Origin of the sequence: Pseudomonas sp. 10S4, from assembly GCF_034344865.1 — a bacterium.
Classification (GTDB): Bacteria; Pseudomonadota; Gammaproteobacteria; order Pseudomonadales; family Pseudomonadaceae; genus Aquipseudomonas.
Window position 1 is genome coordinate 3,962,057 of record NZ_CP133774.1, and the last position, 57,671, is coordinate 4,019,727.

37 protein-coding genes and 6 pseudogenes (2 of these 43 running past the window's edge) are annotated in these 57,671 nt (G+C 60.0%); 22 read left to right on the forward strand and 21 right to left on the reverse strand.

Going from position 1 to position 57,671, the window contains the following annotated elements; genetic code table 11:
* The 4 genes from pabB to RHM58_RS18565 all read right to left on the reverse strand — a co-directional run.
* Nucleotides 1-637, reverse strand: the 5' portion of a protein-coding gene (gene pabB, locus RHM58_RS18550) for an aminodeoxychorismate synthase component I (RefSeq protein WP_322267848.1). The gene continues 701 nt to the left of window position 1, outside the view; only the first 637 of its 1,338 coding nucleotides appear in the window; the start codon lies at nt 635-637; its stop codon lies off the left edge, out of view.
* Between the two features lie 270 nt (nt 638-907).
* A complete protein-coding gene (locus RHM58_RS18555) occupies nt 908-1,894 on the reverse strand; it encodes an alpha-L-glutamate ligase-like protein (protein ID WP_201202064.1) in 987 nt (328 codons plus the stop codon).
* Nucleotides 1,894-3,426 (reverse strand): inactive transglutaminase family protein, encoded by a 1,533-nt coding sequence (locus RHM58_RS18560; RefSeq protein ID WP_201202065.1) that lies wholly within the window; start codon nt 3,424-3,426, stop codon nt 1,894-1,896. Before RHM58_RS18560 ends, RHM58_RS18555 begins: the two co-directional genes overlap by 1 nt.
* 5 nt (nt 3,427-3,431) lie before the next feature.
* Complete coding sequence (locus RHM58_RS18565) at nt 3,432-3,968, reverse strand: ATP-dependent zinc protease (protein ID WP_201202067.1); 537 nt, start codon at nt 3,966-3,968, stop codon at nt 3,432-3,434.
* Between the two features lie 303 nt (nt 3,969-4,271).
* On the opposite strand from RHM58_RS18565, the gene RHM58_RS18570 reads away from it, so the two are divergent.
* The 6 genes and pseudogenes from RHM58_RS18570 (at nt 4,272) to prpD (ending at nt 12,878) form a co-directional block, all read left to right on the forward strand.
* Nucleotides 4,272-4,994, forward strand: a complete 723-nt coding sequence (locus RHM58_RS18570) for a GntR family transcriptional regulator (RefSeq protein ID WP_416195263.1) — start codon at nt 4,272-4,274, stop codon at nt 4,992-4,994.
* Entirely contained in the window at nt 4,991-5,881 is an 891-nt protein-coding gene (gene prpB, locus RHM58_RS18575; RefSeq protein WP_201202069.1) for a methylisocitrate lyase, read from the forward strand. Before RHM58_RS18570 ends, prpB begins: the two co-directional genes overlap by 4 nt.
* 137 nt (nt 5,882-6,018) lie before the next feature.
* A complete protein-coding gene (prpC, locus tag RHM58_RS18580; protein ID WP_201202071.1) occupies nt 6,019-7,146 on the forward strand; it encodes a 2-methylcitrate synthase in 1,128 nt (375 codons plus the stop codon).
* A gap of 206 nt (nt 7,147-7,352) precedes the next feature.
* A complete protein-coding gene (gene acnD / locus RHM58_RS18585; protein ID WP_201255924.1) occupies nt 7,353-9,944 on the forward strand; it encodes a Fe/S-dependent 2-methylisocitrate dehydratase AcnD in 2,592 nt (863 codons plus the stop codon).
* 52 nt (nt 9,945-9,996) lie between these two features.
* Nucleotides 9,997-11,187, forward strand: a complete 1,191-nt coding sequence (prpF, locus tag RHM58_RS18590) for a 2-methylaconitate cis-trans isomerase PrpF (protein ID WP_201255923.1) — start codon at nt 9,997-9,999, stop codon at nt 11,185-11,187.
* A gap of 205 nt (nt 11,188-11,392) precedes the next feature.
* A pseudogene (gene prpD / locus RHM58_RS18595) lies at nt 11,393-12,878 on the forward strand (2-methylcitrate dehydratase).
* A gap of 101 nt (nt 12,879-12,979) precedes the next feature.
* Here the strand turns inward: prpD and RHM58_RS18600 are convergent.
* The gene (locus RHM58_RS18600) at nt 12,980-13,867 is read right to left on the reverse strand and encodes a DMT family transporter (protein WP_322270863.1); all 888 of its coding nucleotides are present in this window, start codon (nt 13,865-13,867) and stop codon (nt 12,980-12,982) included.
* Between the two features lie 137 nt (nt 13,868-14,004).
* Between RHM58_RS18600 and RHM58_RS18605 the strand changes: the two genes are divergently transcribed.
* Complete coding sequence (locus tag RHM58_RS18605) at nt 14,005-15,414, forward strand: PLP-dependent aminotransferase family protein (RefSeq protein WP_201202084.1); 1,410 nt, start codon at nt 14,005-14,007, stop codon at nt 15,412-15,414.
* A 123-nt stretch (nt 15,415-15,537) separates the two neighbouring features.
* Here RHM58_RS18605 and RHM58_RS18610 read toward each other — a convergent pair whose 3' ends face one another.
* On the reverse strand, nt 15,538-16,356 hold the full coding sequence (locus RHM58_RS18610) for a pyruvate, water dikinase regulatory protein (protein WP_201202085.1): 819 nt from the start codon (nt 16,354-16,356) through the stop codon (nt 15,538-15,540).
* Nucleotides 16,357-16,530: 174 nt separating this feature from the next.
* On the opposite strand from RHM58_RS18610, the gene ppsA reads away from it, so the two are divergent.
* From ppsA to RHM58_RS18650, 8 genes are all read left to right on the forward strand, one after another.
* Complete coding sequence (gene ppsA / locus RHM58_RS18615) at nt 16,531-18,906, forward strand: phosphoenolpyruvate synthase (protein WP_201255922.1); 2,376 nt, start codon at nt 16,531-16,533, stop codon at nt 18,904-18,906.
* Between the two features lie 93 nt (nt 18,907-18,999).
* Nucleotides 19,000-19,989 carry an alpha/beta fold hydrolase gene (locus RHM58_RS18620; RefSeq protein WP_201202088.1) on the forward strand — a complete coding sequence of 330 codons (990 nt, stop codon included), beginning with the start codon at nt 19,000-19,002 and terminating at the stop codon, nt 19,987-19,989.
* Nucleotides 19,990-20,110: 121 nt separating this feature from the next.
* Nucleotides 20,111-20,602, forward strand: coding sequence for a ribonuclease E activity regulator RraA (gene rraA / locus RHM58_RS18625; RefSeq protein WP_322267849.1), 492 nt, complete (start codon nt 20,111-20,113; stop codon nt 20,600-20,602).
* A 39-nt stretch (nt 20,603-20,641) separates the two neighbouring features.
* The gene (locus RHM58_RS18630) at nt 20,642-21,637 is read left to right on the forward strand and encodes a zinc transporter ZntB (RefSeq protein ID WP_201202092.1); all 996 of its coding nucleotides are present in this window, start codon (nt 20,642-20,644) and stop codon (nt 21,635-21,637) included.
* Between the two features lie 63 nt (nt 21,638-21,700).
* A complete protein-coding gene (locus RHM58_RS18635; protein ID WP_201202094.1) occupies nt 21,701-21,949 on the forward strand; it encodes a CrfX protein in 249 nt (82 codons plus the stop codon).
* A 2-nt stretch (nt 21,950-21,951) separates the two neighbouring features.
* Nucleotides 21,952-22,776, forward strand: coding sequence for a mechanosensitive ion channel family protein (locus tag RHM58_RS18640; RefSeq protein ID WP_054054005.1), 825 nt, complete (start codon nt 21,952-21,954; stop codon nt 22,774-22,776).
* Nucleotides 22,777-22,863: 87 nt separating this feature from the next.
* The gene (gene sigX, locus RHM58_RS18645; RefSeq protein WP_163909195.1) at nt 22,864-23,454 is read left to right on the forward strand and encodes an RNA polymerase sigma factor SigX; all 591 of its coding nucleotides are present in this window, start codon (nt 22,864-22,866) and stop codon (nt 23,452-23,454) included.
* Nucleotides 23,455-23,561: 107 nt separating this feature from the next.
* On the forward strand, nt 23,562-24,611 hold the full coding sequence (locus tag RHM58_RS18650; RefSeq protein WP_201202096.1) for an OmpA family protein: 1,050 nt from the start codon (nt 23,562-23,564) through the stop codon (nt 24,609-24,611).
* A 113-nt stretch (nt 24,612-24,724) separates the two neighbouring features.
* Here the strand turns inward: RHM58_RS18650 and cobA are convergent, their stop codons facing one another.
* The 8 genes and pseudogenes from cobA to RHM58_RS18690 form a co-directional block, all read right to left on the reverse strand.
* On the reverse strand, nt 24,725-25,492 hold the full coding sequence (gene cobA, locus RHM58_RS18655) for a uroporphyrinogen-III C-methyltransferase (RefSeq protein WP_322267850.1): 768 nt from the start codon (nt 25,490-25,492) through the stop codon (nt 24,725-24,727).
* Nucleotides 25,493-25,502: 10 nt separating this feature from the next.
* Complete coding sequence (locus RHM58_RS18660) at nt 25,503-28,220, reverse strand: molybdopterin-dependent oxidoreductase (RefSeq protein WP_322267851.1); 2,718 nt, start codon at nt 28,218-28,220, stop codon at nt 25,503-25,505.
* Nucleotides 28,220-28,537, reverse strand: a complete 318-nt coding sequence (gene nirD, locus RHM58_RS18665; protein WP_201255919.1) for a nitrite reductase small subunit NirD — start codon at nt 28,535-28,537, stop codon at nt 28,220-28,222. The genes RHM58_RS18660 and nirD overlap by 1 nt, the downstream gene beginning before the upstream one ends.
* Nucleotides 28,534-30,992 (reverse strand): annotated as a pseudogene (gene nirB / locus RHM58_RS18670) (nitrite reductase large subunit NirB). The gene nirD and the pseudogene nirB overlap by 4 nt, the downstream one beginning before the upstream one ends.
* A gap of 422 nt (nt 30,993-31,414) precedes the next feature.
* Entirely contained in the window at nt 31,415-33,088 is a 1,674-nt protein-coding gene (locus RHM58_RS18675; RefSeq protein ID WP_322267852.1) for a bifunctional protein-serine/threonine kinase/phosphatase, read from the reverse strand.
* 7 nt (nt 33,089-33,095) lie between these two features.
* A complete protein-coding gene (locus RHM58_RS18680; RefSeq protein ID WP_322267853.1) occupies nt 33,096-34,307 on the reverse strand; it encodes a nitrate/nitrite transporter in 1,212 nt (403 codons plus the stop codon).
* A gap of 354 nt (nt 34,308-34,661) precedes the next feature.
* Complete coding sequence (locus tag RHM58_RS18685; protein ID WP_322267854.1) at nt 34,662-35,237, reverse strand: ANTAR domain-containing response regulator; 576 nt, start codon at nt 35,235-35,237, stop codon at nt 34,662-34,664.
* Between the two features lie 15 nt (nt 35,238-35,252).
* On the reverse strand, nt 35,253-36,464 hold the full coding sequence (locus RHM58_RS18690) for a CmpA/NrtA family ABC transporter substrate-binding protein (protein WP_322267855.1): 1,212 nt from the start codon (nt 36,462-36,464) through the stop codon (nt 35,253-35,255).
* A gap of 229 nt (nt 36,465-36,693) precedes the next feature.
* Between RHM58_RS18690 and RHM58_RS18695 the strand changes: the two genes are divergently transcribed.
* Complete coding sequence (locus RHM58_RS18695) at nt 36,694-37,713, forward strand: quinone-dependent dihydroorotate dehydrogenase (RefSeq protein WP_201202098.1); 1,020 nt, start codon at nt 36,694-36,696, stop codon at nt 37,711-37,713.
* Nucleotides 37,714-37,991: 278 nt separating this feature from the next.
* Here RHM58_RS18695 and rmf read toward each other — a convergent pair whose 3' ends face one another.
* Complete coding sequence (gene rmf, locus RHM58_RS18700) at nt 37,992-38,207, reverse strand: ribosome modulation factor (protein WP_003223300.1); 216 nt, start codon at nt 38,205-38,207, stop codon at nt 37,992-37,994.
* 531 nt (nt 38,208-38,738) lie between these two features.
* Here rmf and rlmKL point away from each other — a divergent pair.
* Entirely contained in the window at nt 38,739-41,009 is a 2,271-nt protein-coding gene (gene rlmKL / locus RHM58_RS18705; RefSeq protein WP_201196284.1) for a bifunctional 23S rRNA (guanine(2069)-N(7))-methyltransferase RlmK/23S rRNA (guanine(2445)-N(2))-methyltransferase RlmL, read from the forward strand.
* A 143-nt stretch (nt 41,010-41,152) separates the two neighbouring features.
* Nucleotides 41,153-43,555: pseudogene (locus RHM58_RS18710) on the forward strand (CHASE domain-containing protein).
* Nucleotides 43,556-43,811: 256 nt separating this feature from the next.
* Here RHM58_RS18710 and dacB read toward each other — a convergent pair.
* Nucleotides 43,812-45,272, reverse strand: coding sequence for a D-alanyl-D-alanine carboxypeptidase/D-alanyl-D-alanine-endopeptidase (dacB, locus tag RHM58_RS18715; protein WP_201202104.1), 1,461 nt, complete (start codon nt 45,270-45,272; stop codon nt 43,812-43,814).
* A gap of 233 nt (nt 45,273-45,505) precedes the next feature.
* On the opposite strand from dacB, the gene RHM58_RS18720 reads away from it, so the two are divergent.
* Nucleotides 45,506-45,850 (forward strand): YggL family protein, encoded by a 345-nt coding sequence (locus RHM58_RS18720; protein ID WP_201202105.1) that lies wholly within the window; start codon nt 45,506-45,508, stop codon nt 45,848-45,850.
* A gap of 98 nt (nt 45,851-45,948) precedes the next feature.
* On the opposite strand, the pseudogene RHM58_RS18725 reads toward RHM58_RS18720, so the two are convergent.
* A pseudogene (locus tag RHM58_RS18725) lies at nt 45,949-47,138 on the reverse strand (benzoate/H(+) symporter BenE family transporter).
* 267 nt (nt 47,139-47,405) lie between these two features.
* Here RHM58_RS18725 and RHM58_RS18730 point away from each other — a divergent pair.
* Complete coding sequence (locus tag RHM58_RS18730; protein WP_201255913.1) at nt 47,406-48,170, forward strand: GntR family transcriptional regulator; 765 nt, start codon at nt 47,406-47,408, stop codon at nt 48,168-48,170.
* A 180-nt stretch (nt 48,171-48,350) separates the two neighbouring features.
* Here RHM58_RS18730 and guaD read toward each other — a convergent pair.
* From guaD to xdhA, 4 genes and pseudogenes are all read right to left on the reverse strand, one after another.
* Nucleotides 48,351-49,654: pseudogene (guaD, locus tag RHM58_RS18735) on the reverse strand (guanine deaminase).
* 8 nt (nt 49,655-49,662) lie between these two features.
* Nucleotides 49,663-50,507 (reverse strand): annotated as a pseudogene (xdhC, locus tag RHM58_RS18740) (xanthine dehydrogenase accessory protein XdhC).
* A 117-nt stretch (nt 50,508-50,624) separates the two neighbouring features.
* The gene (gene xdhB / locus RHM58_RS18745) at nt 50,625-53,024 is read right to left on the reverse strand and encodes a xanthine dehydrogenase molybdopterin binding subunit (RefSeq protein WP_322267856.1); all 2,400 of its coding nucleotides are present in this window, start codon (nt 53,022-53,024) and stop codon (nt 50,625-50,627) included.
* Nucleotides 53,017-54,471: a xanthine dehydrogenase small subunit gene (xdhA, locus tag RHM58_RS18750; protein ID WP_201202119.1), complete on the reverse strand. Its 1,455-nt coding sequence runs from the start codon at nt 54,469-54,471 to the stop codon at nt 53,017-53,019. Before xdhA ends, xdhB begins: the two co-directional genes overlap by 8 nt.
* A 265-nt stretch (nt 54,472-54,736) precedes the next feature.
* Between xdhA and RHM58_RS18755 the strand changes: the two genes are divergently transcribed.
* Both RHM58_RS18755 and smc read left to right on the forward strand, forming a co-directional pair.
* The gene (locus RHM58_RS18755; RefSeq protein ID WP_201202121.1) at nt 54,737-55,396 is read left to right on the forward strand and encodes a GntR family transcriptional regulator; all 660 of its coding nucleotides are present in this window, start codon (nt 54,737-54,739) and stop codon (nt 55,394-55,396) included.
* A 2-nt stretch (nt 55,397-55,398) separates the two neighbouring features.
* Nucleotides 55,399-57,671, forward strand: partial view of a chromosome segregation protein SMC gene (gene smc, locus RHM58_RS18760; protein ID WP_201255911.1) — the 5' portion only. The gene runs 1,216 nt beyond the window's last position; 2,273 of the gene's 3,489 nt are visible here — the first part of the coding sequence; its start codon is at nt 55,399-55,401; its stop codon lies beyond the right edge, outside the window.

Consider the following 57,671-nt stretch of genomic DNA (forward strand, 5'->3'; position numbering starts at 1 on the left):
GGCATTGCGCGCGAAAGCGCTGGGCGAAGTTGACCTGATAGCAGTCGCCGGCCTGGATGTACTGCTGGATCCGTTCAAGGGCCTGGCGATAATCGTCGGCGCTGAGATCGGCACTCATTGGGGCTTTCAGCTTGAACTGTTCGGCCGGTTCAGAGGCTGGCTGGCTGAACAGCGCGATCAAACGTTGCCGCTCGCTTTCGATCAGCGTCGGGTGGAACACCAACTGACTTGTAATCAGTTGGTGATCGCTGATCAACGCCCAGTCATACAGACCGAAACGCGCATCCGGCAAGTGCAGGTCGTCTTGCGCCTGGCTCGGCAGATTCTCCAGATGACGGCCGAAGTCGTAACTCAGGTAGCCAATCAAACCGCCAGCGAAAGGCAGGTCATTCGGGACTGACGCTTTACCCAGTCGTGTCAGATTGTCCCGAAGACGTTGCAGGAAATCGCCGCCGCTTTCGTTCGGCAACACGGCTAACTGCGCCAACGGCCAAGCGCTGAGCAGGTCAAAACGACCGCGATCAGCCGTTGGCCGGCCACTGTCGAGCAGCACGGCGCCGGGGGCATGACGAATCGCCGCGAAGTACTCGGCGGGGTTGGCGCGATAGGGCAGCGGGTGTACGGAACAGGTCAACATGGGCGGGGCAGATCAGCCATCGAGGCGGGGTGGCGATTGTAGTCCTCTGCAGGATTTGCTCCTAGAGGGGATGTCGGGAAGAGACACATCCATAGCGGCTGGCAAGAAACCTGTGGCGAGGGAGCTTGCTCCCGCTGGGCTGCGAAGCGGCCCCAAAACCATTCACCTCAACAGTGTCAGGCAGGCCGAGTCGGCCGATTTTACGACTGCTGCGCAGCCGAGCGGGAGCAAGCTCCCTCGCCACAAAAGAATGTGTGTAACCACAAGGGATCAACCCTCAACCGGCGGAATATGCCCAAACATCTCCTGAACAAACGCCACCCGTTCCTGCGCGGTCTCGCTAATCCCGCGAGCCTTCAATTCTTCCAGCCGCGCCTCGACCGCATGGGTACGCAACGTCAGCCCACAATCGTTGGCAATCTGAATGTTCAACCCCGGCCGGGCGTTCAGCTCAAGAATCAGCGGGCCTTTCTCCTGGTCGAGCACCATGTCCACGCCGATGTAACCCAGCCCGCACAGCTCATAGCAACCGGCGGCGAGTTTCATGAAGCCGTCCCAGTAGGGCAATTGCACGCCGTCCACTGCGTTGGTGGTGTCCGGGTGTTTGGCGATGATGTTGTTCAACCAGGTGCCGCGCAGGGTCAGGCCGGTTGCCAGGTCGACACCGACGCCGATGGCGCCCTGGTGCAGGTTAGCCTTGCCGCCAGACTGGCGAGTCGGCAGGCGTAGCATGGCCATCACCGGGTAACCCATCAGCACGATAATGCGAATGTCCGGCACGCCTTCGTAGCTGATGCTCTTGAAAATCTGGTCCGGGGTCACGCGGTATTCGATCAGCGCCCGGTCACGGTGGCCGCCCAGGGAATACAGGCCGGTGAGGATGCTGGAGATATGGTGCTCGAGTTCCTCATGGCTGAGGATCTTTCCGGACACCGTGCGATAACGGCCCTCGAAACGGTCGGCCACCACAATAATGCCGTCACCGCCCGCGCCCTGGGCCGGTTTGATCACGAAGTCGTTACGCCCGCCGATGATCTGGTCGAGGTTGTCGATTTCTTTCTCGGTGGAAATGATCCCGTACAACTCCGGCACGTTAATCCCGGCGGCAATCGCGCGTTCCTTGGTGATGATCTTGTCATCGACAATCGGGTACAGGCTGCGCTTGTTGTACTTGAGCACGTAGTCTGCGTTACGCCGATTGATCCCCATGATGCCCCGGGCTTCCAGGGCCTTCCAGGTCTTCCAGAAACCGAACATTACGAGTCAGCCTTGAGAAACGCTTTGAAGCGGATCAGCTCGGTCAGGCGGTAGCCGCGATAGCGACCCATGGCCAGCATGAAGCCCACCAGAATGAACAGGATCGCCGGGAAGGTGAACACGAAGTAGACCAGTTCCGGAACGCTCATGATCAGGTGCGCCAGGGAGGCGGCGAACAGCGTACCGATTGCCACTTTCAGGGCATGCCCGGAGCCGCGTTCTTCCCAGGTGATCGATAGGCGTTCGATGGTCATGGTCAGAATCACCATCGGGAACAGCGCCACCGATAACCCGCGCTCCAGCCCAAGTTTATGGCTGAACAGACTGATCGCCGCGATCAGTACCACGACAAAGGTCAGCACCACCGACAGCCTCGGCAGCATTTGCAGCTTCAAGTGTTCAAGGTAGGAACGCAGCGACAGCCCCAGTGCGGTAATGATCGTAAACAGCACAATCCCGAAGCCCAGCTGCGTCTCGCGGAAGGCCAGGGCAATCAGCACCGGGGTAAAGGTGCCGAGGGTCTGCAGGCCGATCAGGTTGCGCAGGATCAGGATCACCAGCACGCCAATCGGGATCATCACCATGATCATGAACGTCTGCTGGGTTTGCAGCGGCAGGCCGTACAGCGAGTATTCGAGGAAGTTGGCGTCGGTGTTTTCGTCGGTCAGCTTGGCCAGGCGAATGGCGTTCATTTCGCTGTTGTTCAGGCTGAAGGTTACGTTGGCTTTCTTGCCGCCATCAACGGTGATCAGGTTTTCGTCGCCGGTCCACCACAGCAGGCGGTCGGTCGGCATGCCCTGTTCGCCGGTTTCCGGGTTGAAGTACAGCCAATCGGTGCCGTTGAAGCTGCGCAACCAGAGTTCAGGGATTTGCGGTTGGTCGGCCACCAGACGGATGGTGTGGACCTTCTCCACTGGCACGTGGGCGATGGACAGCACCAGCTCGACGATCCGGGCTTTGTTCGCGGTGGAAGGATCACCGCCGAGCAACAGCTTCACGTTGTCGTCGTTGAGATTGTTGACGCGCTTGATCGCTTCGCCGACGAAGGTTTCGACGTCGGCCGAGTGCTGGCGAATCGGCGCGAGCAGGGCTTCGGCGGCGACTTTTTCCGCACCTTCGACGGCGATACTGTCGCGGAAGGTCGGGCCTTTGATCTTGGATTTTTCGCCGGAATAACGTTTGGTCAGCACCAGGCGGTAATAAAGGGTCTGGTTGCCCTTGGCCCGACGTGCCGACCACGTGACCTTGCGGTTGCCATCGATCCGGTTCACCGCCACGCCGTAGTTATTGGAGATAAAGCTTTCGTTCAGGCTCACAAAGTCGCGGCTCAGCGGCGGCACGAACATCTGGATCTTGACCGGGTCCTTGGCACTGGCGACGAACTCGACCTTGGCGTCGATGTTCCACAAGTCGTCAGTGGCGTCTTCGGTCACGGGAATCCCGAGCACGAAGATCTGATAGGCCGTAACTGAAATGCCCAGCACCACCAGAATGGCGATCAGGATTTTCAGGTGGAGGTTAAGAGAGCGCATTGGAATTACTCTGCGGTATGAGCGTCGGTGGCGCAGGCGGGTTTGCCAGCAGCGTATTTAAGACTGGGGTCGACCAGCGCATCGAAGCGTTTAAGTGCTTCGGAGCCGATCAGGAGCGGGTATTGGAAGGCGCTGCGGTCGGTCAGGTTCACTTCGATGCTGCGCGATGCCGAACCCATGCAGATATCCAGCTCGATCACCGGGCGGGCGGTGTATTTCTTGCCTTCTTCCGGGTCGTAGTCGCCGGCGCGGCGCTTGATTTTGCTGACCCGGGCCAATGGCCGTTCGATCGGGTGCGAATGCGCGGCGTCGATGGCCAGGTAGAAACGGACCCAGGATTCGCCATTGCGTTTGAAACGTTTGATGTCCCGTGCGCTTAAGGAAGCGGTTTTCGCCCCGGTGTCGAGTTTGGCCGCGACTTCCAGGTCAATGCCATCCAGCGAGGCGTACTCGTTGAGGCCGTACACAGTCTTTTCCCCTGCCGCAGCAACACCGGGCAGGCAAAGAAGATAAAGGAATGTGGGGAAGGGCTTGAGTCTCATAAATCCTGGTGCGCAGCGGTCCGTACTTCGATTCAAGGCCCTGGCATCGCTGCGCAAGCTCCCTCGTATGCCTATCAGCTATTTATGACAAGCCGTGCAGATGCAGATGACAAGCAAATGCGGGCGGCATTCTAGCACGGTGGTTTTATGGCGCCAGCGCTGGCAGGCGGCTATAAACAGGTGTGCTGCGTTGTTATGGTGCAAGCGGTTATTAGACGATTGTCGACAATACCTATTTATCCTTTGACTGTTCGGCCTGTATTCGCTAGTTTTTGCCGCATTAGCTTACAAGGTGTCGACAATATGTTGGGTCAACTCGATCCCCCCGTCGCAGTGCAGGACGATTCGGAGACACTCTCCGAGAACGTCTTCCGGCGTATCCAGGCGGCCATCGTCAAAGGCGAGATCGCCCCGGGCAGCAAAATCTCCGAGCCTGAGTTGGCGCGCACCTATGGCATCAGCCGCGGACCGCTGCGCGAAGCGATCCATCGCCTGGAAGGCCAGCGCCTGCTGGTTCGCATACCGCACGTCGGCGCGCGGGTAGTGTCGCTGAGTCATGCCGAGCTGCTGGAACTCTACGAAATCCGCGAATCCCTGGAAGGCATGGCCTGTCGCCTGGCCGCCGAGCGCATGACCGTCGAAGAAATCGACGAGCTGCGCCGGGTGCTCGAAACCCACGAGCGCGACGCGGCGTTTCAGGCCGGCGTCGGCTACTACCAGCAGGAAGGCGATTTCGACTTTCATTACCGAATCATTCAGGGCAGCGGCAACCGCACGCTGACCCAGATGCTCTGCGGCGAGCTGTATCAACTGGTGCGCATGTACCGCATCCAGTTTTCCACCACGCCCAATCGGCCGCGCCAGGCCTTTGCCGAGCACCACCGGATTCTCGATGCCATCGCCGACCGTGACGGTGAACTGGCCGAGTTGTTGATGCGCCGCCACATCGGCGCCTCCAAACGCAATATCGCCCGTCACTACCAGGACGGCGCCAATAAGACAGCCACTGAACGAGGTGAGTCATGAGTTCCAACAAGAGCACTCCAGGCCAGCGTTTCCGCGATGCGGTCGCCAGCGAGCATCCGCTGCAAGTGGTCGGCGCGATCAACGCCAACCACGCGCTGCTGGCCAAGCGCGCCGGTTTCAAGGCGATTTACCTGTCGGGTGGCGGGGTGGCTGCTGGCTCCCTCGGCCTGCCGGACCTGGGCATCACCGGTCTGGACGACGTGCTGACTGACGTGCGTCGCATCACCGACGTGTGCGACCTGCCGCTGCTGGTGGACGTGGACACCGGTTTCGGTTCTTCGGCGTTCAACGTGGCGCGCACCGTCAAGTCGATGATCAAGTTCGGCGCAGCGGCGATTCACATCGAAGATCAGGTCGGCGCCAAGCGCTGCGGTCACCGTCCTAATAAAGAGATCGTCTCGCTGCAGGAAATGGTCGACCGGATCAAAGCGGCTGTTGATGCTCGTACCGACGACAGCTTCGTGATCATGGCCCGCACCGATGCACTGGCGGTGGAAGGTCTGGAATCTGCCCTGGATCGCGCCGCGGCGTGCATCGAGGCTGGCGCCGACATGATCTTCCCGGAAGCCATCACCGAACTGGACATGTACAAGCTGTTCGCCAACCGCGTGAAAGCGCCGATCCTGGCCAATATCACCGAATTCGGCGCGACGCCGCTGTACACCACCGAGCAACTCGCCGCTGCCGACGTGTCGCTGGTGCTGTACCCGCTGTCGGCCTTCCGCGCGATGAACAAAGCGGCGGAAAACGTCTACACCGCGATCCGCCGCGACGGCACGCAACAGAACGTGATCGACACCATGCAGACCCGCATGGAGCTTTACGACCGCATCGACTACCACACCTTCGAGCAGAAGCTCGATGCGTTGTTTGCTGCGAAGAAGTAATGAAAGCCCTGTAGGAGCGAAGCTTGCTCGCGAAGACTGACTGACATTCACCATAAATGTCACCTGAGACAACGCCTTCGCGAGCAAGCTTCGCTCCTACACGTTTCCCTAACAAACTCAAAAAACTGGAGACAGCAATGGCCGAAGCAAAAGTACTCAGTGGCGCCGGGCTCCGTGGCCAGGTTGCCGGGCAAACCGCACTGTCCACCGTGGGCCAGTCGGGCGCAGGCCTGACCTATCGTGGCTACGACGTTCGTGAACTGGCGGCTGACGCGCAATTCGAAGAAGTCGCTTACCTGCTGCTGTACGGCGAACTGCCAACCAAAGCGCAACTCGCTGCTTATGTCGACAAACTGAGCAAGCTGCGCGATCTGCCGCAAGCGCTGAAAGAAGTACTGGAACGCATCCCCGCCGACGCCCACCCGATGGACGTGATGCGCACTGGCTGCTCGTTCCTGGGCAACCTCGAACCAGAAAAAGACTTCAGCGCACAACACGACGTCACCGACCGCCTGCTGGCCGCGTTCCCGGCGATCATGTGCTACTGGTATCGCTTCAGCCACGACGGCAAACGCATCAATTGCGTGACTGACGAGGCGTCCATCGGCGGCCACTTCCTGCACCTGCTGCATGACAGGAAGCCGAGCGAGTTGCACGTCAAAGTGATGAACGTGTCGCTGATCCTCTACGCGGAGCACGAGTTCAACGCCTCGACGTTCACCGCCCGTGTTTGCGCCTCGACCCTGTCGGACATGTATTCCTGCGTCACCGCTGCCATCGGTTCCCTGCGTGGTCCGCTGCACGGCGGCGCCAACGAAGCGGCGATGGAAATGATCGAGCGCTTCAAGTCGCCGGAAGAGGCGATCAAAGGCACCCTCGGCATGCTTGAGCGCAAGGACAAGATCATGGGCTTCGGTCACGCGATCTATAAGGACAACGATCCGCGCAACGAGGTGATCAAGGGCTGGTCGAAAAAACTCGCTGACGAAGTGGGCGACACCGTGTTGTTCCCGGTTTCCGAAGCCATCGACAAGACCATGTGGGAGCAAAAGAAACTGTTCCCGAACGCCGACTTCTACCATGCGTCGACGTACCACTTCATGGGCATCCCGACCAAGTTGTTCACCCCGATTTTCGTCTGCTCGCGCCTGACAGGCTGGGCGGCGCATGTATTCGAACAACGAGCCAACAACCGCATCATCCGCCCGAGTGCCGAATACATCGGCGTCGAACAGCGCAAGTTCGTGCCAATCGAACAACGCTGACCGGTGGAGGCGCTAGCACCGGCAACTGAAGGAACCGAGAACCCCTGTGGGAGCGGGCTTGCTCGCGAAGACGGACTGACATTCAACAGTGATGTCGACTGATACACCGCTTTCGCGAGCAAGCCCGCTCCCACATTTGATCCGGCTTCAGTTCAGCAGCGGTGCCAGGCCCCACCCATTGTAATTACCGTGACCGAGTCCTGACGATGAACACAGAATTTCGCAAACCGCTGCCCGGCAGTCATCTGGATTACTTCGACGTCCGTGCGGCTGTCGAAGCCATCCAGCCTGGCGCCTACGACACTCTGCCGTACACCTCCCGCGTACTCGCGGAAAACCTGGTGCGCCGCTGCGACCCGGCCACGCTCACCGATTCCCTGAAGCAGTTCATCGAACGCAAGCGTGACCTCGATTTTCCGTGGTTCCCGGCGCGCGTGGTCTGTCATGACATTCTCGGCCAGACCGCGCTGGTGGACCTCGCCGGCCTGCGCGACGCCATCGCCCTGCAAGGTGGCGACCCGGCGCAAGTGAACCCGGTAGTGCCGACGCAATTGATCGTCGACCACTCCCTGGCCGTCGAGCGTGGTGGCTTTGATCCAGAGGCGTTCGAGAAGAACCGCGCCATCGAAGACCGTCGCAACGAAGACCGTTTTCACTTCATCAACTGGACCAAAAAAGCCTTCAAGAACGTCGACGTGATCCCGCCGGGCAACGGGATCATGCACCAGATCAACCTGGAGAAAATGTCTCCGGTGATTCAGGTGCGCGACGGCGTTGCGTTCCCCGACACCTGCGTCGGCACCGACAGCCACACTCCGCACGTCGATGCCTTGGGCGTGATCGCCATCGGCGTTGGTGGCCTGGAAGCCGAGAGCGTGATGCTCGGCCGCGCCTCGTGGATGCGTCTGCCGGAAAGCGTCGGCGTTGAACTGACCGGCAAGCTGCAACCGGGCATCACCGCCACCGACATGGTGCTGGCGTTGACCGAGTTCCTGCGCAAACAGAAAGTCGTCGGCGCATGGCTGGAATTCTTCGGTGAAGGCGCCTCCGCGCTGACCCTCGGCGACCGCGCAACCATTTCCAACATGGCCCCGGAATACGGCGCCACCGCGGCGATGTTCTACATCGACCAGCAAACCATCGACTACCTGAAACTCACCGGCCGTGAAGACGAACAGGTGCAACTGGTCGAGAACTACGCCAAAACCACCGGCCTCTGGGCTGACAGCTTGAAGCATGCACAATACGAGCGCGGGTTGACGTTCAACCTGTCCTCGGTGGTGCGCAACATGGCCGGCCCGAGCAACCCGCACGCTCGCGTCGCGACCTCGGATCTCGCCGCCCAAGGCATCTCCGGCCAGTGGGATGAAGTGCCGGGCCAGATGCCGGACGGTGCGGTGATCATCGCCGCCATCACCAGTTGCACCAACACCAGCAACCCGCGCAACGTCATCGCTGCCGGCCTGCTGGCGCGCAACGCCAACCAGCTCGGGCTGACCCGCAAGCCGTGGGTCAAATCGTCCCTGGCGCCGGGCTCGAAAACCGTCGCGCTGTACCTCGACGAAGCCGGCCTGACCAGCGAACTGGAGCAACTCGGTTTCGGCATCGTTGCCTTCGCCTGCACCACCTGCAACGGCATGTCCGGCGCACTCGATCCGGTGATCCAGCAAGAGATCATCGACCGCGATCTGTACGCCACGGCTGTGCTGTCCGGCAACCGTAACTTCGACGGGCGGATTCACCCGTACGCCAAGCAAGCATTCCTCGCGTCGCCGCCGCTGGTGGTCGCATACGCCATCGCCGGGACCATCCGTTTCGACATCGAAAAAGATGTGCTGGGCGTGGTCGACGGCAAGGAAATCCGCCTGAAAGACATCTGGCCAAGCGACGAAGAAATCGACGCAGTGGTGAAAGCCTCGGTGAAGCCGGAGCAATTCCGCCAGGTCTACATCCCGATGTTCGCCATCCACGAAGACACCGGCCCGAAAGTCACGCCGCTGTACGACTGGCGGGAGATGAGCACCTACATCCGCCGTCCGCCGTACTGGGAAGGCGCGCTAGCCGGCGCGCGTCCGCTCAAGGGCATGCGCCCGCTGGCGGTGCTGCCGGACAACATCACCACCGATCACCTGTCGCCGTCGAACGCGATCATGCTCGACAGCGCCGCCGGCGAATACTTGGCGAAAATGGGCTTGCCGGAAGAGGACTTCAACTCGTACGCGACCCACCGTGGCGACCACTTGACCGCGCAACGCGCAACCTTCGCCAATCCGAAACTGTTCAACGAAATGGTCCAGGAAAACGGCAAGGTCAAGCAGGGTTCGCTGGCCCGCGTCGAGCCGGAAGGCCAAGTGATGCGCATGTGGGAAGCCATCGAAACCTACATGGAGCGCAAGCAGCCGCTGATCATCATCGCCGGCGCCGACTACGGTCAGGGTTCGTCCCGGGACTGGGCGGCCAAAGGCGTGCGTCTGGCCGGTGTCGAAGCGATTGCCGCGGAAGGTTTCGAGCGCATTCACCGCACCAACCTGGTGGGCATGGGCGTGTTGCCGCTGGAATTCCTGCCGGGCACTGATCGCCACACATTGGCCATCGACGGCAGCGAAACCTACGACGTGATCGGTGATCGCACTCCACGTGCGCAACTGACGCTGGTGATCAACCGCCTCAACGGTGAACGCGTCGAAGTGCCAGTGACCTGTCGCCTCGACACCGCCGAAGAAGTGTCAATCTACGAGGCTGGTGGCGTGTTGCAGCGTTTCGCTCAGGACTTCCTTGAATCGGCAGTAGCCGTTTAAAACGCAGAGCCACAGGGGACTCAAATCCCCTGTTGGCCAATAGAGGAATGACATGTCTCACGCACCTCAAATCAAAATCCCTGCCACCTACATGCGTGGCGGCACCAGCAAAGGCGTGTTCTTCAGCCTGCAAGACCTGCCCGAAGCGGCACAGATTCCCGGCCCGGCCCGCGATGCCTTGTTGCTGCGAGTGATCGGCAGCCCCGACCCGTACGACAAGCAAATCGACGGCATGGGTGGCGCGACGTCCAGCACCAGCAAAACCGTGATCCTGTCGAAAAGCATCAAGGCTGATCACGACGTCGATTACCTGTTTGGTCAGGTGTCCATCGACAAGCCTTTTGTGGACTGGAGCGGCAACTGCGGCAACTTGTCGGCGGCGGTCGGTTCGTTCGCGATCAGCAATGGTTTGGTAGATGCCAGCCGCATTCCGCAAAACGGTGTGGCGGTGGTTCGTGTGTGGCAGGCCAACATCGGCAAGACCATCATCGCCCACGTGCCGATCACCAACGGTGAAGTGCAGGAAACCGGTGATTTCGAACTCGACGGCGTGACCTTTCCGGCGGCCGAAGTGCAGGTCGAATTCATGGACCCGGCCGCAGAAGAAGAGGGCGGCGGTGGTTCGATGTTCCCCACGGGCAACCTGGTTGATGACCTGGAAGTGCCCGGCGTCGGGACCTTCAAGGCGACCATGATCAATGCCGGCATTCCGACGATTTTCGTCAATGCCGAAGACATCGGCTACACCGGTACCGAGTTGCAAGGCGCGATCAACAGCGACCCGAAAGCCCTGGCGATGTTCGAGACCATCCGCGCTTACGGCGCGCTGCGCATGGGCCTGATCAAGGACCTGGACGAAGCGGCCAAGCGGCAGCACACGCCGAAAGTTGCGTTCGTGGCCAAACCGGCGGCTTACGTGGCATCCAGCGGCAAGGCGATTGCGGCGGGTGATGTCGACCTGCTGGTGCGCGCGTTGTCCATGGGCAAGTTGCACCACGCGATGATGGGCACGGCGGCGGTGGCGATTGGTACGGCGGCGGCGATTTCCGGGACGTTGGTGAACCTGGCGGCGGGCGGGATCGACCGCAATGCGGTGCGCTTTGGGCATCCGTCCGGCACGTTGCGCGTCGGCGCGGAGGCCAGTCAGGTGAACGGCGAATGGACCGTAAACAAAGCCATCATGAGCCGCAGTGCGCGGGTGTTGATGGAAGGGTTTGTGCGTGTGCCGGGCGACTCGTTCTGATCCAACACATGAACCCATGTGGGAGCGGGCTTGCTCGCGAATACGGACTGACATTCAACATTGATGTCGACTGATATACCGCTTTCGCGAGCAAGCCCGCTCCCACATTTTTGATTGCATTACCAAAAAAAGAACGCTGTAACTAACCTGAGATTACCCCTGAACCGAGGTCCCATTAACGAACCACTTCAAGAGTGAATCGAACATGAGCGCCAACGTCGACCTGAACAACCGTCCCGACTACGACACCGTCCTGCAGGACATCGCTGACTACGTCCTCACCTTCAAAATCCAATCCCAAGAAGCTTTGGACACCGCCCGCAACTGCCTGATGGACACCCTCGGCTGCGGCCTGCTGGCCCTGCGCTTTCCCGAATGCACCAAACACCTGGGCACCGATCGTCGAAGGCACCGTCGTCCCGTTCGGTGCCCGCGTGCCCGGTACCAGCTACCGCCTCGACCCAGTGAAAGCCGCGTGGGACATCGGTTGCATCGTCCGCTGGCTCGATTACAACGACACCTGGCTCGCCGCCGAGTGGGGCCATCCGTCCGATAACCTCGGCGGAATTCTCGCGATAGCCGATCACCTTTCGCAAAAACGCCTGGCCAACGGCGAAGCACCGCTGACGATTCGCGCGGTGCTCGAAGCGATGATCATGGCCCACGAGATTCAGGGTGTGATTGCCCTGGAAAACTCCTTCAACCGCGTAGGCCTTGATCACGTGCTGCTGGTGAAAGTCGCCTCAACCGCCGTCACCGCCAAACTGATGGGCGCCAACCGCGAGCAACTGTTGTCCGCGCTGTCCCACGCCTTTGCCGACGGCCAGGCGCTGCGCACTTATCGCCATGCGCCGAACGCCGGGTCGCGAAAATCCTGGGCCGCAGGCGATGCCTCCAGCCGAGGCGTGCGGCTGGCGGATATTGCGATGCGCGGCGAGATGGGCATTCCCGGCGTACTGACGGCCAAACAGTGGGGCTTCTACGACGTGTTGTTCAGTCACACCAACAACGATTTGGCGCTGAAACCGGAAGACAAACGCACGTTCAGCTTCTCCCGCCAGTACGGCAGCTATGTGATGGAAAACGTGCTGTTCAAAATCAGCTTCCCCGCCGAGTTCCACGCGCAAACCGCTTGCGAGGCTGCCGTTACCTTGCATCCGCAAGTCCGGAATCGCCTGCACGACATCGACAAAATCGTCATCACCACCCACGAATCGGCGATCCGAATCATCTCCAAAGTCGGCCCGCTGGCGAATGCCGCTGACCGCGACCATTGCATTCAGTACATGACCGCCGTGCCGCTGGCCTTCGGCAATCTGGTGGCCGAGCAGTACGAAGATGAGTTCCATGCCGCGCACCCGATCATCGACGTGCTACGCGAGAAAATGGTCATCGTCGAAGACCCGCGCTTCACTCGCGAATACCTGGAAGCCGACAAACGCTCCATCGCCAACGCGATCCAGGTGTTTTTCAAGGACGGCTCCAGCACTGAGAACGTGGTGGTCGAGTACCCGATCGGCCATCGCCGCCGCCGTACCGATGGCATCCCGCTGCTGGAAGACAAGTTCAAGACCAACCTGGCGACACGCTTCACCGGTCAGCGCAGTGCCGAGATTTTTGCGTTGTGCAAGGATCAGGCAGCGCTGGAGGCAACGCCGGTGAACCGGTTTGTCGATCTATTCGTGATCTGATCGGCTGCACGCAATCCCTGTAGGAGCCAGGCTTGCCGGCGAAGTCGGATTCAAGGACGCGTTCGCCGGCAAGCCTGGCTCCTATGAGGGCTGGGGCGTATTCAGGATTTTAGCCATTTCTCGACGGGCAATTTGGTGATCGCAAACCCCGTCAGCAGCACCGCCGAATACATCATCAGCTCCCGCGAAATACTTTGCCCCTCGTACCACGCGCCAATCACCACCGCGAACACCGGAAAAATAATGAACACGAACGACAGAATGATCGGGCTCAGTCGTTTCAGCAGCAAAAAATAAACGATAAACCCGCCCACTGACGCCACCAGCCCCAGATAGAGCAGGGCGCCCCACGAGCGCGTTGTAATGTCGCCAAACACCGGCGCTTCAAAGCGCAATCCCGCGACAAACAACATCAACCCGGCCAGGCCGATGGGCAGCGTGTTGTAGGTAATCACGCTGATCGCGCTGCCTTGCTTCTTGGTAATCACGTAACACAGCGCATGCATCACCGCCGCAGCGAGAATCGCCAGTACGCCGAAGAACTCGGCGTGGTCCAGGTGCAGTCCCTGGCTGCGGATAATCATGAACAGGCTGCCGAAACCGATAGCGATGCCGACGACTTGCGAGGGGTAGATTTTCTCCCGCAGAAACATCGCGGAAAAAATCAGGATAAACACCGGCATGCAGCTGAACAGCAGGGCGGTCAGGCCGGATGACACGTGCATCTCGCCGTAGTTGAGCAAGTAATACGGCAGGCTGAAATACGACAGCGTCACGAACACGAAAAACCAGAGACTTTGCCTTGGAAACAGCAACGGTTCGCGCCGCAGCAGGGCGAAGCTCAAAAACAACGGAAACGCGATCAGAAAGCGCAGGCCGGCGGCGGTCAGTGGCGGCACGCTTTCGACGGCAATTTTGATCCCCAGCCATGTCGTACCCCAGCTCAGGCAAACGATCAGAAACAACGTGCTGGTGACCAACCCGGCCAACCACGGTTTTCGAAGACGGGAAGAGGCGCTGAGGGCGACGGACATGATCGAGTTCCTTTCGTTGTTGGAATTGACCTGGATGCTGAATAGGTCTATCCCTAATTGAACCTGTTTTCAGCACGCTATTCGGGATGGAAATGACTGTCAAAGTAAGTATTGCCACGGTGTCAATCCTGCGCGAGGGCCTGGCTCAAGGACGTGGCGTCAAGTACAAGCGTTTGGCCGAGGCTCTGGAAAAAAGCATCGGCGAAGGCTTGATCGAGCCGGGCAGCAAGTTGCCGCCCCATCGACTGCTGGCCGACAGTTTGGGCGTGACCATCGGCACCATCAGCCGCGCCTATGGCGAACTGGAGCGGGTCGGGTTGGTGGTGGCCCGTGTAGGAGACGGTACTTATGTGCGTCAGCGCGGGATGGAACGCTCGCGCGATGGTGGCTTTCGCAACGTCAGTGATGAGCCGCAAGCGCTGTTCGACATGAGTCGGAACCAGCCAATTCCGGGGCAGGAGGCGATCTTGCTGAGTCAGGGCCTGCAAGCCTTGGCCAGCGACCCGCAGACCTTGCAACACATTGCCGGCTACACCGCCGATGCCGGGTTACTGCGCCACCGTGCAGCGGGTGCCGAGTGGTTGCGGCACAAGGCTTTTACGCCGAGTGCCGATCAGATTGTTTGCGTCAATGGCGGCCAGCACGGCTTGTTGTGCGTGCTGATGGGGTTGCTCAAGGCCGGCGATACCTTGGTGACCGAGCATTTGACCTACCCGGGGTTGATCAGCGTCGCACGCATGCTCGGGATAAAACTGATCGGTGTCGGGATGGATGACGAAGGACTGCTGCCCGAGGCGCTGTCGGATGTTTGCCAGAATCATCGAGTGTCAGCGTTGTACTGCACACCGACGATCCAGAATCCTACGGCGGCAGTGATGTCAGTCCCACGGCGCGAGGCGATTGCCGAGATCTGTCGTCAGCACAATTTGCTGATCATCGAGGACGAGGCCCACGCCGTGCTGGCGCAGCAGCGGCCATTGCCCTTGAGTCACTTTGCCCCGGAGCGTTCGGTGTTGATCGGCAGTTTGAGCAAAGCCGTTTCGGCCGGTTTGAGGGTTGGTTACCTGCACGCGCCGCAACCGTTGATCGGACGTTTGAGCGCCGCAGTGCGCGGGACGTGCTGGATGGCCAGTCCGTTGTCGATGGCATTGGCGAGTGAATGGGTCGAAAACGGCATCGCCGGGCAGTTGCTGGGGCAGCAGATAGCCGAAATCAGCCGCCGCAAGCAGTTGGTCAGCGCCGTGTTAGAAGATGTCGGATACAAGACCCATCCCAATAGCCCACACTTCTGGATCGAAGTGCCCGAGCCGTGGCGGGCGTCGCAGATTGCGGCGGAGCTCAGGGAGAACAATTATTTGGTGGCGACTGCCGAGGCCTTTGCGGTCGGGCATGGGGCGGTGCCGCAGTTTATTCGGGCGAGTGTGTGTAATTCGGCGGGGGATGATGGGTTGTTGCTGGGTGGGTTTGAGGCGTTGGTGGGGGCACTCATGGAAACCGTGTAATCGTTCTTCGCGAGCAAGCCCGCTCCCACATTTGATCGTTTTCGTACACAAATATTGTGTTCGCTGAAGATCCAATGTGGGAGCGGGCTTGCTCTCGAAGGCGGTTTTAAAGTCGCCGACAACCTACTTGAACCGCCGCTCCACACCTTTCTCCACCAGAATTTTGGCCGAGATTTCTTCCACCGAAAAATGCGTGGAATTGATGTGCGCAATGTTCTCGCGGCGGAACAGATTCTCCACCTCGCGTACTTCAAACTCGCACTGGGCATAGCTCGAATAGCGGCTGTTGGGTTTGCGCTCGTTGCGGATCGCGGTGAGGCGGTCCGGGTCGATGGTCAGGCCGAACAGCTTGTGCTGGTGGGCGCGCAGGGCGCTCGGCAGGGTCAGGCGCTCCATGTCGTCTTCGGTCAGCGGGTAGTTGGCCGCGCGGATCCCGAATTGCATGGCCATGTACAGACACGTCGGCGTCTTACCACAACGCGACACACCCACTAGGATCAAGTCGGCCTTGTCGTAATAATGCGTGCGCGCACCGTCATCGTTGTCGAGGGCGAAGTTCACCGCCTCGATTCGCTCCATATAATTGGAGTTACCACCGATGGAGTGGGACTTGCCGACTGTGTAGGAAGAATGCTCGGTCAATTCCTGTTCAAGCGGTGCCAGGAACGTCGAGAAAATGTCGATCATGAAACCATTGGAGGTCGCGAGGATCTCACGGATGTCCTGATTGACGATGGTGTCGAAGATGATCGGCCGAAAGCCGTCGGTTTCGGCGGCCTTGTTGATTTGTTGTACCATGGCCCGCGCTTTATCGACGTTGTCGATGTACGGACGTGTGAATTTGCTGAAGGTAATGTTTTCGAACTGCGCCAACAGGCTTTGACCGAGGGTCTCGGCGGTAATACCCGTGCCATCGGAGATGAAGAAAGCAGATCGTTTCATTTGCACCTTGGGCCTTAAGCTAGTGAAGATTTCTGGATATGATAGGCGCGATTTGCCGGCCGCCAGTGGCCCGCATTCTCACTTATTTTCCAGGTCCAGGCCATACAGTCGGCAAACGCTCCCCCGAGCCGCCGGCTTCTGAGCTTTTCCAACACAGTTAGTGGAGAGATCACCTTGGTAGAGTACGTAGTTTCCCTCGATAAGCTCGGCGTCCATGATGTAGAGCATGTGGGGGGCAAGAACGCATCCCTGGGCGAGATGATCAGTAACCTTGCAGGTGCCGGTGTATCGGTGCCCGGTGGCTTCGCCACGACAGCTCAGGCTTATCGTGATTTTCTGGAACTGAGCGGCCTGAACGATCAGATCCATGCCGCCCTCGACGCGTTGGACGTCGATGATGTCAACGCCCTGGCCAAGACCGGTGCCCAGATCCGCAAGTGGATCATGGAAGCCGAGTTCCCCGAGAAGCTCAACGCCGAGATCCGCACTGCGTTCGCCACGCTGTCGGCCGGCAACCCTGACATGGCCGTGGCCGTGCGCTCTTCCGCTACCGCCGAAGACTTGCCGGACGCTTCCTTCGCCGGTCAGCAAGAAACCTTCCTGAACATCCGTGGCGTCGAAAACGTCATTCGCGCCGCCAAAGAGGTGTTTGCCTCCCTCTTCAACGACCGCGCCATTTCCTACCGTGTTCACCAGGGCTTCGACCACAAGCTGGTCGCCCTGTCGGCCGGCGTGCAGCGCATGGTCCGCTCCGAAACCGGCACGGCCGGCGTGATGTTCACCCTCGATACCGAATCGGGCTTCCGTGACGTGGTGTTCATCACCGGCGCCTACGGCCTGGGTGAAACCGTCGTACAAGGCGCGGTGAACCCGGACGAATTCTACGTCCACAAACAAACGCTTGAAGCCGGTCGCCCGGCCATCCTGCGCCGTAACCTGGGCAGCAAAGCCATCAAGATGATCTACGGCGAAGTGGCCACGGCCGGCAAGTCGGTCAAGACCATCGACGTGGACAAGGCTGATCGTGCGCGTTTCTGCCTCAGCGACGCCGAAGTCAACGAGCTGGCCAAGCAAGCGATGATCATCGAAAAGCACTACAAGTGCCCGATGGACATCGAATGGGCCAAAGACGGCGACGACGGCAAGCTCTACATCGTTCAGGCCCGTCCTGAAACCGTGAAGAGCCGTACCCAGGCCAACGTCATGGAACGTTACCTGTTGAAAGAAACCGGCACCGTGCTGGTTGAAGGTCGCGCCATCGGCCAGCGCATCGGCGCCGGCAAGGTTCGCATCATCAAGGACGTGTCCGAGATGGACAAAGTCCAGCCCGGCGACGTACTGGTTTCCGACATGACCGACCCGGACTGGGAGCCGGTCATGAAGCGCGCGAGCGCCATCGTCACCAACCGTGGCGGGCGTACCTGCCACGCGGCGATCATCGCTCGCGAACTGGGGATCCCGGCCGTAGTCGGTTGCGGCAACGCCACCCAGCTGTTGAAAGACGGCCAGGGCGTGACGGTTTCCTGCGCGGAAGGCGACACCGGTTACATCTTCGAAGGCGAACTGGGCTTCGACATCAAGAAAAACTCCGTTGATGCCATGCCTGATCTGCCGTTCAAGATCATGATGAACGTCGGCAACCCGGACCGTGCATTCGACTTCGCGCAACTGCCGAACGCCGGTGTGGGCCTGGCCCGCCTGGAATTCATCATCAACCGCATGATCGGCGTGCACCCAAAAGCACTGTTGAACTACGACGGTCTGCCGCAGGACATCAAGGACAGCGTCGACAAGCGCATTGCCGGTTACGACGATCCGGTTGGCTTCTATGTCGATAAGCTGGTCGAGGGCATCAGTACCCTGGCCGCTGCGTTCACCCCGAAAAAGGTCATCGTGCGTCTCTCGGACTTCAAGTCCAACGAATACGCGAACCTGATCGGCGGCAAGCTCTACGAGCCGGAAGAAGAAAACCCTATGCTGGGCTTCCGTGGTGCTTCGCGTTACATCAGCGAAGCGTTCCGTGACTGCTTCGAACTCGAATGCCGCGCGCTCAAACGCGTACGCAACGAGATGGGCCTGACCAACGTTGAAATCATGGTGCCGTTCGTCCGTACTCTGGGCGAAGCGAGCCAGGTTATCGATCTGCTGGCCGAAAATGGCCTGGCCCGCGGCGAGAACGGTCTGCGCATCATCATGATGTGCGAACTGCCGTCCAACGCGATCCTGGCTGAAGAGTTCCTCGAATTCTTCGACGGCTTCTCCATCGGCTCCAACGACCTGACCCAGCTAACATTGGGGCTGGACCGTGACTCCGGGATCATCGCTCACTTATTCGACGAGCGTAATCCGGCCGTCAAGAAGCTGCTGGCCAACGCGATTCAGGCCTGTAACAAGGCTGGCAAGTACATCGGCATCTGCGGTCAGGGTCCTTCGGACCACCCGGACCTCGCCAAATGGCTGATGGAGCAGGGCATCGAAAGCGTTTCGCTGAACCCCGATTCCGTACTGGAAACCTGGTTCTTCCTGGCTGAAGGTCAAGCGCAGGCTTGATCGGTGAGTGAAGAGGTCGGTCACTGACCGGCCTCTTTTGATTCAAGTAGGGCGAGCTCCTCCGGATGCCGCCCTTTTTTGTGCAAGAGCATTATGCAAAGCAGCAGCAACCTATTTCCTGTCGCCCTGATCAGCGCCGAGCGGCGCGGCGATCTGAGCGAAGACGTGTATCGATTGAAACCCGCCAATAGCCCTGACGGTACTGTCGAGCTGGCGGTAACGCGCCTCGGCATGGCGGATGGCACGGATGCGCGCGGCGTACCGGTCATTTTGCTTCATGGCAGCTTTTCCAATCGCCGGTTCTGGTATTCGCCCAAAGGCTTGGGTTTGGGGGCGTACCTGGCGCGGCTCGGGTTCGATGTGTGGATCCCGGAGATGCGCGGTCACGGCCTGTCCCAGCGCAACCAGAACTACCGCAAGAACCGCGTCGCCGACTACGCCCGTTACGATCTGCCGGCCATCGGTGCGTTCGTGCGCGAGCAAAGTGGCCAGGTCCCGCACTGGATCGGTCACTCGCTGGGCGGCATTACCTTGGCCGCCGCGTTGGGTGGTCAATACATCGGCGAGCCGGTGGTGGCTTCGGCGGCGTTTTTCGGCACGCAGGTCAGCCGCACCTATTGGCCGCTGAAAATCCCGCCGGTCGAGTGGAGCGGGCGCTTTATTCTCAAGCGTTTTGCCCAGTTGTCCGGTTCACGGCTCAAGCGCGGCCCGGAGGACGAGCCGATTGGCCTGGCCCTGGAAAGCATGCGCTGGTACGGCCTGTTCGGGCGCTTTGGCGATGCCGACAAGGACTGGTGGGCCGGTTTGGCCGAAGTTCAATTGCCGGTACTGGCCGTGAGCGCGGCTGGCGATCATCAGGACCCGGCCTGGGCCTGCCGTAAACTGTTCGATCAGCTCGGCTCTGAGCACAAGCAGTTCATCAATCTGGGGCGCGAGCAGGGCTTTGCTGACAATTTCGGTCATGTTGAAATGCTAGTCAGCAAAGCCGCCCAGGCTGAAACCTGGCCATTGGTGGCTCGCTGGTTGGCCGATCAACAGACGCCATTGCTGGGCGAAAAGCCGGATTTGGCCACGGCGGTCTGAGCCCGATGCTCTAACAAGGGCATTTCGCTCTGGTCGGCTTGCGGCTAAGATATGACGCATTGCGCTTTTTCGGTCACTTTGCGACATCCTCGATTGTCTTCCTCTTTACAGGAGTTTCTCGATGAACCATTACGTTACGCCTGACCTGTGCGACGCCTATCCAGAGCTGGTGCAGGTGCTGGAACCGATGTTCAGCAATTTCGGCGGCCGTGATTCGTTCGGCGGCGAAATCGTGACCATCAAATGTTTCGAAGACAACTCGCGGGTCAAGGAGCAGGTCGAGCTCAAGGGTGATGGCAAGGTGCTGGTGGTCGACGGTGGCGGTTCCCTGCGCCATGCGTTGTTGGGCGACATGCTGGCCGAAAAAGCCGCGAAAAACGGCTGGGAAGGGCTGGTGATCTACGGTTGTATCCGCGACGTCGATATCATCGCGCAGACCGATCTGGGCGTGCAGGCCCTCGCGAGTCACCCGAGGAAGTCCGACAGGCGCGGGCTCGGCGACCTTAACGTTTCAGTGACCTTCGCCGGCGTGACGTTCCATCCAGGTCATTACATTTATGCGGACAACAACGGCGTGATTATCTCGCCAAGCCCGCTGAAGATGCCTGAATAAAGCATCGATGCGAATTTTCGTGGCAAAAACGGGGTGAGGATGTTCGAGGAAGAAAACGCGCAGTGGGGGCTGGTGCATGCCCTGGTGCTGGACGGTAAAGGCGGTGCGCGTTCGATAGCCCGAACTGAGCTCGATGACTTGCAGTTGCAGGCCCATGAAAGCCTGTGGCTGCACTGGGATCGCAGTCATCCGCAAACCCAGACCTGGCTGCGTAAATCCAGCGGTCTGACTGAGTTCAGCTGTGACCTGTTGCTCGAAGAAAACACCCGACCTCGGCTTTTACAGCTTTCCGACAGCGAACTGCTGCTATTTTTACGCGGGATCAACATGAACCCCGGTGCCGAGCCGGAAGACATGGTCTCGGTGCGCATTTTTGCCGCGGCCCAGCGGGTCATTTCGCTGCGTTTGCGCCCGTTGCGCGCCACCGACGAATTGCTGGTGCAGCTTACGGAAGGCAAGGGACCGAAAACCGCCTCCGAACTCATCCTTTATATGGCTCAGTACCTGACCAATAAGGTCCAGGATCTGATCACTTGCCTCTCGGAAATCGTCGATGAGGAAGAAGAAAAACTGGATGCCGACGAACGGTATACACCCGAACACGGCGCCATTTTGCAGATCCGTCGCAGGGCAGCCGGGCTGAAACGTTTCCTTGCACCTCAGCGGGATATTTTTGGTCAGCTGACGCGTATAAAACTACCCTGGTTCGTCGAAGACGACGGTGATTACTGGAACGAATTGAACAACAGCCTGACCCGATATCTCGAAGAGCTGGAATTGACCCGCGAGCGAGTGGGGCTGGTCCTCGAGACCGAAGACCGGCGTTTGAGCGTGCGCATGAACCGCACGATGTACCGCTTCGGGATCATCACCGGGATCTTTTTGCCGATGAGTTTTCTGACCGGTCTTTTGGGTATCAACGTTGGCGGTATTCCGTTCTCCGGCAACCCGTATGGCTTCTTGATTGCCTGCCTGATGATGGTCTCGGTGGCGGTCGGTCAGTGGTGGTTATTCCGACGTTTGCGCTGGGTGTGATGATGAGCCATGTGACCCCGGCAAATTTGATCGCGTCTTTCACAGACATCACGAGAGGTGCGTATGCACGATCCGTTTGAACAGTCTTTACGTGACATGCTCAAGGCATCTCCGTCCACTCGGGACGACGATGCGTGCCTTGGCCGTGTACTGAAAACCGCCAACCGCCAGGTCGGCGCTGGCGATCTGTTCAGCCTGCTGGGCCGCTGGTTGCCCGCGCTGATGATTGCCGTGAACAATGGATCGGCCCACGTCACGCCGGTTTCCCGTCACCGTAAACCTACCGTTCGTACTGCTGATAAGGCTGATTGAATATGGAACTTGATCTCTGGACTCAGAGCCTCGTCACTGCAATGACCGCGTTGTGGACCAAGGTTGCGAATTTCATTCCGAACCTGTTCGGCGCACTGGTTGTGCTGCTGTTGGGTTTTGTCGTGGCCAAGCTGCTGGACACCTTGCTGTCCAAATTGCTCGCCAAGTTGGGCCTTGATCGCCTGATGGGCGGTACCGGTTTGACCAAATTACTGTCCCGTGCCGGCCTTCAAGTACCGATTTCGACCCTGATCGGCAAAATCGTCTATTGGTTCGTTTTGCTGATTTTCCTGGTGTCCGCCGCAGAATCCCTTGGACTTGAGAGAGTTTCAGCTACGCTGGATATGCTTGCGCTGTATTTGCCGAAGGTATTTGGCGCCGCGCTGGTGTTGCTGGTGGGTGTTTTGCTGGCGCAACTGGCCAACGGGCTGGTGCGCGGTGCAGCAGAGGGCGTAGGGCTGGATTACGCTTCGGGCCTGGGGCGAATTGCCCAGGGCCTGGTGATTATTATCAGTTTGTCGGTTGCGATCAGCCAGTTGGAGGTCAAGACTGACCTGCTGAACCATGTAATTGTGATCGTATTGATTACCGTTGGTCTGGCGGTTGCGCTGGCAATGGGATTGGGAAGCAGGGAAATTGCCGGTCAGATTCTTGCGGGAATCTATGTGCGAGAGTTGTATCAGGTTGGGCAACAAGTGCGTGTTGGCGAGGTCGAAGGCCAGATCGAAGAGATCGGCACGGTTAAAACCACATTGCTGACCGATGAGGGTGAGCTAGTCTCTCTCTCCAATCGGATTCTCCTGGAGCAGCATGTGAGTAGCCGCTAACCCGGCAAACCCTGCTAATGTATGCCGCCGCAAAATGCCCTGAAAGGGCTGCGGCGGACATTGACCTGACTGTCGGCCCGACTTGTTTTGAATAAAGCTCAATCGCTCTCCACGCGCTACGACCCCCGCGAGCTCTCTGATGAGGAGTTGGTCGCGCGCTCGCATACCGAGCTGTTTCACGTAACACGCGCCTATGAAGAACTGATGCGGCGTTACCAACGAACATTATTTAACGTTTGTGCACGATATCTTGGGAACGATCGCGACGCAGATGATGTCTGTCAGGAAGTGATGTTGAAGGTGTTGTACGGCCTGAAGAATTTCGAGGGGAAATCGAAGTTCAAGACATGGCTCTATAGCATCACGTACAACGAATGCATCACGCAGTATCGGAAGGAACGGCGAAAGCGTCGCTTGATGGACGCTTTGAGTCTGGACCCCCTCGAGGAAGCGTCTGAAGAAAAGACGCCGAAACCAGAGGACAAGGGTGGACTCGATCGCTGGCTGGTGTATGTGAACCCGATTGACCGTGAAATTCTGGTGCTACGATTTGTCGCAGAGCTGGAATTTCAGGAGATCGCAGACATCATGCACATGGGTTTGAGTGCTACAAAAATGCGGTACAAACGCGCTCTAGATAAATTACGTGAGAAATTTGCAGGCGTTGCTGAAACTTAGTTCAGCGCAAATATCTCTTACGTGTAGGCAAGTTCTGATAGACTTGCCGCCGAGTTGTCCCCCGGTTTGAGGGACTGCTTTACAATCACCAGATGGGGATTTAACGGATGAAACTGAAAAACACCTTGGGCTTGGCCATTGGTTCTCTTATTGCCGCTACTTCGTTCGGCGTTCTGGCACAAGGCCAAGGCGCAGTTGAAGGCGAGCTTAACTACAAGAAGCAGTATAACGACAGTGTTGACCACGTCGAAAACGGCTTCAACCCAGGCGCCAAAATCGGTTACTTCCTGACCGACGACGTGTCGATTAACCTCGGCTACGACACCAACAACCACACCCGTTCGAACGACGGCACTGGCAGCCAGAAAATCAAAGGCGACAACTTTGGTCTGACCGCTCAGTACCACTTCAACAACGCTGGTGACGCTCTGCGCCCATACGTTGAAGGCGGCGTTAAACACGGCAGCCTGACCAACGTAGCCGCTGACGGCCACACCGGTCGCGACCAGTCGACTTTCCTGACTGCTGGCGCTGGCGTTAAGTACTACTTCGCCGAAAACTTCTTCGCCCGTGCTGGCGTTGAAGCTGACTACAAACTGGACAACGGCCGTTGGGACTACGCTCCTTCCGTTGGTCTGGGCGTGAACTTCGGTGGCGGCAACAAGCCTGCTGCTGCTCCAGTTCCAGCTCCAGCTGAAGTCTGCACCGACAGCGACAACGATGGCGTTTGCGACAACGTTGACAAGTGCCCGAACACCCCAGCCAACGTAACTGTTGACGCTGATGGCTGCCCTGCAGTTGCTGAAGTTGTTCGTGTTGAGCTGGACGTTAAGTTCGACTTCAACAAGTCGGTCGTTAAGCCTAACAGCTACGCTGACATCAAGAACCTCGCTGACTTCATGAAGCAGTACCCATCCACCACCACTACTGTTGAAGGTCACACTGACTCCGTCGGTCCTGACGCTTACAACCAGAAACTGTCCGAGCGTCGTGCAAGCGCCGTTAAACAAGTTCTGACCAACCAGTACGGTGTTTCGCCATCCCGCGTTCAGTCTGTTGGCTACGGCAAATCCCGCCCAGTTGCTGACAACAAAACTGAAGCTGGTCGCGCTGTTAACCGTCGCGTAGAAGCGAAGGTTGAAGCTCAAGCTAAGTAATTAGTTTGTAGCGCTGAAAAGCCCGGCTTAGGCCGGGCTTTTCTTTGTCTGCGATTTGGTATTTCAGTCTGGATTGAGCGGTGTTCCGAACGGATCGCAGCCTTCGGCAGCTCCTACAGAGCCGTATACCGATCCAATGTAGGAGCTGCAGCAGGCTGCGATCTTTTGATCTCATCGCGAGCCGCCACCGCTCCAATCACCAAAATCGCCGGGCTCTTGAGTTCGAAGCTGTGGGCATCGGCTTCCATGGCTGTCAGGTCGCTGCGGCACTCCCGCTGATGTGGCAGTGAAGCGTTTTCAATCATCGCCACTGGCGTATCCATCGCCATTCCGCCCGCCAGCAATTGCTCGCGGATCTCACTCAGCTTCGCCACCCCCATGTAAATCACCAGCGTCGTGCCACCCTGGGCCAAGGCTCGCCAGTTCAGGCTGCTATCGTCCTGAGTGTGGGCGGTGACCAGCGTCACACCGCGTGCCACACCGCGCAAAGTCAACGGGATATCGCATTGCGTTGCGCCAGCCAGTCCGGCGGTGATGCCATTGACCAATTCCACCTCAACCCCACGTTCGCGCAGCCACTGCGCCTCTTCGCCGCCGCGACCAAAAATGCACGGATCACCTCCCTTCAGTCGCACCACACATTTGCCATGGCGGGCATAACGCAGCATCAACCGATGAATGAAGGCTTGAGGCGTGGAACGACAGCCGCCACGCTTGCCGACGGGAATGATTCGGGCACCAGGACAATGCTCCAGAACCGCGTCGTTGACCAAGTCATCGATCAGCACCACATCCGCTTCCCTCAGCGCTCGAACAGCTTTGAGGGTCAGCAATTCCGGGTCGCCGGGACCCGCACCCACCAGCCAGACTTTTGCGCTCATCGTATTTTCCTCACGAGATGACGGCGGCTGGCTGCGCAGTGGCGGCCAGCAAACGCTTGATTTCCGGGACGCAGGAGCCGCATTGCGTACCGCAGCCCAGTTCTTGTTTCAGACCCTGCAAATCCAGGCCACGGCTGATGCCGGCGCAGACCGCGCTTTGGCTGACGTTTTTGCAGTTACACAGGATTTTGTTGCCGGCGGCTGGCGTGTCGACGTTGCCCGGTGGTGCGCTCAATGGCGCCAGCAGCCAGCGCCGCAATTGGTCGTCGGCGCGGCCTTCGAGCCATAGGCTTTGCAACCAGTGTTGGGCGAGGGTTTCACCGGCCAGGCGAATCGCGGTGATCCGGCCGTTTTCGATACGTACCCGTTTGCCAATAGCGCGCCGCGGGTCGTCGTAGGCCAATACCGGGCCATCGTTAAGCCCCAGGCATTGATCGATATCACGCAGTAATTGCGCCTCGGGTGGCGTGGCGCTGGCAGCGCGTATCAGCAGCGCGGGGCGTTCACGCCCTGTCAGGCTGAGGCTAACGTAGGAAAACGCCTCGCAGAGTGGTCGTAGAGTCTCAACATGTCGTTGAACATCACCCTCGATCAAGGCGAAAAGGTGCCAAGGCAGTTGCACCGGTTCCAGGCGCACGCCGCTGTGTTTGAGTTCCGGTTGTTTCGACAGCGGGTCGAATGCCGGTTGGGTAATCGTATTGACGCCGCCCTTGAGAAAACGATCACCCCAATGCATCGGCAGAAAGGCTTGGCCGGGACGCACGCTGTCGTCGCTGCCGACGGCCACAATCACCGCGCCGCGACGACTTTTCAGGTTGACCAGGTCGCCCGGTTGCAGCCGATGCCGGCGCAGTTCATCCGGGTGCAGGCTCAACACCGCTTCGCTGACGTGACCGAACAACTGGGCGGCGGTGCCGGTGCGGCTCATGCCGTGCCATTGATCGCGCAAGCGGCCGGTGATCAAGGTCAGTGGGAACCGAGCGTCCCGTTGTTCCTTGGCTGCACGGTACGGGTCGGCGACGAATTGCGCGCGGCCGCTGGCGGTCGGGAAGATCCCGTCCAGGTACAACCGCGCCGTGCCTTCGTTGGCGCCGGTGGGGAAGGGCCATTGCTGCGGGCCGATCCGGTCAAGCAAGGCATGACTGATACCGGACAGGTCCAGATCCCGGCCCAGGGTCAGTTGCTTGTATTCGTCGAAGACCTGCGCCGCTGTGTCAAAGGCAAACAGGCTGGGCAGTGCCGGGCGCAGACGTTTTTCCAGGCGTTGTGCGAAATCCACTGTGATCGCCCAATCAGATCGCGCCTCACCCGGTGCGCTAATGGCCTGGCGGACGTGGGAAATTCGCCGTTCGGAGTTGGTCACCGTGCCGTCCTTTTCACCCCAACTTGCGGCTGGCAGCAGCAGGTCGGCGAACGCTGCGGTTTCGGTGGTGCGAAAGGCCTCTTGCAAGATCACAAACGGGCAGGCCTCCAGGGCGGCGCGCACATTGTTTTGATCCGGCAAAGACTGCGCGGGGTTGGTGCAGGCAATCCACAGCGCTTTGATCTGCCCGCTACGCACCTGTTCGAACAGCTCGATGGTTGTAAGCCCGGTGTTTGCCGGCAGTTGCTCAACACCCCAGTAAGCCGCTACTTCGGCGCGATGCTCGGCATTGGCGGCGTCGCGATGACCGGGCAGCAGGTTCGACAAACTGCCGGTTTCCCTCCCACCCATGGCATTTGGCTGACCGGTCAGGGAGAAAGGTCCTGCGCCGGGGCGACCGATTTGCCCGGTGGCCAGGTGCAGATTGATCAGTGCGCTGTTCTTCGCGCTGCCGGCGGTGGACTGGTTCAGCCCCATGCACCACAGCGACAGAAAACTCGGTGAAGTGCCAACCCATTCAGCGCACTGCTGCAGTTGCTCGACGCCAATCCCGCACAGCTGCGAAACCATCTGCGGGGTGTAATCGCGCACCAGGGTTTTCAGCTCGGCCAGGCCTTCGGTGTGGGCCTCGATGAAGTCGCGGTCGATCCAGTCTTCCCACAGCAGCAGGTGCAAAATCCCATGGAATAACGCGACATCGGTGCCCGGAAGAATCGCCAAGTGCAGGTCGGCCAAATCGCAGGTGTCGGTACGACGTGGGTCGATGACGATGACTTTCATCTGCGGGCGGTGGGATTTGGCCTCCTCCAGACGACGAAAAAGTACTGGGTGGGCGTAGGCCATATTACTGCCGACGATCATCACGCAATCGCTCAGTTCCAAGTCTTCATAACTGCACGGTGGCGCGTCGGCGCCCAGGCTGCGTTTGTAGCCGACCACCGCCGACGACATGCACAGCCGGGAATTGCTGTCGATGTTGTTGGTGCCCACCAGCGCCCGCGCCAGTTTGTTGAAGGCGTAGTAGTCCTCGGTCAGCAATTGCCCGGAGATATAGAACGCCACGCTGTCCGGGCCGTGTTCAGCGATGGTGTCGGCAAAAACGTTGGCGGCGTGGTCGAGTGCGGTATCCCAATCGGTGCGGCTGCGGGCCAGGCCTTTGCCCAGACGCAATTCCGGGTACAGCGCCCGGGCGGCAAGGTCGCCGGTCAGATGCAGGGTCGAACCCTTGCTGCACAGTTTGCCGAAGTTGGCCGGGTGGGCCGGATCGCCGCTGACGCCGAGAATGCGCTCGCCGTCATGCTCGATCAGCACGCCGCAGCCGACCCCGCAGTAGCAGCAGGTGGAGGCGGTGACCTGGCGGTCCATCAGCCTGCTTCCCGCAGGGCCAGCAACACCCGGCCATTCTCGACCCGCGCCGTATGGTGGTGAGCGCAACCGATGTCCGGGGCCTGGGCTTCGCCGGTTTGCAGGTCGATCTGCCAGTTGTGCAGCGGGCAGGCAACGCGTTTGCCGTAGATCAGGCCTTGGGACAGTGGCCCACCCTTATGCGGGCAGCGGTCATCGAGTGCGAAAACTTCGTCGTCGCTGGTACGAAAAATCGCGATGTCACCTTTCGGGCCGGCGATGATCCGCGAGCCGAGGGCGTTGATTTCTTCCAGTGCGCAGATATCCAGCCAGTTCATGCCAGCACCTCCAGGTTCTTCACGGGAATGACGTCGAATTCTTTCTTCAGCAGCGGCTGTTCCAGGCGCTCTTTCCACGGGTCCTGTTCGAACGACAGGGAAAATTGCAGGCGATCGTTGAGTGCCTTGCGGCGTTCCGGATCTTCCAGCACGGCTTTCTTGATGTGTTCCATGCCGACCCGTTGCAGGTAGTGCACGGTGCGTTCGAGGTAGAAGGCTTCTTCGCGGTACAGCTGTAGGAAAGCGCCGTTGTATTCGCGGACTTCTTCGGCGGTTTTCAGCTTGACGAAGAACTCGGCGACTTCGGTTTTAATCCCGCCGTTGCCGCCGATGTACATCTCCCAACCGGAGTCCACGCCGATAATTCCGACATCCTTGATGCCCGCTTCCGAACAGTTGCGTGGGCATCCGGAGACCGCCAGTTTCACTTTGTGCGGCGACCACATGTTGAACAGGTCGTGCTCCAGTTCGATGCCCAGTTGCGTCGAATTCTGCGTGCCAAAGCGGCAGAACTCACTGCCGACGCAGGTCTTCACGGTGCGGATGGATTTGCCGTAGGCGTGGCCGGACGGCATGTCCAGATCTTTCCAGACCCCCGGCAGGTCCTGTTTCTTGATCCCCAGCAAGTCGATGCGCTGGCCGCCGGTGACCTTGACCATCGGCACGTTGTACTTGTCGGCGACGTCGGCAATGCGCCGCAACTCCGACGGGTTGGTCACGCCGCCCCACATCCGCGGGACGACAGAGTACGTGCCGTCTTTCTGAATGTTGGCGTGGGCGCGTTCGTTGATCAGCCGTGATTGCGGATCGTCCTTGGCTTCGCCGGGCCAGGTCGAAATCAGGTAGTAGTTGAGCGCCGGGCGGCATGTGGCGCAGCCGTTGGGCGTGCGCCAGTTCAGGTAACCCAGGGTGTCGGCGATGGTCAGCAGATGTTGCTCGCGAATGGCTTGGCGGATCTGCCCGTGATTAAGGTCGCTGCAACCGCAGATGGCTTTTTCGCTTTTCGGTTTGACGTCAGCTGCGCCGCCCACGGTGTTAATCAGGATTTGCTCGACCAGCCCGGCACAGGAGCCGCAGGAGCTGGCAGCCTTGGTGTGCTTCTTCACGTCGTCGACGCTGAACAGCCCGTGCTCCTGAATCGCCTTGACGATGGTGCCTTTGCACACGCCGTTGCAGCCGCAGACCTCGGCGGTGTCGGCCATGCTCATGGCTTTGTCCTGGCCCTGATGTCCTACGTCGCCCAAGGCGTTTTCGCCGAACATCAGGTGATCGCGGATCTCGCCGATGGCGTGATTCTCACGGATTTGTCGGAAATACCAACCGCCATCTGCCGTATCGCCGTACAGACAGGCACCGACCAGCACGTCATCCTTGATCACCAGTTTTTTGTAGACCCCACCGATCGGGTCGGAAAGGGTGATGGTCTCGGTGCCTTCACCGCCCATGAAGTCGCCAGCGGAGAACAGGTCAATGCCGGTGACTTTCAGCTTGGTCGACGTCACCGAGCCCTTGTAGGTGGCGAAGCCCAGTTGCGCGAGGTGGTTGGCGCAGACCTTGGCCTGTTCGAACAACGGCGCCACCAAGCCGTAGGCGATACCACGGTGGCTGGCGCATTCACCGATGGCGTAGATGCGCGGGTCGTAGGTTTGCAGGGTGTCGTTGACCAGGATCCCGCGATTGCACGGGATGCCGGACTTTTCCGCGAGTTCGGTGTTGGGACGAATGCCGGCGGCCATCACCACCAGGTCGGCGGGGATGATGTCGCCGTTCTTGAACTGGACCGAGCCAACCCGGCCATTGCCGGCGTCGTGCAGGGCCTGGGTCTGTTCGCAGAGGCGAAAGTGCAGGCCCCGGGCTTCGAGAGCGGTTTGCAGCAACTGGCCGCTGGTTTTGTCCAGTTGCCGTTCCAGCAGCCATTCGCCGATGTGCACCACGGTGACGTGCATGCCGCGCAGCATCAGGCCGTTGGCGGCTTCGGAGAGCACCAGCAGGCCGCCGCCAATCACCACCGCGTGCTTGTGGGTTTTTGCGGTGTTGATCATCACCTGGGTGTCGGCGATGTCGCGGTAGCCGATCACGCCGTGCAAGGTGTTGCCGGGGATCGGCAGGATAAACGGAGTCGAGCCGGTCGCGATCAGCAGGCGATCGTACTCGGCTTTCGGTGCCGTCCTCGGCGATCGACGCGGCGCTTGATCCGGTCGATCTCCACCACTTTGCGGTTAAGCAGCAATTTGATGTTGTTGCTCAGGTACCAGTCCAGGTCGTTGAGCACGATCTCTTCGAAAGTCTGCTCCCCGGCCAGTACCGGCGAGAGCAGGATGCGGTTGTAGTTGGTGTGGGGTTCGGCGCCGAAGACGGTGATGTCGTATAGCTCGTTGCTCAGCTTGAGCAGCTCTTCCAGGGTGCGAACCCCGGCCATGCCGTTGCCGATCATCACCAGTTTTAGTTTTTTCATCAGGTTCTCCGGGGAGCTCAGACTCGCCTCATCAGGGCTTTCAGGTCGTGCTCGACAAATTTTGCGCAAACAAAAAAAGGCGTCCCGCTAGTTGCCTAGCGAGGACGCCTTTGTCCTGGTCCCGTTCTCTCGGGAAGCCCAGCCTTCGTCGTTGAAGGCTGGGCTTTATGTGTGGTGGGTAAGGTAATGCAGTGGTTGTGCCAAGTCGTTCAAGGCTTGGTTTTACCGGGCTCATGGTGGGTGTTCAGGATCAAATTCAGTGTTTGTGCACTGATTCGAGGCGAATCGCCCGGTCCTGGGGCATATGAACCGTGTGGCGAGGGAGCTTGCTCCCGCTGGGCTGCGAAGCAGGCCCCGAAATCAGCGAGCGCTGCGCACTCGAACGGGAGCAAGCTCCCTCGCCACATTGGATCGTGATCGAATCAGAATGAGTGAAATGCTAGAACCAGCAATAGAAGATTCACCACCAACGACACCAGCGCCAATGTCCGCCAAACCTTCAGCGGCTCGCGCTCCAGCAGCGGTTTGGGTCTCACACTCAAACTACGTCGCTCGCCCTGTTCCAGTAGCAACAACCATTCTTCCGCTGTTTCAAAACGCTGCTGCGGATCAACCGCAACCGAGCGCTCCAGGCTTAACGCCAGCCACTCAGGCAAATCGGGACGATAGCGATTGGCACTGACTGGCACACCAAAGCGTGGTCGTTGAAACGCTTCGATTTCGCCGTAGGGATAGTGCCCGGTCAGCAGGAAAAACAGCGTCACGCCGGCCGCGTACAAATCCTGTTGCGGCGTCGGCGCTTCTCCGTGAAAGGCTTCCGGGGCGATATAGCTTGGCGTGCCGGGCAGGGCGCAGGGCTGGTCTTCGGACAGGCCAGGGCAATAGGCGAGACCAAAATCGAGCAGCCGCAACTCACCGTCGTCCCCCAGCAGCAAGTTCTCCGGTTTGATGTCGCGATGCAGGATTTGTCGTCGGTGCAACATGCCCACCGCCCGCAGCAGGCGTTCGGCCAATTCCTGCCATTGCGCCAGTGGCAGCGGTCCGGTTCGGGCCTGCAATTCGGCCAGGGTCTGTCCCGAATATTCGCGCATCACGTAGTACAAATGCTGACGCTGGCTGGCGGCATGGACTTCAGGGAAATGCCGCCCGGCCACCCGTTTGAGAAACCATTCTTCCGATAACAATGCCTGTGCGGCCAAGTGATCGTTATACAAATGGCCGGGCAAGGTTTTCAGCAGCCAGGGTTGTTGTTGCCCGTCCCGCACCCGATAGAGCAGTGATTGCTGGCTCTGGCCGAGGACTCCCTCGACCTGCCAGCCTTCGAACGTCTGCCCCGGTTTCAACGCGGGCGGCAGTGGCCATTGCTGCAAATGAATCAATGCATCGCCAATGCTTGTTTCGCCGAGGGCATCGACGCGCACCAGCAGGGCGCTGGCGTTGTCCTGACTGCCGGCCAGATGCGCGGCGTTGACCAGCGTTTGCGCAGCACTTTGCAGATCAGGCTGGTCGCGCAAGATCCCGGCAATGGCGGTGTCGCCCAACACCGCCCAGATCCCGTCGCTGAGCAGCACGAAACTTTCATTGAGGCGTAATTCGCCATCAAGGAAATCCAGCACCAGATGCTGATCCAGCCCGAGGGCGCGTTTGAGCACATGTTGCATGCCCGGTTGGTCCCAAACGTGATCCTCGCTGACCCGCTGCAACTGATCGGCGTGCCAGCGATAAACCCGACAATCGCCGACATGGGCCAGGGTAAAACGCCTGCCGCGCATGACCAAAGCACTGACAGTGGTGAGCAGCGGTTGCCCACCGCCATTGGCCTGAAGCCAGCGATTCTGCGCTGACAACAGGCGATCCAGAGCCTCGGCGACTGCCCAGGTTTCCGGGGTGGCGTAGTAATCCAGCGCCAGTGCCTGCAAGGTCGAACGGGCGGCGAGCCCGCCATCGGCGCACTGGCTGACGCCGTCGGCAATGGCGAACAGGTAACCCTTGCTCGCCGCCAGCGCCGGGGCCGGGGTGACCAGGCGCAAAGCGTCCTGATTTTCCTCGCGCGGGCCGATGGCGCTGGCTTCGGCGAAACTCAGTTGCAGACTCATTGAGGTTTCAGACCCGCGCCGCCGTCACTGCGGCCGAACCCCAGGTGGTTCTCCAGCGACGTTTCACGCCGTGCAGGCCAAACCAGGCGAGCACGCCAAGGCTGGCGAACAACCACAAAGCCAGTTGATAGCTGCCGGTGCTTTGCTTGATTGCGCCCATGCCCGCCGCGAGGGCGAAGCCACCGATGCCGCCAGCCATACCGATCAACCCGGTCATCACGCCGATCTCGCGACGAAAACGCTGCGGCACCAGTTGGAAAACCGCGCCGTTACCGGCCCCCAAACCGAGCATGGTGCAGACGAAAAGTGCTAGTGCCGCGTAGGAACTCGGCAGGTTGAAACCCACTGCCGCGATACAAATCGCTGCCACTGTGTACATCCCGAGCAAGGTGCGGATGCCACCAAAACGATCCGCCAGAGCGCCGCCCAACGGACGCATCAGGCTGCCGCCGAACACGCAGGCAGCGGTGTAGTAACCGGCGGTCACCGGACTCAGGCCATATTGATCGTTGAAATAGCCGGGCAGGGCGCTGGCCAGGCCGATGAAGCCACCGAAGGTCACGCTGTAGAAAAACATGAACCACCAACTGTCGCGATCACCCAAGGCCTTCAGGTAGTCGGCCATGGATTTGGCTTTCGGCCGTTGCGGGGCGTTTTTGGCCAGCCAGGCGAAGACGATCAGGGTCACGATCAGCGGGATCAGGGCAAAACCGAACACGTTGCTCCAGCCGAAGGACGCCGCCAACACCGGGGCAATCAGCGCCGCGAGGACCGTGCCCGAGTTACCGGCACCGGCGATGCCCATGGCTTTGCCCTGATGCTGCGGCGGATACCATTGCGAGGCCAGCGGCAGGGCGACGGCGAAGGACGCCCCGGCCATGCCGAGGAACAGGCCCAGCACCAGCGCCTGTTCGTAACTGTGGATGCCGAGTTTCCAGGCGCCGAACAATGCGCAGATGACGATGACCTGGCCGATGATCCCGGCGGTTTTTGGCGACAGGCGATCCGCCAGCAGGCCCATCGCAAAACGTAATACCGCGCCGGCCAGAATCGGCGCGGCCACCACCATCCCGCGTTGTTGAGTGGTCAGGTGCAGGTCGGCGGCGATCTGCACTGCCAGCGGCCCGAGCAGGTACCAGACCATAAAGCTCAGGTCGAAATAGAGGAAGGCCGCGAACAATGTCGGGGTATGGCCGGATTTCCAGAAGCTTGAATTCATCGCGCACCTCAGCTGTAGGGCGTCTCGAGAAGGAGTCGTGAGCTAGCAGGTGGGGCGCCGCCACGGCCGCACCACCGGCCCCGGTCACTGGGGCCAAAACGAAAAAACGCCGCTACCGGATCCGCCATGGGGCGAACGAGGTGAGCGACGTCTTTGTCGTTGGTGGGGCAACCGCCGTTGGTTACCTGTGTGGATTACTTAGCGAGATCTGTGCCAACAGCCGGTTTTTGTGGCGAGGGGCTTGCCCCGTTGGGTGGCGAAGCCGCCCATGCATTCTTTCAGGCAAACCTTGCACACAGATTTTGCGACGGCTTCGCCGCCGAACGGGGGCAAGCCCCTCGCCACAGTGATCGATTACCCAAGCAACTCACTCATGGCAATAATCTGCTCAGCCACTTGAATCAGCTTCTGCTGGCGGCTCATGGCCTGGCGGCGCATCAGGGTGTAGGCCTCTTCCTCGTTGCAGTTTTTCATCTTCATCAACAACCCCTTGGCCAGCTCAATGCGCTTGCGCTCCGCCAGTTGCTGGTCCCGGGCATGGAGCTGGGCGCGCAGGGCCTGGTCGCTTTCGAAGCGGGCCATGGCCACGTCGAGAATCGGCTGCAAGCGTTGTGCGTGAATGCCTTCGACGATGTAGGCACTGACCCCGGACTTGATCGCCTGGCGCATCACGCCGGGGTCGTGCTCGTCGGTGAACATCACGATCGGCCGTGGCTGATCACGCGTCACCAATACCACTTGCTCCATCACATCACGGCTCGGTGACTCGGTATCGATCAGAATCACGTCCGGGCGCACCGTTTCGACGCGTGCGGGCAGGTCGATGGTCAGGCCGGATTCGTCGATCACTTCGAACCCGGCTTCGGTCAGGGCGGCTTTCAAGCGCCCGACTTTCTTTGCGGTGTCGTTGATCAGCAGGATACGCAACATATTCGCGGGCTCCTGTCAGCGGCTGGCGAGAAGCGGCGAGCTGTTGCTCATGGCGTGCAATTTGAAGCTTCGTGCATAGCTGGCCGGGTCTGAGCCGTCCCAGATTTTGCCGTCGATCAACTGACCGCTGCGCATTTCCTGGCCCCAGGCGGAGACGCCGACGGCAGTGGCGGCGTCGCGGTACAGGTCCAATTGCTGAACCTGACGGGCTACACCGAGGTAATCCGGGTCTTCGCGCAGCAAACCCCAGCGGCGGAACTGGGTCATGAACCACATGCCATCGGACAGATACGGCAAATTGACCTCGCCACCACCGTGAAAACGCAAGGCGTGCGGGTCCTGCCAGCGATTGCCGAGGCCGTCGGCGTAATCGCCGAGCAGGCGCGGCTCAATGCAGTCCAGCGGTGCATCGAGATATTCGGGTGCACTCAACAACTGCGCGGTGCTGCGACGGTTTTCCGGGCTTTCTTCGATGAAGCGGCTGGCTTCGAGGATCGCCATCACCAGCGCCCGGGCAGTATTGGGGTATTGCTCGACAAAGGCGCGGGTGCAGCCGAGGACTTTTTCCGGGTGATCGGGCCAGATGGTTTGAGTGGTCGCCATGGTAAAGCCGAGGTTCTGTTTCACCGCGCTGGCAGACCACGGTTCGCCAACACAGAAACCGTCGATGCGCCCGGCCTGCAGGTGCGCGACCATTTGCGGCGGCGGCACCACCACGCTGTCGACGTCTTGCAGCGGATGGATGCCCTGACTCGCCAGCCAGTAATACAACCACATGGCGTGGGTGCCGGTCGGAAACGTCTGGGCGAAAGTCAGTTTTGGGCGAGTTTGGTGCACATGCCGGTCCAGTGCTTCAGGACTGGTCACGCCCAGCGCTTGCAAACCGTGGGACAGGTTGATGCTTTGGCCGTTCTGGTTCAGGCCCATCAGCACCGCCATGTCGGTGGGCGCAATGCCGCCGATGCCCAGGTGCACCGCGTAAATCAGGCCGTAGAGACTGTGGGCGGCGTCGAGTTCGCCGCTGACCAGTTTGTCCCGCAGGTTGGCCCAGGAGGATTGGCGCTTGAGGTTCAGGGTCAAGCCGTAGGGTTGGGCAAAGCCCTGGGTGGCGGCGACCACCACCGAAGCGCAGTCGCTCAGGGCCATGAAGCCTACGTCGATCACGGACTTTTCCGGGGCATCGCTGCCGTTGACCCAGGCCAGCGGGCCGACTGTGGTTTCATTCATCGGATAAACACCTTCCAAAAAAGCGTCGTCCCAGGTCCCCGCATGAGCAGAACCGGGTGACGACGCCATTGTCCGTCGACTCATCCCGCCGTTGGCATGAGTGCTGATGCCTATGCCGGTGCAAGGCATATGCCATCGAACGCTGATTTGCGTGTGCGCCTCGCTTGCGACCCCGATGCCCGGCTATAATCGCCGCCTCATTTCGCCGTCATTCGAGTCAAACCCGCCCATGTACACCCTGGCCCGTCAGCTGTTGTTCAAACTTTCCCCGGAAACCTCCCACGATCTGTCCCTGGACCTGATCGGCGCGGGCGGGCGTTTGGGCCTCAACGGCTTGCTGTGCAAGGCCCCGGCGAAAATGCCGGTGAAGGTCATGGGCCTGGAGTTTCCGAATCCGGTGGGTCTGGCGGCCGGTCTGGACAAGAACGGCGCGGCCATCGACGGTTTTGCCCAGTTGGGTTTCGGCTTCGTTGAAATCGGCACCATCACCCCGCGTCCGCAGCCAGGTAACCCGAAACCACGGATTTTCCGCTTGCCGGAAGCCGAGGCGATCATCAACCGCATGGGTTTCAACAACCTCGGTGTCGATCACCTGCTGGCTCGTGTTGCAGCGGCCAAGTACAAGGGCGTGCTCGGCATCAACATCGGCAAGAATTTTGATACGCCGGTTGAGCGTGCAGTCGACGACTACCTGATCTGCCTGGACAAGGTCTACGCCCACGCCAGCTACGTGACGGTCAACGTCAGCTCGCCGAACACCCCGGGCCTGCGCAGCCTGCAGTTCGGTGATTCACTCAAGCAATTGCTCGCCGACCTGGCCCAGCGCCGGGCCGAACTGGCCTTGCGCCACGGCAAGCATGTTCCGCTGGCGATCAAGATCGCTCCGGACATGACCGACGAAGAAACCGCCCAGGTCGCGCAAGCGCTGATTGAAACCGGGATGGACGCGGTGATTGCCACCAACACCACCCTGAGCCGGGTCGGCGTCGAAGGCATGGAACATGGCGACGAGGCGGGCGGTCTGTCCGGCGCGCCGGTTCGCGACAAGAGCACCAACACCGTCAGGGTCCTGGCAGCAGAATTGGCCGGCCGTTTGCCGATCATCGCCGTGGGTGGCATCACTGAAGGCAAGCACGCGGCTGAGAAAATCGCTGCAGGTGCGAGTTTGGTGCAGCTGTATTCGGGCTTCATCTATAAGGGCCCGGCGCTCATCCGTGAATCGGTCGACGCCATAGCGGCCTTGCGCTAAACCCCGTAGGAGCGGGCTTTTGTGGCGAGGGGCTTGCCCCGTTGGGCAGCGAAGCGGCCCCAAGCCAGCCAACCCGGTGTGTCAGATGAAACATGGTGGCAGGGTTTACGACTGCTTCGCAGTCGAACGGGGCAAGCCCCCTCACCACAATGGTCTCACCGTAGATTTTGCGGGCATAAAAAAGGGCACCTCGAAGGTGCCCCTGGGCCGGAGCCCGCCGTCCGGATGGGACGTGCGTTATGTATTCAGATTGTTGTGTTGCAGTGTCTGGCCCTTTGTTAGCCAACGGCGTGAAGTTCGTTGAGTCTATGGATTCCCGCAGTGCCGGTCATACCGTCCCAGTTGTCGCCGCGTCCTTCGCGCCAGCCGTTAATCCAGGCTTGGCGTACCGACGGTAGAGTAAATGGGCAAAGCTCACGGGATTTGCCACCAACGCCATATTGATATCCGCGCAAAAATGCTCTTTCCAACGGATCACGCTTAAGTCTTCTCATAGGGTGTTGCCCTCACTTGTTGACTGTATTTATCGCGTCGACCTCAATCGAGGTCTGGCAGAAAAATTCTGCCGTTGGTGGCTCGCTGCCGGCGTCGCGAGCCAAGGTGTTGACGCCGTTGCGACGTCAACCTGTGTTGAGTTCTAACCAATGCGTCACATCGAGGGAATGATCGTTTTGTCATAAGGACGTAACGATAAAGATGCTATGGCCATAAGTAACAAGGCGTTTGTAACGTGTTTGTTGCTCAAAGCCCCGGTATGATCGGCCCCGCGCTAGATGACGGGGTTAATCCTTTAGTGAGAATGGCCCACCGTTGCACTGGGGTACTATTCGACGAAGGGTCGAGTTATGACATTTTGTTGCATCAACTTTTTCTCTGCCCTGGCATCTAAGCTCTTTTAACCCGAGCAGTCAGGGTGGGACGGCACACCTTCGTGCCACGCGGGCGCTCTTTTAGAAAAGCGCCTGATTGAAAACCGGACCGGCAATGCGTTGTCGGTTCACTCAGCCAAAGGCTTTGAAACTCCAATGTCCGATCAATTCGAAATCTTCCTCACTTGCCCCAAAGGCCTTGAAGGCCTGCTCATCGAGGAAGCCGTCGGGCTTGGCCTTGAAGAAGCGCGTGAACACACCTCGGCCGTGCGCGGCATGGCCACCATGGAAACCGCTTATCGCCTGTGCCTGTGGTCGCGTCTGGCGAACCGGGTGCTGCTGGTGCTCAAGCGTTTCCCGATGAAGGACGCCGAAGACCTGTACCACGGCGTGCTCGACATCGAGTGGCAAGACCATATGCTCAACGACGGCACGCTGGCCGTTGAGTTCAGCGGTCACGGCTCGGGCATCGACAACACCCACTTCGGCGCCTTGAAGGTCAAGGACGCTATCGTCGACAAACTGCGCACCCCGCAGGGCGACCGTCCGTCCATCGACAAACTCAACCCGGACCTGCGCATTCACCTGCGCCTGGACCGTGGCGAAGCGATCCTTTCCCTCGACCTGTCCGGCCACAGCCTTCACCAGCGTGGTTATCGCTTGCAGCAGGGCGCGGCACCGCTGAAGGAAAACCTCGCGGCCGCGATCCTGATCCGTTCCGGCTGGCCACGCATTGCAGCCGAAGGCGGCGCGCTGGCTGACCCGATGTGCGGTGTCGGCACGTTCCTGGTAGAAGCCGCCATGATCGCCGCCGATATGGCGCCGAACCTGCGTCGCGAGCAGTGGGGCTTTACGGCCTGGCTCGGTCACGTTCCGGCGCTGTGGAAAAAACTCCACGAAGAAGCCACCGAGCGTTGCGCTGCCGGTCTGGCCAAGCCACCGCTGTGGATTCGCGGTTACGAAGCTGACCCACGCCTGATTCAACCGGGCCGCAACAACGTTGAACGTGCAGGCCTGAGCGAGTGGATCAAGATCTACCAGGGCGAAGTTGGCACCTTCGAGCCACGTCCGGACCAGAACCAGAAAGGCCTGGTCATCTGCAACCCGCCGTACGGCGAGCGCCTGGGTGACGAGGCAAGCTTGCTTTACCTCTACCAGAACCTGGGCGAGCGTCTGCGTCAGGCCTGCCTGAACTGGGAAGCGGCGGTATTCACCGGCGCGCCCGACCTGGGCAAGCGCATGGGCATCCGCAGCCACAAACAGTACTCGTTCTGGAACGGCGCGTTGCCGTGCAAGCTGCTGCTGATCAAGGTCACGCCGGATCAGTTCGTCACTGGCGAACGTCGCACTCCGGAACAGCGTCAGGTAGAACGCGAACAGGCTGAAGTCGAAGTTGCAGACAACGACGTGGCGCCGGGCAAGTACGAGAAGTACAACAAGAACGGCAACCCGATCAAACCGGCTCCGGTGGTGATCGAGCAACCGCGCTTGAGCGAAGGCGGGCAGATGTTTGCCAACCGCCTGCAAAAGAACCTCAAGGCCATGGGCAAGTGGGTCAAGCGTGAAGGCATCGACTGCTATCGCGTGTATGACGCCGACATGCCGGAATACTCGATGGCCATCGACCTGTATCAGGATTGGGTCCACGTCCAGGAGTACGCCGCGCCGAAATCCATCGACCCGGAAAAAGCCTCGGCCCGGATGTTCGATGCCCTGGCAGCGATTCCGCAAGCCTTGAACATCGACAAGAGCCGCGTGGTGGTCAAGCGCCGCGAGCGTCAGAGCGGCACCAAACAGTACGAACGCCAGGCGGCACAGGGCAAGTTCGTCGAGGTCAACGAAGGCGGCGTCAAGCTGCTGGTGAACCTCACCGACTACCTCGACACCGGGCTGTTCCTCGACCACCGTCCAATGCGCATGCGTATCCAGAAAGAGGCGGCCGGCAAGCGCTTCCTCAATCTGTATTGCTACACCGCGACCGCCAGTGTTCACGCGGCCAAGGGCGGCGCCCGCACCACTACCAGCGTCGACCTGTCGAAAACCTACCTCGACTGGGCGCGTCGCAACCTGTCGCTGAACGGTTTCTCCGACAAGAACCGCCTGGAGCAAGGTGACGTGATGGTCTGGCTGGATGCCTGCCGTGACGAGTTCGACCTGATCTTCATCGATCCGCCGACCTTCTCCAACTCCAAGCGCATGGAAGGGATTTTCGACGTACAGCGTGACCAGGTGCAGTTGATCGACCTGGCCATGGCGCGCCTGGCGCCGGGCGGCGTGTTGTACTTCTCCAACAACTTCCGCAAGTTTGTGCTGGAGGAGAACCTCACCACCCGTTACGCGGTCGAGGAAATCACCGCCCAGACCATCGATCCGGACTTTGCCCGTAACGGCAAGATCCATCGTGCCTGGAAAATCACGGCCCGCTGATAGCTGACCGGATTGGATCCACAGAGCCTTGATTTTTAAAGGCTCTTGGGTTCTTTCAGGGCTGGTCAAATTAGTGGCTAATAGCTATAACTCAACGCATGGCCAATGGGCTTTTCCGGCACCAGGCGTTTTGAGTTGCGTTTATGTCGTTGCACTCCGTGCGCCCCAGGATCCTGGGCTTTATCAGCGAAGACGTCTCGGCCTGGCTGGTCGCGGTGCTGGTATTGCTCGCTGGCGGGATTCTCACGGGATTGCTGGCCTGGGCCACGCTGAATCTGTTTCACCATCAATTGCGGCAACGCTTCCAACTGCTGGCCAGTGAGCGTTACAGCCGTATCGAAGAACGTTTCGAAGATCAGGAGCAGCGCCTCGATGGCCTGCGCCGGTTCTTTGCCAATTCCGAATCGGTGTCCCGCGCCGAATTTAACGGTTACACCCAACCTTTATTGCTCCGTACGCAGGCCTATTCCTTCGCACAGCGGGTGACCCGCGACGAACGTCCGGCCTTTGAACACCAGGTGCGCGCCGAAGGGGTGAGCGACTTTTCCATCCGTGAGCTCAATGCTGGCGGCGAACTGCAACTGGCGGCAGCGCGCGATGAGTATGTGGTGGTGCTTTATAGCCAGACGCAAAGTCGACTCGGCTCGCCGCTGGGCTACGACTTGCTCGCCCAACCTTTGCGCCGTGCGACGCTGGAACGCGCGGATGCGCGGGCTGGCATGGTGGTCTCGCAGCCGATGCACTTGGTGAATGTCGAGCCGGCTTATGCCCGAGGCGTGCTGCTGGTTACGCCGGTCCTTCGTCGTGACAGCCTTACCGAAACGGCGATCAAGCCGTTCGGTTACGTCATGGCCGTGATCAGCATGCGCCAGTTGTTGGCGGATGGGCTGCCGGAGGCCGGTCACGATTATTTGTCAGTGCGTATCCTCGATATGTCCACCAACGATCAACACGAAGTGCTGTACGAGTCTGCGAACCCTCCGGCTGCCAGTGATCTGTCCGCCAGTCGATTGTTGCGCATGGCCGACCACGACTATCAAGTAGACATCCAGCCCAGTGAGGCTTTCGTGCAGGCCAACCGCTCTTCGGTGAGCAGCCTGGTGGTGCTCGGTGGCTTGCTCAGCCTGTTACTCAGTGCCTTGCTCTACGTGCTGGTCAGCCAGCGTCAACGGGCGTTGAAAATGGTCGAGCAGCGCACTCAGGAACTGCGTGCCCGCGAGCAAGAACTGCGCGGCACCCACGGTCAGTTGCGCAGTGTGCTGAATGCCGCGACCCAGGTGGCGATCATCGCCACCGACTTGCGTGGGGTCATCAGCACCTTCAACGCCGGTGCCGAGCAGATGCTCGGTTACGACGCCGCTGAGGTGGTGGGCCACATGACCCTGGAGAACCTGCACTTCCCCCGGGAGCTGGTGGCCCGCTCGGCGGAGTTGAGCGCGCGCTATGGCAAGCTGATCCCGACGTGCCAGGCGATGTTGGTCGAGGGCGGCGAGGAGGGTGGGAACGAAGCCCGCGAGTGGACTCTGGTGCGCCACGATGGCAGCCATCTGACGGTCAACATGCTGGCGACCCCGGTGCTGGATGAGCAGGGGTTGTGGGTCGGGCACCTGGCGATTTGCATCGACATCACCGAACGCAAGCGGGTCCACGAGGCACTGGCGGCGCGGGACTTGTTGCTGAAGAAACTCAGCGCCCATGTGCCCGGCGGCATCTATCAATTCAGGATGGAATTCGACGGGCGCTTCAGCGTGATTTACGCCAGTGACGGTATCCGCGAGATCTATGAGCTGGAACCGGATGTGTTACTGCTCAATGCCGAAGCGATCTTTACCCGGATTCATCCACAAGACTCGACCCGTGTCCGCGCCTCGATTCGCGCCTCGGCGGACACCCTGAGTCCGTGGCGCGAGGAGTACCGGGTGCAACTGCCGGTCGGTGGTTTGCGTTGGGTACGCGGTGAGGCGACGCCGGAAGAGCAGCCGGGCGGCGGTGTGCTCTGGCATGGCTACATCTCGGACATCTCTGATCTGAAACGGGTGGAAGAAGAGCTGCGGGCGCTGTCGGTGACGGATTCCTTGACCGGCATTCACAACCGCCGCTACTTCCAGGAACGGCTGACCTCCGAAATGGCCCGGGTCGAACGCGGTGGCGGCGAGTTGTCGGTGATCATGATCGACATCGACCACTTCAAGCGCATCAACGACCAGCACTGGCCCACGCTGTAGGCGACCGAGGTGTTGCAGGCGGTGTGCGAGCGCATTGGCCATCGGCTGCGGCGTACCGATGTGTTCTGTCGCCTGGGTGGCGAGGAGTTCATGGTGTTGTGCCCGGACATCGACGGCAAACATGCGCATGTCCTGGCCTTGCAGTTGTGGCAGGCGTTGCGCAACTCATCGATCGAGGGTGTCGGCACAGTGACCGCCAGTTTCGGGATTGCCAGTTGGCGGGTTGGCGAGGGCGCGGATGCGCTGTTGCTGCGGGCGGACTCGGGGGTATATGCGGCGAAGCAGGCAGGGCGGGATCGGGTTGAGGCGCAGCTCAACTGAAGCTGCACGCTGACCCCCTGTGGGAGCGAGCCTGCTCGCGATAGCGGTCTGTCAGTCAAATTGATGTTGGATGTGCTGCGGTCATCGCGAGCAGGCTTACTCCCACATTAATTCGTTGTCGATCAGGGGAGTTGTGTTCAGCGCCGGCCGATTGTAGGAGCGAGCCTGCTCGCGATAGCGGTCTGTCAGTCACATTGATGTTGGATGTGCTGCCGTCATCGCGAGCAGGCTCGCTCCCACATGGGAACTGTGTGCTTTACAGCACCGAAGCGGTGGCTGGTACTTTCGGCTGGCGGTACAGGTCCAGCAGTACCTGATCCAGTACCGACGATGCGCCAAACGGGGCCTTGTCGTTGAGGATCGCCACTACCGCCCAGGTATTGCCGTTGATGTCGCGGCTGAAACCGGAGATCGCCCGTACGGTGTTCAGGGTGCCAGTCTTGATGTGCGCTTCGCCGGCCATGGCGGTGTGCTTCAGGCGTTTGCGCATGGTGCCGTCGGTGCCGGCAATCGGCAGCGAGCTGATGAATTCCGCCGAGTATGGGCTTTTCCAGGCCGCTTGCAGCATGCCGGCCATTTCCCGTGCACTCACCCGTTCGGCGCGGGACAGGCCGGAGCCGTTCTCCATCACCAGGTGCGGCGCGGTAATGCCTTTTTGTGCCAGCCACTGACGCACTACGCGTTGGGCAGCCTTGGCGTCGTCGGCGTCGGCATCGTTACGAAACTTCTGGCCCAGGCTCAGGAACAGTTGCTGGGCCATGGTGTTGTTACTGTATTTGTTGATGTCGCGAATGATCTCCGCGAGGTCCGGCGAAAAGGCCCGGGCCAGTACCTTGGCGTCTTTAGGCGTGGCTGCCAGACGATCCTTGCCCTGGATGCTGCCGCCCAGCTCTTTCCAGATCGCCCGTACGGCGCCGGCGGTGTAGGTCGCGTGATCGAGCAGCGACAGATAGGTCTGCGAACTGCAACCGTCGCCCAACTGGCCGCCGACCGTCACGGTCACGCTGCCATCGGCCTGGGTTACCGGGTTGTAGCGCACGCCACCGGCGCATTGCTTGGAATTGACCGCTTTGACCTGGTTGTCGATGCGAATCGTCGCAATCGGCGGCTCGACCGACACCAGCACCTTGCCGTTGTCGTTGCGCGCGACAAAGCGCAGGGCCTTGAGGTTGACCATCAGCGAGTCAGGTTTGACCAGGAACGGTTTGTTCTCGTCATTGCCGTCATCGTTGAATTCCGGCAGTTGCGGCTGCACGAAGAAGCTGCGGTCCAGCACCAGGTCGCCTGTGACTTGGGTCACGCCGTTGGCGCGCAGGTCGCGCATCAGCAGCCAGAGTTTTTCCATGTTCAGTTTCGGATCGCCGCCACCCTTGAGGTAGAGGTTGCCATTGAGGATGCCGCCGCTGAGGGTGCCATCGGTGTAGAACTCGGTTTTCCACTGGTGGTTCGGACCGAGCATTTCCAGGGCCGCGTACGTGGTGACCAGCTTCATGGTCGAGGCCGGGTTGACCGAAACGTCGGCGTTGAAAATAGTCGGGGTGCCGGGGCCGTTGAGCGGAATCATCACCAGGGACAGGGCGCTGTCCTGCAACTTGCTGGCCTTGAGGGCCTTTTCAACGTTGGGCGTCAGCGCGGTGTTGATCTGAGCGGCGGAAACAGGGAGGGCCAGGGGTAGAAGAAAACTGGCCAGGAGCAGTGGGCGCAAAGATTTGATCATGTGAAATAGAACCCTGCAGTCGAGGGGAAAAAGACGAGGGCATGAAGATAAAATCCCTCAGTGGTCATGAAAGTGTCGGCATTATGCCCCAAGGTGTAGCGGCTTGTGCCGTGCCTGGAGCCTCTAATCGGCTATTTTTTTACCGACGGTAGGCTGGCTGGCACCGTGGGGCGGGCAATTGGCGCCTTAAACTGCTAAAGTGCCGCCCGTTATTACTTATGAGGATTGTTCCAATGGCGACTAACCGTTCCCAGCGTCTGCGCAAAAAACTGTGCGTCGATGAATTTCAAGAGCTGGGTTTCGAGCTGAACCTGGATTTCAAAGAAGATTTGGCTGATGAAGCCATTGATGCTTTCCTCGACGCGTTCCTGAAAGAAGCTATGGAAGCCAACGGTCTGGGTTATGTTGGCGGCGACGACTTCGGTCTGGTTTGCCTGATCAAGCGTGGCTCGGTGTCCGAAGAGCAGCGCGCCGCTGTTGAAGCCTGGCTCAAAGGCCGTAGCGAACTGACTGAAGCAACCGTCAGCCCGCTGCTGGACGTCTGGTACCCGGAAAAGCCGATCAATCCGGTAGCTTGATGTCATAAAAGAATCGGCGACCCACGGGTCGCCGTTTTTTTATGCCTGTTTTTTGTAGGCTCAAGACTTGGCCTGCGATGTCGATCTCGGGGATGCCTTCAGGCCTTGCGCCAGTTCAAAATCAGCAACGTCAGAACCCCCGCCACAATCCCCCAGAACGCCGACCCGATGGAAAACAGCGTCAGCCCCGACGCCGTGACCATAAAGGTCACCAGCGCTGCTTCGCGCTCCTTCACTTCGCTCATGGCAATGCTCAAGCCATTGATGATCGAGCCGAACAGCGCCAGCGCGGCAATCGACAGCACCAACTCTTTGGGCAGTGCGGCAAACAACGCCGCCAGCGTTGCGCCGAACACCCCGGCAATCCCGTAGAAAATCCCGCACCAGACCGCAGCGGTGTAGCGCTTGTTGCGATCTTCATGGGCGTGCGGCCCGGTGCAAATCGCCGCGCTGATCGCCGCCAGGTTAATGCCGTGGGAGCCGAACGGTGCCAGCAGCAGTGAGGCGATGCCGGTGGTGGTGATCAGCGGCGAGGCCGGCACGTTGTAACCGTCGGCGCGCAACACAGCGATGCCCGGCATGTTCTGCGAGGTCATCGCCACGACAAACAGCGGGATGCCGATGCTGATGGTCGCCGCCAGGGAGAAGTGCGGCGTGGTCCAGACCGGCGTCGCCAGTTCCAGGTGGAAACCGCTGAAATCCAGCAGCCCCATGAACCCCGACAGCGCGGTGCCGATCAGCAGCGCGGCGAGCACTGCATAACGCGGCGACAGGCGCTTGACCACCAGGTAGGTGAAAAACATCCCCAGTACCAGCGCGGTGCGATGCTGGGCGGCGACGAAAATCTCGCTGCCGATCTTGAACAGAATCCCCGCCAACAACGCGGCCGCCAGCGAGGCCGGGATTTTTTCATCAGTCGCTCGAAGCTGCCGGTCAGACCACAAAGGGTCACCAGCACCGCGCAGGTGACGTAGGCGCCAATGGCCTCACCGTAAGTCACACCGCCGAGGCTGGTGATCAGCAATGCCGCGCCGGGTGTCGACCAGGCGATGGTGATTGGCGTGCGATAACGCAGGGACAGGCCAATCGAACACACCGCCATGCCTATCGAGATCGCCCAGATCCACGAGGAAATCTGCCCGCTGGTCAGGCCCGCCGCTTGCCCGGCCTGGAACATCAGGACCAGGGAACTGGTGTAGCCGGTCATCATCGCGATGAAACCGGCGACGATGGCCGAAGGTGACGTGTCGGCCCAAGGGCGCAGCTGAGTGTGCGTGGCGTCGTTCATGACAACGGTGTTCCTTATACGTATGAAGATGTCCGAAGCCTCGCTCCTACAAGGGATCGCATGCAGGCAGCGGATTGCGCGTTCAAGCCTAAACTCAAATGTAACGCACCGTTGCAATACAGCCGAGGCCACAAACAGCCATACAGTCGTGTTGCCACCATCCATTGTGTACAATCGCGGTGTTTTTTACGCGATACTTGCCAGCGACCTACTGTGCCGTATTACAGTCACGGTCTATTCGCCGCAGTTCTCCCGACTCGAGTGCCCATGAACGAACAGTTGCAGCCCCTCAAGAAACAACCGCGAGCAGGCAAAGCCGGCCGCAGCGGTACCCAGGACGATATTGTCTACGCGCATATCTTCGAGGCCATCCTCGAGCAGCGTCTGGCGCCCGGCACCAAGTTGAGCGAAGAAGCGCTGGGGGAAATTTTCGGGGTCAGCCGCACCATCATTCGCCGCGCGCTGTCGCGCCTGGCCCATGAAGGCGTGGTGTTGCTGCGACCAAACCGTGGCGCGGTCGTCGCCAGCCCGAGCGTCGAGGAAGCCCGTCAGGTGTTCCTCGCGCGTCGTCTGGTAGAGCGGGCGATCACGGAACTGGCGGTGCAGCACGCCACCGTCGAGCAGATTGCCGAGTTGCGGCAGATGGTCAACGACGAGCGCGACAGCTTCTCCCGTGGCGATCGCGGTGCCGGCATCCGTCTGTCGGGCGAATTCCACCTGAAACTGGCCGAAGCGGCGAAGAATGCACCGCTGATCAGCTTCCAGCGCAGCCTGGTGTCCCAGACCTCGTTGATCATCGCCCAGTACGAAAGCGGCAACCGCTCGCACTGTTCTTATGATGAACACACCCAATTGATCGATGCGATTGAAGCGCGCAACGGTGAGCTGGCGGTGGACCTGATGATGCATCACATGGATCACATCGACAGCAAACTCAACCTCGACGAAGAAAGCGCGTCGGATGATTTGCATGCAGTGTTCTCGCATTTGTTGCAGACCAAGAAGCCAGGTCGGTCGACCGCGAAGCTATAAGTAAGGCGGAGTCGTTCCCATCGCGAGCAGGCTCGCTCCCACAGGGTTTTGTGTTGAATGCAAATCCCGTGTCCACCAGAGATCAACTGTGGGAGCGAGCCTGCTCGCGATAGCGATCTGACAGACAATAAAAATCCCCCGGGCTGTAAAGCTGCGGGGGATTTTTTATGCCTGTAAACCTTAACGCTGATGCACCAGATTCCCCGCCGCATACGTCTGCAACACTGTCCGGTCATCCCCCAGCGTCATCAACACAAACAACGTTTCGGCAATGTTATTGGCCTGCTTCAAGCGATAGCCCAGCAGCGGCGTGGCGTTGTAGTCCAACACCAGGAAGTCCGCATCAGTACCCGCGTGCAAAGTACCGATCTTGTCTTCCAGCCGCAGCGCCCGTGCACCACCAAGGGTCGCCAGGTACAGCGATTTGAACGGGCTCAGCCGTGCACCTTGCAACTGCATCACTTTGTACGCTTCGTTCAACGTTTGCAGAAGCGAGAAACTGGTGCCGCCGCCAACGTCAGTGCCGAGGCCGACGTTCAGTTTGTGCTTCTCGGCCATCGGCAGGTTGAACAGACCGCTGCCGAGGAAGAAGTTCGAAGTCGGGCAGAAGGCAATCGCCGAACCGGTTTCCGCCAGCCGCGCACACTCGTCGTCACACAGGTGCACGCCGTGGGCGAACACCGAGCGCTCGCCCAGCAGTTGGTAGTGATCGTAAACGTCGAGGTAGCCCTTGCGCTCCGGGAACAGTTCCTTGACCCATTCGACTTCCTTCAGGTTTTCGCTGATGTGAGTCTGCATGTACAAATCAGGGTATTCACCGAGCAACTGGCCAGCAAGGGTCAGTTGTTCAGGGTGCTGGTCGGGGCGAAGCGCGGGGTGACCGCGTAGTGCAAGCGACCCTTGCCGTGCCAGCGCTCGATCAGCGCCTTGCTTTCGACATAGCTGGATTCTGCGGTGTCGGTCAGGTAGTCCGGCGCGTTGCGGTCCATCATCACCTTGCCGGCGATCATCCGCAGGTCCAACTGCTGGGCGGCTTCGAAGAACGAGTTCACTGATTGCGGATGCACGCTGCCAAACACCAGCGCGGTGGTGGTGCCGTTGCGCAGCAGTTCCTTGATGAAAATATCCGCCACTTCATCGGCGTGAGCCTTGTCGGCGAACTGGCTTTCGCACGGGAAGGTGTAGGTGTTGAGCCAGTCCAGCAGTTGCTCGCCGTAAGCGCCGACCATGCCGGTTTGCGGCAAGTGAATGTGGGTGTCGATCAGGCCCGGGGTGATCAGCGCATCCTGGTAATGAGTTATCTCGATGTCGGCCGGCAGAGTCGCCAGCAATTCAGTGGCGTGACCGACGGCGCTGATCTTGCCGTTTTCGACCACCAGCAAGCCGTCTTCGAAATACTCATAAGACGCTTCGATCCCCACTTCAGCGGGGTCGGCGATACTGTGCAGGATGGCGGCGCGGTAGGCTTTGCGAGTTAAAGGCATGAGGGTTCTCAGTTTGAGGCTTGGCTGCGGCGTGAAGCAGGCAGCAGTTTGGCAATCGATGATCCGGCGCTGGCAGTCTGCTGGCCGAAATTCGCGTTATAGGTGGCGATGATTTCGCCGGCGATGGAGATGGCGATTTCCACAGGCAATTTGCCTTTGACTTCGCCGATGCCCATCGGGCAGCGCATGCGTTGCAGCACCGCGCTGTCGAAACCACGATCACGCAAGCGGTGTTCGAACTTCACCCGTTTGGTTTTCGAACCGATCAGGCCGAAGTAGGCGAAGTCGTTGCGCTTGAGGATTGCGGCAGTGAGTTCGAGGTCGAGCTGGTGATTATGGGTCATGACGATGCAGTAACTGCCGGCGGGCAGGTCGTCGATTTCATCCACAGGTTCTTCGGCGACGATTTTGCGCACGCCGTGGGGGATCTGTTCCGGGAACTCCGCATCCCGCGAGTCGATCCAGCGCACCCGGCAGGGCAGGCTGGCGAGCAGCGGCACCAGCGCCCGGCCGACATGGCCGGCGCCGAATACGGCGATTTGTGCCTGGACCTGGCCCATCGGTTCGAACAGCAATACGGTCACGCCGCCGCAGCACTGGCCGAGGCTGGCCCAAGGCTGAAACGCTCCAGATGGGTGTCTTGCTTGCCGCTGGCGAGCATCTCGCGACCGATCTGCATGGCCTTGTATTCCAGATGCCCGCCACCGATGGTGTCGAAGGTCTGGGTGGCGCTGATGACCATTTTCGAGCCGGCGTTGCGCGGCGTCGAGCCGAGCTCTTCGATGATGGTCACCAGCACGCAGGGTTCACCCTGGGATTGCAGGTCGGCGAGGGCGTCGATCCAGTTGTACATGTTTCACCTCGACATCTGTGTTGTCTGTTCGGCCGTCTTCGCGAGCAAGCCCGCTCCCACATTTGGAATGCATTCCCCTGTGGGAGCGGGCTTGCTCGCGAGGGCCGCGACTCGGTCTTAAAGCGAAGCCAACTCGACTTCTGCCTCGAAAGCCTTCGCCACCTTCAACTGCCGCATCTGCTCACAGCCCCACAACACCCGCTCCGGGGTCGCCGGGGCGTCGATGTTTGGTTGATGCTTGTAGTCCCCCAGGCTGGCCACGGCGTCCTTGATCGCACACCACGAGGCGATGCCGAGCATGAACGGCGGCTCGCCGACAGCCTTGGAGTGGAACACCGTGTCTTCCGGGTTCTTGCGGTTTTCCACCAGCTTCACCCGCAGGTCCAGCGGCATGTCGGCCACGGCCGGGATCTTGTAGCTCGCCGGACCGTTGGTCATCAGTTTGCCTTTGTTGTTCCACACCAGTTCTTCCATGGTCAGCCAACCCATGCCCTGGATGAAACCGCCCTCGACCTGACCGATGTCGATTGCCGGGTTCAGCGAAGCGCCGACGTCGTGAAGAATGTCGGTGCGCAGCATCTTGTACTCGCCGGTCAGGGTGTCAACGATCACCTCGCAGCACGCCGCACCGAAGGCGTAGTAGTAGAACGGACGACCACGGGCCTGGCTGCGATCGTAGAAGATTTTCGGGGTCTTGTAGAACCCGGTGCTCGACAACGAAACCTGAGCGAAATACGCCTGCTGGATCAGCGTTTCGAAGGTCAGGATGTGATCGCGGACCCGGACGTGGCCATTGTGGAATTCCACGTCTTCTTCGCTGACTTTGTAGTGCCGCGAGGCGAATTCGACCAGTCGTTTCTTGATGATTTCTGCTGCGTTCTGCGCGGCTTTACCGTTCAGGTCAGCGCCGCTGGAAGCCGCCGTCGGCGAGGTGTTTGGCACCTTGTCGGTGTTGGTCGCGGTGATTTGCACACGGTCCATTTCCACTTGGAACACTTCGGCCACGACCTGCGCGACTTTGGTGTTCAGGCCTTGGCCCATTTCGGTGCCGCCGTGGTTCAAGTGGATGCTGCCGTCGGTGTAGATGTGGATCAGCGCGCCGGCCTGGTTGAGGAAACTGGCGGTGAACGAGATGCCGAATTTGACCGGGGTCAGCGCCAAGCCTTTTTTCAGGATCGGGCTGTTGGCGTTGTAGCGGCGGATCGCTTCGCGGCGCTCGTAGTACTGGCTGCTTTCTTCCAGTTCGGCGGTCATTTCCTCGAGCATGTTGTGCTCGACGGTCTGGTAGTAATGGGTGACGTTGCGCTCGGTCTTGCCGTAGTAGTTGGCCTTGCGCACGGCCAGTGGATCGAGGGCCAGATGGCGGGCAATCGCGTCCATCACTTCTTCGATGGCGACCATGCCTTGCGGGCCGCCGAAGCCACGGTAAGCGGTGTTCGACGCGGTGTTGGTCTTGCAGCGGTGACCGTTGATGGTCGCGTCGCCCAGGTAGTACGAGTTGTCGGCGTGGAACATCGCACGGTCGACAATCGACGCCGACAGGTCCGGCGAGCAGCCGCAGTTGCCGGCCAGTTCCAAGGCGATGCCGTGCAGGCGGCCGGTGCTGTCGAAGCCCACGTCATACTCGACGTAGAACGGGTGACGCTTGCCGGTCATCAGCATGTCTTCGACCCGCGGCAGGCGCATCTTGGTTGGCTGGCCGGTGAGGTGCGCGATGACCGCGCAGAGGCATGCCGGGCTCGCGGCCTGGGTTTCCTTGCCGCCGAAACCACCGCCCATACGGCGCATGTCGACGATGATCTTGTTCATCGACACGTCCAGAACTTCGGCAACAAGCTTCTGTACTTCGGTCGGGTTTTGCGTGGAGCAGTAGACGATCATCCCGCCGTCTTCAGTAGGCATCACCGAAGAGATCTGGGTTTCGAGGTAGAAGTGTTCCTGGCCGCCGATGTGCAACGTGCCCTGGATGCGATGTTCAGCGGTGGCCAATGCGCCAGCAGAATCGCCGCGTTGGTGAGTGTGGCTGTCGAGTACGAAATGGCGTTTTCTTAATGCTTCAACCACGTCCAAAACCGGTTCAAGGTCTTCGTATTCGATGATCGCGGCCATCGCGGCTTTGCGTGCGGTTTCCAGATCTTTAGCGGCAACCGCAAGCACCGGTTGCCCAACGAATTGCACATCATCGATGGCCAGCAGCGGATCGCCCGGCATCAGCGGGCCGATGTCTTTCAGGCCCGGCACGTCTTGGTGGGTGATGGCGATGCGCACGCCTTCGAAGGCGTAGCAGGGCTTGGTGTCGATGCTGATGATTTTCGCGTGGGCGCGGTCCGACAGGCGTGCATAAACGTGCAACTGGTTCGGGAATTCCAGTCGGTCGTCGATGTACTGCGCTTCACCGGACACGTGTTTGGCGGCGCTGTCGTGCTTGACGCTGCGGCCGACACCGGTGGTCAGGTCCTTGGCGAACAGTTCAGCCAGTTCGGCTTGGGTCTTCTCTACAGCGTGATGATTAGACATAAGCGGTCACCCGAGTCTCGATGTGCGGTGTTTGCAGTTCGATGAAGTATTTACGCAGCAGGTTTTGCGCGCTGAGCAGGCGATATTCCTTGCTGGCGCGGAAGTCCGAGAGCGGCGTGAAATCTTCGGCCAGGGCGGCACAGGCGCGTTCAACGGTGTCGTTGTTCCAGGTCGCACCGAGCAACACGGCTTCGCAGGTCTTGGCGCGTTTTGGCGTGGCGGCCATGCCGCCGAAGGCGACGCGGGCGTCGGCGATCACGCCATTGTCGATGCGCAGGTTGAACGCGGCGCAGACCGCAGAAATGTCATCGTCCAGACGCTTGGAAACCTTGTAGGCGCGGAACAGTTGTTCAGCGCTGGCGCGGGGCACGATGATCTTTTCGATGAACTCGCTTTCCTGGCGCGCGGTGACCCGGTAGTCGATGAAGTAATCTTCGATGGCCAGGGTGCGGCGGGTTTCGCCTTTGCACAGAACGATCTGCGCGCCCAGGGCAATCAGCAGCGGTGGTGAGTCGCCAATCGGCGAGGCGTTGCCGATGTTGCCGCCCAGGGTGCCCTGGTTGCGAATCTGCAAGGAGGCGAAGCGTTGCAGCAATTCGCCGAAGTCCGGGTATTCGGTTTTCAGTGCGTCGTAGCAATCGGAGAGGGCTGTCGCGGCGCCGATTTCCAGGCGATCGTCGAAGCGTTCGATGCGCTTCATCTCGGCGACGTTGCCGACGTAGATCATCACCGGCAAGGTGCGGTGGAACTGGGTGACTTCCAGCGCCAGGTCCGTGCCGCCGGCCAGCAGCCGGGCCTGTGGATAAGCGTCGTAGAGGTCGGCCAGATCAGCGACGGTCAGCGGCACCAGGCAGCGCTTGTCGCCACTGTTGAGTTCGCCGATGTCGGTGGGGGCGATGGACTTGAGGCGAGCGATGGTCTCGGCTTCACGGGCGTCGAACTGATCCGGCTGCTTGGCGCAGCAGGACTGTTCGGCGGCCTGGAGGATCGGCCGATAACCGGTGCAGCGGCAAAGATTGCCGGCCAGCGCTTCGTGAGCTTTATGAGAATCGGGCTCGTCGCTGTTTTTTTGCAGCGCGAACAGCGACATCACGAAGCCTGGGGTGCAGAAGCCGCATTGCGAACCGTGGCACTCGACCATGGCTTTTTGCACGCTGTGCAGTTCGCCCTTGTACTTGAGGTCTTCGACGCTGATCAATTGTTTGCCGTGCAATGACGAAACGAACGTCAGGCACGAGTTGAGGCTGCGATAGCGAATGTGTTCGCGGCCGTCGTCATCCGTTTGCAGCTCGCCGACCACCACGGTGCACGCGCCGCAGTCACCGCTGGCGCAGCCTTCTTTGGTGCCGGGTTTGCCCACATGGTCGCGCAAGTAATTGAGCACGGTCAGGTTCGGGTCCAGGGCGTGCTCGCTACGGAGTTCCTGGTTTAGTAAAAACTGGATCACGGAAGGCCTCGCAGACTCATTATTGTTGTTAACCGATTTGAACCGAATTTATCAGGTCTGACTTTTCGGTCAATGGTTTTCTGACTTAAAGGTCAGGAAATCAGTTTTTCTCGATGAACAACGCGTTCCATCAGTATTGACCCTCACGGGATAGCCTGCTTTTTGCTTAATTCGTGCCAAAACCGCCGGGTGGGCACTCCGCCATGACGTACCAATTGCGCTACACTGCGCCGCTTGTGCAGATCGAAGAGTTTGAAGGACAACCATGACGTTCAAGGCGCCGGACAGCCTCGCCGAGCAAATTGCTCACCACCTCGCCGAACGTATCATTCGCGGCGAAATGAAGCCGGGAGAGCGCATCCAGGAACAGAAGGTCACGCTGGCCCTCAATGTCAGCCGCGGTTCGGTCCGTGAGGCCTTGCTGATTCTCGAGCGCCGCCACCTGATCGCGATACTGCCGCGACGTGGCGCCCATGTCACCGAACTCACCGCGCACAAGGTCCAAAGCCTGTGCACGCTGATGAGCGAGTTGTACATCCTGCTCGGCAATGCCGTGGCTACGGGCTGGCAAGTCCAGGCCGACCTGGCGCCGTTCGTGCAGATCCAGCAGCGCCTGGCGTCCAGCTACGAGCGTCAGGACATCCGCACGTTCGTCGACGACAGCTTCAGTGTGATGCGCGCCGCGTATCCGTTCGCCAACAACCCGTACTTGCAGGAAACCGTCGAGAATCTGCAGCCGGCCATGAGCCGCGCGTATTTCCTCGCCCTGGAACAGCGCAAGGCCGAGATGAGCGAGTTTCTGGAGTTGTTCGAACGCTTGCTCGCAGCGGTGATCGCCCGTGACTTTCCGCAGATTCGCGAAGTGCTGACGGCATATGCCCAGCGCAGTAGCGATCTGGTGGTTTCTGCCCTGACGGACGCTTAAGCGTGCGGCTCAAGTGCATCAAGCTGGCGGGGTTCAAATCCTTCGTCGACCCGACCACGGTGAACTTCCCCAGTAACATGGCGGCGGTGGTCGGGCCCAATGGTTGCGGCAAGTCGAACATCATCGACGCCGTGCGTTGGGTGATGGGCGAGAGTTCGGCCAAAAACTTGCGTGGCGAGTCGATGACCGACGTCATCTTCAACGGCTCCACCAGTCGTAAGCCGGTGAGCCAGGCGAGCATCGAACTGGTGTTCGACAACTCCGACGGCACGCTGCTCGGCGAATACGCCGCCTATGCGGAAATCTCCATTCGCCGCAAAGTGACCCGCGACAGCCAGACCACTTACTACCTCAACGGCACCAAATGCCGTCGTCGCGACATCACCGACATCTTCCTCGGCACCGGCCTGGGTCCGCGCAGCTACTCGATCATCGAGCAGGGGATGATCTCCAAGCTGATCGAATCCAAACCCGAAGACCTGCGTAACTTTATTGAAGAGGCGGCGGGGATCTCCAAGTACAAGGAGCGCCGGCGTGAGACTGAAAACCGCATCCGCCGCACCCATGAAAACCTGGCCCGCCTGTCTGACTTGCGTGAAGAGCTTGAGCGTCAGCTCGAGCGCTTGCACCGCCAAGCCGAGTCCGCCAGGAAGTATCAGGAATACAAGGGCGAAGAGCGTCAGCTCAAGGCCCAACTGTCGGCCCTGCGCTGGCAGGCGTTGAACGAACAGGTCGGTCAGCGCGAAGCGATCATCGGCACTCAGGAAATCACCTTTGAGGCCCTGGTCGCCGAGCAACGTAACGCCGATGCGGCGATTGAACGCCTGCGTGACGGTCACCACGACCTCTCCGAGCGCTTCAATCTGGTGCAAGGGCGCTTCTATTCGGTCGGTGGCGACATCGCCCGCGTCGAGCAAAGCATCCAGCACGGTCAGCAGCGTTTGCGTCAGTTGCAAGATGATCTGAAAGAAGCCGAGCGCGCACGTCTGGAAACCGAATCGCACTTGGGCCACGACCGCACCTTGCTGTTGACCCTCGGCGAAGAGCTGGACCTGCTCACGCCGGAACAGGAAGTCACCAGCGCCGCGGCCGAAGAAGCCGCCGCTGCGCTGGAAGAATCCGAAACCACCATGCACGGGTGGCAAGAGCAGTGGGACACCTTCAACCTCACGGCCGCCGAGCCGCGTCGTCAGTCTGAAGTGCAGCAGTCGCGCATCCAGCAGCTGGAAACCAGCATGGAGCGTTTGGCTGATCGCCAGAAGCGTCTGGGCGAGGAGCGCACGTTGCTCTCGGCGGACCCGGAAGACGCGGCGATCATGGAACTCAGCGAGCAGCTCGCTGAATCCGAAGCGACGCTTGAGGACTTGCAAACCAGTGAAGAAGCTCAGGTCGAAAAGCTTGAACAGCTGCGTCAGGAATTGCAGCACGCATTGACCGCGCAGCAACAAGCCCAGGGTGATTTGCAGCGCCTCAATGGTCGTCTCGCGTCCCTTGAAGCCTTGCAGCAAGCCGCGCTCGATCCGGGCACCGGCACCGCCGAATGGCTGCGTGAACAAAACCTGGCAGACCGTCCGCGCCTGGCCGAAGGCCTGAAGGTAGAAGCGGGTTGGGAGCTGGCGGTGGAAACCGTGCTCGGCGCCGACCTGCAAGCGGTGCTGGTGGATGACTTCGGCGATTTCGATCTGGCCGGGTTTGCCCAGGGCGATCTGCGCTTGCTCAGCCCCGCCAGCGAGGGCGTGCGCGTGGCCGGTAGCTTGCTCGACAAGGTCGAGGCGCAGATCGATCTGTCGCCGTGGCTGGGGCAGGTCAAACCGGTGGAAAGCCTTGAGCAGGCCTTGGCTTTACGCGCTCAATTGGCGCCCGGCGAAAGCTTGATCAGTCGTGACGGTTACTGGGTCGGTCGGCACTTTTTACGTGTGCGTCGGGCCAGTGAAGCGGAAAGCGGCGTGCTTGCCCGTGGCCAGGAAATCCAGCGCCTGGGCCTTGAACGCGAAGAGCGCGAAACTTCGGTCGAAACGCTGGAAACCCAACTTCAAAATCTCAGGGCGCAACAGCGTCAGCAAGAAAACGGTCGCGAACATTTGCGCCGTCTGTTGCAAGACGAAGCCCGTCAACAAGGTGAATTGAAAGCCCAGTTGTCCGCCGGTAAAGCCAAGGCTGAACAACTGACCCTGCGCCGCACTCGTCTCGATGAAGAGCTCACCGAGCTGAGCGAGCAGCGGGCGCTGGAACACGAAAACATCGGCGAAGCGCGCCTGCAATTGCAGGACGCCCT

Coding starts and splice junctions, on each gene's coding strand:
- RHM58_RS18620 (WP_201202088.1), top strand. CDS start 19,000: ATGCAAAGCAGCAGCAACCTATTTCCTGTCGCCCTGATCAGCGCCGAG.
- RHM58_RS18570 (WP_416195263.1), top strand. CDS start 4,272: ATGTTGGGTCAACTCGATCCCCCCGTCGCAGTGCAGGACGATTCGGAG.
- RHM58_RS18755 (WP_201202121.1), top strand. CDS start 54,737: ATGACGTTCAAGGCGCCGGACAGCCTCGCCGAGCAAATTGCTCACCAC.
- RHM58_RS18555 (WP_201202064.1), bottom strand. CDS start 1,894: ATGTTCGGTTTCTGGAAGACCTGGAAGGCCCTGGAAGCCCGGGGCATC.
- RHM58_RS18720 (WP_201202105.1), top strand. CDS start 45,506: ATGGCGACTAACCGTTCCCAGCGTCTGCGCAAAAAACTGTGCGTCGAT.
- RHM58_RS18675 (WP_322267852.1), bottom strand. CDS start 33,088: ATGAGTCTGCAACTGAGTTTCGCCGAAGCCAGCGCCATCGGCCCGCGC.
- acnD (WP_201255924.1), top strand. CDS start 7,353: ATGAACACAGAATTTCGCAAACCGCTGCCCGGCAGTCATCTGGATTAC.
- RHM58_RS18560 (WP_201202065.1), bottom strand. CDS start 3,426: ATGCGCTCTCTTAACCTCCACCTGAAAATCCTGATCGCCATTCTGGTG.
- cobA (WP_322267850.1), bottom strand. CDS start 25,492: ATGAGCGCAAAAGTCTGGCTGGTGGGTGCGGGTCCCGGCGACCCGGAA.
- RHM58_RS18680 (WP_322267853.1), bottom strand. CDS start 34,307: ATGAATTCAAGCTTCTGGAAATCCGGCCATACCCCGACATTGTTCGCG.
- RHM58_RS18630 (WP_201202092.1), top strand. CDS start 20,642: ATGTTCGAGGAAGAAAACGCGCAGTGGGGGCTGGTGCATGCCCTGGTG.
- RHM58_RS18565 (WP_201202067.1), bottom strand. CDS start 3,968: ATGAGACTCAAGCCCTTCCCCACATTCCTTTATCTTCTTTGCCTGCCC.
- RHM58_RS18635 (WP_201202094.1), top strand. CDS start 21,701: ATGCACGATCCGTTTGAACAGTCTTTACGTGACATGCTCAAGGCATCT.
- RHM58_RS18605 (WP_201202084.1), top strand. CDS start 14,005: ATGACTGTCAAAGTAAGTATTGCCACGGTGTCAATCCTGCGCGAGGGC.
- rraA (WP_322267849.1), top strand. CDS start 20,111: ATGAACCATTACGTTACGCCTGACCTGTGCGACGCCTATCCAGAGCTG.
- RHM58_RS18650 (WP_201202096.1), top strand. CDS start 23,562: ATGAAACTGAAAAACACCTTGGGCTTGGCCATTGGTTCTCTTATTGCC.
- RHM58_RS18640 (WP_054054005.1), top strand. CDS start 21,952: ATGGAACTTGATCTCTGGACTCAGAGCCTCGTCACTGCAATGACCGCG.
- prpC (WP_201202071.1), top strand. CDS start 6,019: ATGGCCGAAGCAAAAGTACTCAGTGGCGCCGGGCTCCGTGGCCAGGTT.
- RHM58_RS18660 (WP_322267851.1), bottom strand. CDS start 28,220: ATGGACCGCCAGGTCACCGCCTCCACCTGCTGCTACTGCGGGGTCGGC.
- RHM58_RS18690 (WP_322267855.1), bottom strand. CDS start 36,464: ATGAATGAAACCACAGTCGGCCCGCTGGCCTGGGTCAACGGCAGCGAT.
- prpB (WP_201202069.1), top strand. CDS start 4,991: ATGAGTTCCAACAAGAGCACTCCAGGCCAGCGTTTCCGCGATGCGGTC.
- dacB (WP_201202104.1), bottom strand. CDS start 45,272: ATGATCAAATCTTTGCGCCCACTGCTCCTGGCCAGTTTTCTTCTACCC.
- RHM58_RS18610 (WP_201202085.1), bottom strand. CDS start 16,356: ATGAAACGATCTGCTTTCTTCATCTCCGATGGCACGGGTATTACCGCC.
- prpF (WP_201255923.1), top strand. CDS start 9,997: ATGTCTCACGCACCTCAAATCAAAATCCCTGCCACCTACATGCGTGGC.
- RHM58_RS18730 (WP_201255913.1), top strand. CDS start 47,406: ATGAACGAACAGTTGCAGCCCCTCAAGAAACAACCGCGAGCAGGCAAA.
- xdhB (WP_322267856.1), bottom strand. CDS start 53,024: ATGTCTAATCATCACGCTGTAGAGAAGACCCAAGCCGAACTGGCTGAA.
- RHM58_RS18695 (WP_201202098.1), top strand. CDS start 36,694: ATGTACACCCTGGCCCGTCAGCTGTTGTTCAAACTTTCCCCGGAAACC.
- rlmKL (WP_201196284.1), top strand. CDS start 38,739: ATGTCCGATCAATTCGAAATCTTCCTCACTTGCCCCAAAGGCCTTGAA.
- rmf (WP_003223300.1), bottom strand. CDS start 38,207: ATGAGAAGACTTAAGCGTGATCCGTTGGAAAGAGCATTTTTGCGCGGA.
- RHM58_RS18685 (WP_322267854.1), bottom strand. CDS start 35,237: ATGTTGCGTATCCTGCTGATCAACGACACCGCAAAGAAAGTCGGGCGC.
- nirD (WP_201255919.1), bottom strand. CDS start 28,537: ATGAACTGGCTGGATATCTGCGCACTGGAAGAAATCAACGCCCTCGGC.